General features: G+C 72.9%; 53 protein-coding genes and 1 tRNA gene (2 of these 54 running past the window's edge). 24 read left to right on the top strand and 30 right to left on the bottom strand.

The window, feature by feature from the left end; all coding sequences use genetic code 11:
• Positions 1–440 carry the 3' portion of an N-formylglutamate amidohydrolase gene (locus tag LN251_RS42145; RefSeq protein ID WP_458249405.1) on the top strand. It extends 382 nt beyond the left edge of the window, so 440 of the gene's 822 nt are visible here — the last part of the coding sequence; its start codon lies beyond the left edge, outside the window; the stop codon is at positions 438–440.
• A 37-nt stretch (positions 441–477) separates the two neighbouring features.
• Here the strand turns inward: LN251_RS42145 and LN251_RS42150 are convergent, their stop codons facing one another.
• The 3 genes from LN251_RS42150 to LN251_RS42160 are packed head-to-tail and all read right to left on the bottom strand — an operon-like array spanning position 478 to position 3058.
• Complete coding sequence (locus LN251_RS42150; protein WP_458249406.1) at positions 478–981, bottom strand: hypothetical protein; 504 nt, start codon at positions 979–981, stop codon at positions 478–480.
• A gap of 5 nt (positions 982–986) precedes the next feature.
• Complete coding sequence (locus LN251_RS42155) at positions 987–1562, bottom strand: RNA polymerase sigma factor (RefSeq protein WP_058921705.1); 576 nt, start codon at positions 1560–1562, stop codon at positions 987–989.
• Positions 1563–1621: 59 nt separating this feature from the next.
• The gene (locus LN251_RS42160; protein WP_458249407.1) at positions 1622–3058 is read right to left on the bottom strand and encodes a S8/S53 family peptidase; all 1437 of its coding nucleotides are present in this window, start codon (positions 3056–3058) and stop codon (positions 1622–1624) included.
• A 150-nt stretch (positions 3059–3208) separates the two neighbouring features.
• Between LN251_RS42160 and LN251_RS42165 the strand changes: the two genes are divergently transcribed.
• The gene (locus LN251_RS42165) at positions 3209–5773 is read left to right on the top strand and encodes a CHAT domain-containing protein (RefSeq protein WP_458249550.1); all 2565 of its coding nucleotides are present in this window, start codon (positions 3209–3211) and stop codon (positions 5771–5773) included.
• 12 nt (positions 5774–5785) lie between these two features.
• On the opposite strand, the gene LN251_RS42170 is transcribed toward LN251_RS42165, so the two are convergent.
• Positions 5786–6703, bottom strand: a complete 918-nt coding sequence (locus tag LN251_RS42170; RefSeq protein WP_458249408.1) for an RNA polymerase sigma-70 factor — start codon at positions 6701–6703, stop codon at positions 5786–5788.
• 157 nt (positions 6704–6860) lie between these two features.
• Complete coding sequence (locus LN251_RS42175) at positions 6861–8696, bottom strand: LuxR family transcriptional regulator AbsR2 (RefSeq protein WP_458249409.1); 1836 nt, start codon at positions 8694–8696, stop codon at positions 6861–6863.
• A gap of 94 nt (positions 8697–8790) precedes the next feature.
• Here LN251_RS42175 and absR1 point away from each other — a divergent pair, with 94 nt between their 5' ends.
• From absR1 to LN251_RS42190, 3 genes are all read left to right on the top strand, one after another.
• Positions 8791–9876 (top strand): beta-glucuronidase AbsR1, encoded by a 1086-nt coding sequence (gene absR1 / locus LN251_RS42180; RefSeq protein ID WP_458249410.1) that lies wholly within the window; start codon positions 8791–8793, stop codon positions 9874–9876.
• A 197-nt stretch (positions 9877–10073) separates the two neighbouring features.
• The gene (locus tag LN251_RS42185; RefSeq protein WP_458249411.1) at positions 10074–10922 is read left to right on the top strand and encodes a helix-turn-helix domain-containing protein; all 849 of its coding nucleotides are present in this window, start codon (positions 10074–10076) and stop codon (positions 10920–10922) included.
• 43 nt (positions 10923–10965) lie between these two features.
• The gene (locus LN251_RS42190; RefSeq protein ID WP_362986099.1) at positions 10966–11391 is read left to right on the top strand and encodes a VOC family protein; all 426 of its coding nucleotides are present in this window, start codon (positions 10966–10968) and stop codon (positions 11389–11391) included.
• 12 nt (positions 11392–11403) lie between these two features.
• Here LN251_RS42190 and LN251_RS42195 read toward each other — a convergent pair whose 3' ends face one another.
• From LN251_RS42195 to LN251_RS42205, 3 genes are all read right to left on the bottom strand, one after another.
• On the bottom strand, positions 11404–12381 hold the full coding sequence (locus tag LN251_RS42195; protein WP_458249412.1) for a cytochrome c oxidase assembly protein: 978 nt from the start codon (positions 12379–12381) through the stop codon (positions 11404–11406).
• Positions 12382–12554: 173 nt separating this feature from the next.
• A complete protein-coding gene (locus tag LN251_RS42200; RefSeq protein WP_458249413.1) occupies positions 12555–13541 on the bottom strand; it encodes a DMT family transporter in 987 nt (328 codons plus the stop codon).
• A complete protein-coding gene (locus tag LN251_RS42205) occupies positions 13538–14146 on the bottom strand; it encodes a TetR/AcrR family transcriptional regulator (protein WP_458249414.1) in 609 nt (202 codons plus the stop codon). Before LN251_RS42205 ends, LN251_RS42200 begins: the two co-directional genes overlap by 4 nt.
• Positions 14147–14307: 161 nt before the next feature.
• Here LN251_RS42205 and LN251_RS42210 point away from each other — a divergent pair, with 161 nt between their 5' ends.
• Complete coding sequence (locus tag LN251_RS42210; RefSeq protein WP_458249415.1) at positions 14308–15597, top strand: hypothetical protein; 1290 nt, start codon at positions 14308–14310, stop codon at positions 15595–15597.
• Positions 15598–15652: 55 nt separating this feature from the next.
• On the opposite strand, the gene LN251_RS42215 is transcribed toward LN251_RS42210, so the two are convergent.
• Positions 15653–17512: an ABC transporter ATP-binding protein gene (locus tag LN251_RS42215; protein WP_458249416.1), complete on the bottom strand. Its 1860-nt coding sequence runs from the start codon at positions 17510–17512 to the stop codon at positions 15653–15655.
• A 125-nt stretch (positions 17513–17637) separates the two neighbouring features.
• Between LN251_RS42215 and LN251_RS42220 the strand changes: the two genes are divergently transcribed.
• Positions 17638–17955, top strand: coding sequence for a hypothetical protein (locus LN251_RS42220; protein WP_458249417.1), 318 nt, complete (start codon positions 17638–17640; stop codon positions 17953–17955).
• 159 nt (positions 17956–18114) lie between these two features.
• Here the strand turns inward: LN251_RS42220 and LN251_RS42225 are convergent, their stop codons facing one another.
• Positions 18115–18948, bottom strand: a complete 834-nt coding sequence (locus LN251_RS42225; protein ID WP_458249418.1) for a helix-turn-helix transcriptional regulator — start codon at positions 18946–18948, stop codon at positions 18115–18117.
• Positions 18949–19089: 141 nt separating this feature from the next.
• Between LN251_RS42225 and LN251_RS42230 the strand changes: the two genes are divergently transcribed.
• Together LN251_RS42230 and LN251_RS42235 are read left to right on the top strand one after the other, a co-directional pair.
• Complete coding sequence (locus LN251_RS42230) at positions 19090–19356, top strand: Atu4866 domain-containing protein (RefSeq protein WP_458249419.1); 267 nt, start codon at positions 19090–19092, stop codon at positions 19354–19356.
• On the top strand, positions 19353–20087 hold the full coding sequence (locus LN251_RS42235) for an SDR family oxidoreductase (protein WP_458249420.1): 735 nt from the start codon (positions 19353–19355) through the stop codon (positions 20085–20087). Before LN251_RS42230 ends, LN251_RS42235 begins: the two co-directional genes overlap by 4 nt.
• 160 nt (positions 20088–20247) lie before the next feature.
• Here the strand turns inward: LN251_RS42235 and LN251_RS42240 are convergent.
• A tRNA-Pro gene (locus LN251_RS42240) sits at positions 20248–20321 on the bottom strand.
• Between the two features lie 119 nt (positions 20322–20440).
• A complete protein-coding gene (locus tag LN251_RS42245; RefSeq protein ID WP_458249421.1) occupies positions 20441–21892 on the bottom strand; it encodes an MFS transporter in 1452 nt (483 codons plus the stop codon).
• Between the two features lie 226 nt (positions 21893–22118).
• Here LN251_RS42245 and LN251_RS42250 point away from each other — a divergent pair, with 226 nt between their 5' ends.
• Together LN251_RS42250 and LN251_RS42255 are read left to right on the top strand one after the other, a co-directional pair.
• Complete coding sequence (locus tag LN251_RS42250; RefSeq protein WP_458249422.1) at positions 22119–22703, top strand: TetR/AcrR family transcriptional regulator; 585 nt, start codon at positions 22119–22121, stop codon at positions 22701–22703.
• A 98-nt stretch (positions 22704–22801) separates the two neighbouring features.
• On the top strand, positions 22802–23542 hold the full coding sequence (locus tag LN251_RS42255; RefSeq protein WP_458249423.1) for an MBL fold metallo-hydrolase: 741 nt from the start codon (positions 22802–22804) through the stop codon (positions 23540–23542).
• Between the two features lie 13 nt (positions 23543–23555).
• Here LN251_RS42255 and LN251_RS42260 read toward each other — a convergent pair whose 3' ends face one another.
• From LN251_RS42260 to LN251_RS42305, 10 genes are all read right to left on the bottom strand, one after another.
• On the bottom strand, positions 23556–24338 hold the full coding sequence (locus LN251_RS42260) for an alpha/beta fold hydrolase (protein ID WP_458249424.1): 783 nt from the start codon (positions 24336–24338) through the stop codon (positions 23556–23558).
• Positions 24339–24466: 128 nt separating this feature from the next.
• Positions 24467–25792, bottom strand: coding sequence for an MFS transporter (locus LN251_RS42265; protein WP_458249425.1), 1326 nt, complete (start codon positions 25790–25792; stop codon positions 24467–24469).
• A 117-nt stretch (positions 25793–25909) separates the two neighbouring features.
• Complete coding sequence (locus LN251_RS42270; protein WP_458249426.1) at positions 25910–26860, bottom strand: catechol 2,3-dioxygenase; 951 nt, start codon at positions 26858–26860, stop codon at positions 25910–25912.
• Positions 26857–27966 carry a 4-oxalomesaconate tautomerase gene (locus LN251_RS42275; protein WP_458249427.1) on the bottom strand — a complete coding sequence of 370 codons (1110 nt, stop codon included), beginning with the start codon at positions 27964–27966 and terminating at the stop codon, positions 26857–26859. The genes LN251_RS42270 and LN251_RS42275 overlap by 4 nt, the downstream gene beginning before the upstream one ends.
• Positions 27963–28667, bottom strand: coding sequence for a 4-carboxy-4-hydroxy-2-oxoadipate aldolase/oxaloacetate decarboxylase (locus LN251_RS42280; protein WP_458249428.1), 705 nt, complete (start codon positions 28665–28667; stop codon positions 27963–27965). Before LN251_RS42280 ends, LN251_RS42275 begins: the two co-directional genes overlap by 4 nt.
• Positions 28664–29413 (bottom strand): PIG-L deacetylase family protein, encoded by a 750-nt coding sequence (locus LN251_RS42285; protein WP_458249429.1) that lies wholly within the window; start codon positions 29411–29413, stop codon positions 28664–28666. Before LN251_RS42285 ends, LN251_RS42280 begins: the two co-directional genes overlap by 4 nt.
• Before the next feature lie 61 nt (positions 29414–29474).
• On the bottom strand, positions 29475–30125 hold the full coding sequence (locus LN251_RS42290) for a GntR family transcriptional regulator (protein ID WP_458249430.1): 651 nt from the start codon (positions 30123–30125) through the stop codon (positions 29475–29477).
• A gap of 187 nt (positions 30126–30312) precedes the next feature.
• Positions 30313–31395, bottom strand: a complete 1083-nt coding sequence (locus tag LN251_RS42295) for a maleylacetate reductase (protein ID WP_458249431.1) — start codon at positions 31393–31395, stop codon at positions 30313–30315.
• The gene (locus LN251_RS42300) at positions 31392–32258 is read right to left on the bottom strand and encodes an intradiol ring-cleavage dioxygenase (RefSeq protein WP_458249432.1); all 867 of its coding nucleotides are present in this window, start codon (positions 32256–32258) and stop codon (positions 31392–31394) included. Before LN251_RS42300 ends, LN251_RS42295 begins: the two co-directional genes overlap by 4 nt.
• A 27-nt stretch (positions 32259–32285) precedes the next feature.
• On the bottom strand, positions 32286–32879 hold the full coding sequence (locus tag LN251_RS42305) for a hypothetical protein (RefSeq protein ID WP_458249433.1): 594 nt from the start codon (positions 32877–32879) through the stop codon (positions 32286–32288).
• A 939-nt stretch (positions 32880–33818) separates the two neighbouring features.
• On the opposite strand from LN251_RS42305, the gene LN251_RS42310 reads away from it, so the two are divergent.
• Positions 33819–34163 (top strand): cupin domain-containing protein, encoded by a 345-nt coding sequence (locus LN251_RS42310; protein ID WP_458249434.1) that lies wholly within the window; start codon positions 33819–33821, stop codon positions 34161–34163.
• On the opposite strand, the gene LN251_RS42315 is transcribed toward LN251_RS42310, so the two are convergent.
• Complete coding sequence (locus LN251_RS42315) at positions 34153–35157, bottom strand: LacI family DNA-binding transcriptional regulator (RefSeq protein WP_458249435.1); 1005 nt, start codon at positions 35155–35157, stop codon at positions 34153–34155. The genes LN251_RS42310 and LN251_RS42315 overlap by 11 nt on opposite strands.
• A 122-nt stretch (positions 35158–35279) precedes the next feature.
• Between LN251_RS42315 and LN251_RS42320 the strand changes: the two genes are divergently transcribed.
• Positions 35280–36437: a Gfo/Idh/MocA family protein gene (locus tag LN251_RS42320; RefSeq protein ID WP_458249436.1), complete on the top strand. Its 1158-nt coding sequence runs from the start codon at positions 35280–35282 to the stop codon at positions 36435–36437.
• Here the strand turns inward: LN251_RS42320 and LN251_RS42325 are convergent.
• On the bottom strand, positions 36421–37029 hold the full coding sequence (locus LN251_RS42325) for a poly-gamma-glutamate hydrolase family protein (protein ID WP_458249437.1): 609 nt from the start codon (positions 37027–37029) through the stop codon (positions 36421–36423). The two genes, LN251_RS42320 and LN251_RS42325, sit on opposite strands and share 17 nt — an antisense overlap.
• Positions 37030–37040: 11 nt before the next feature.
• Complete coding sequence (locus LN251_RS42330; RefSeq protein WP_458249438.1) at positions 37041–38072, bottom strand: LacI family DNA-binding transcriptional regulator; 1032 nt, start codon at positions 38070–38072, stop codon at positions 37041–37043.
• Between the two features lie 107 nt (positions 38073–38179).
• On the opposite strand from LN251_RS42330, the gene LN251_RS42335 reads away from it, so the two are divergent.
• The 6 genes from LN251_RS42335 (at position 38180) to LN251_RS42360 (ending at position 44122) form a co-directional block, all read left to right on the top strand.
• Positions 38180–39346 (top strand): phytanoyl-CoA dioxygenase family protein, encoded by a 1167-nt coding sequence (locus tag LN251_RS42335; RefSeq protein ID WP_458249439.1) that lies wholly within the window; start codon positions 38180–38182, stop codon positions 39344–39346.
• Between the two features lie 17 nt (positions 39347–39363).
• On the top strand, positions 39364–40140 hold the full coding sequence (locus tag LN251_RS42340) for an SDR family oxidoreductase (protein WP_458249440.1): 777 nt from the start codon (positions 39364–39366) through the stop codon (positions 40138–40140).
• Positions 40141–40187: 47 nt separating this feature from the next.
• Complete coding sequence (locus LN251_RS42345) at positions 40188–41192, top strand: Gfo/Idh/MocA family protein (protein WP_403950530.1); 1005 nt, start codon at positions 40188–40190, stop codon at positions 41190–41192.
• 123 nt (positions 41193–41315) lie between these two features.
• Positions 41316–42626 (top strand): protoporphyrinogen/coproporphyrinogen oxidase, encoded by a 1311-nt coding sequence (locus LN251_RS42350; protein ID WP_458249441.1) that lies wholly within the window; start codon positions 41316–41318, stop codon positions 42624–42626.
• Between the two features lie 28 nt (positions 42627–42654).
• Entirely contained in the window at positions 42655–43677 is a 1023-nt protein-coding gene (locus LN251_RS42355) for a Gfo/Idh/MocA family protein (protein ID WP_458249442.1), read from the top strand.
• A 1-nt stretch (position 43678) separates the two neighbouring features.
• Positions 43679–44122 carry an N-acetyltransferase family protein gene (locus LN251_RS42360; protein WP_458249443.1) on the top strand — a complete coding sequence of 148 codons (444 nt, stop codon included), beginning with the start codon at positions 43679–43681 and terminating at the stop codon, positions 44120–44122.
• Here the strand turns inward: LN251_RS42360 and LN251_RS42365 are convergent.
• The 5 genes from LN251_RS42365 to LN251_RS42385 are packed head-to-tail and all read right to left on the bottom strand — an operon-like array spanning position 44115 to position 49076.
• Positions 44115–45140, bottom strand: a complete 1026-nt coding sequence (locus tag LN251_RS42365) for a Gfo/Idh/MocA family protein (RefSeq protein ID WP_458249444.1) — start codon at positions 45138–45140, stop codon at positions 44115–44117. The two genes, LN251_RS42360 and LN251_RS42365, sit on opposite strands and share 8 nt — an antisense overlap.
• 20 nt (positions 45141–45160) lie before the next feature.
• Positions 45161–46063 carry a sugar phosphate isomerase/epimerase family protein gene (locus tag LN251_RS42370; RefSeq protein ID WP_458249445.1) on the bottom strand — a complete coding sequence of 301 codons (903 nt, stop codon included), beginning with the start codon at positions 46061–46063 and terminating at the stop codon, positions 45161–45163.
• Between the two features lies 1 nt (position 46064).
• On the bottom strand, positions 46065–46976 hold the full coding sequence (locus LN251_RS42375; RefSeq protein WP_458249446.1) for an ATP-binding cassette domain-containing protein: 912 nt from the start codon (positions 46974–46976) through the stop codon (positions 46065–46067).
• 4 nt (positions 46977–46980) lie between these two features.
• Entirely contained in the window at positions 46981–48057 is a 1077-nt protein-coding gene (locus tag LN251_RS42380; RefSeq protein WP_458249447.1) for an ABC transporter permease, read from the bottom strand.
• Positions 48057–49076, bottom strand: a complete 1020-nt coding sequence (locus LN251_RS42385) for a sugar ABC transporter substrate-binding protein (protein WP_362986061.1) — start codon at positions 49074–49076, stop codon at positions 48057–48059. The genes LN251_RS42380 and LN251_RS42385 overlap by 1 nt, the downstream gene beginning before the upstream one ends.
• A gap of 290 nt (positions 49077–49366) precedes the next feature.
• Here LN251_RS42385 and iolC point away from each other — a divergent pair, with 290 nt between their 5' ends.
• The 5 genes in view from iolC to LN251_RS42410 are tightly spaced (at most 55 nt apart) and all read left to right on the top strand, a layout consistent with a single transcriptional unit that may run on beyond the window.
• Complete coding sequence (iolC, locus tag LN251_RS42390; protein ID WP_458249448.1) at positions 49367–50329, top strand: 5-dehydro-2-deoxygluconokinase; 963 nt, start codon at positions 49367–49369, stop codon at positions 50327–50329.
• A gap of 11 nt (positions 50330–50340) precedes the next feature.
• Positions 50341–51222: a Cgl0159 family (beta/alpha)8-fold protein gene (locus LN251_RS42395; RefSeq protein ID WP_458249449.1), complete on the top strand. Its 882-nt coding sequence runs from the start codon at positions 50341–50343 to the stop codon at positions 51220–51222.
• 55 nt (positions 51223–51277) lie between these two features.
• Entirely contained in the window at positions 51278–52168 is an 891-nt protein-coding gene (gene iolB / locus LN251_RS42400; protein WP_458249450.1) for a 5-deoxy-glucuronate isomerase, read from the top strand.
• On the top strand, positions 52168–54042 hold the full coding sequence (gene iolD / locus LN251_RS42405) for a 3D-(3,5/4)-trihydroxycyclohexane-1,2-dione acylhydrolase (decyclizing) (RefSeq protein WP_458249451.1): 1875 nt from the start codon (positions 52168–52170) through the stop codon (positions 54040–54042). The genes iolB and iolD overlap by 1 nt, the downstream gene beginning before the upstream one ends.
• 39 nt (positions 54043–54081) lie before the next feature.
• Positions 54082–55307 carry the 5' portion of a CoA-acylating methylmalonate-semialdehyde dehydrogenase gene (locus LN251_RS42410; protein ID WP_458249452.1) on the top strand. 268 nt of this gene lie beyond the right edge of the window, so 1226 of the gene's 1494 nt are visible here — the first part of the coding sequence; the start codon lies at positions 54082–54084; the stop codon falls past the right edge of the window.

Genomic DNA, 55307 nt, shown 5'->3' on the forward strand with positions numbered 1-55307 from the left:
GCTACTTCCGTCCGTACGCGCGCGCCATGACGGACGCGGTGGCCGGCCGGCTCGCCGCGACGGGCCGCGCCGTGATCGTCGACGTGCACTCCTATCCGACCGCGGCCCTGCCGTACGAGCTGCACGGCGAGGGCCCCCGTCCGCCGGTCTGCCTGGGCACCGACTCCTTCCACACGCCGCCCGCGCTGCTGCGGGCGGCACGGGAGGCGTTCGCGTCCTGCGGGCGGACCGGGCTGGACAGTCCGTTCGCCGGGACGTACGTGCCGCTTCGGTTCCACGGCTCCGACGCGCGGGTCGGTGCGCTGATGGTGGAGATCCGGCGGGACACCTACATGACCGAGCCGGGCGGGCCGGCCGGACCGGGGCTCGGCCGGCTGGCGACGGCGCTGGCGACGCTCGTCGACGCCGTCACCGGACCCGACACCGTCACCGCCGGCTGACCTCGGGCCGGCCGGCGAAGGCCCCGGGCACGCCTGGTCAGACCGTCAGCCAGTCCGTGACGAGCACTCCCTCGTCGGTCCGCAGCCGCAGGGCGAACGGGCCGCCGGGGGGCCGGTCGTGGGTGAAGCGTCCCATGTCGTCGGTCGCCAGGGGCTCGCCCGGGTGCGGGCCGGTGAGCACCTCGATCCGGGCCTGCTGGGGCGGCAGCACCTGTCCCATCAGCCCGTGCGCGGTCAGCTCCACGTCGACGGTCACGCCGCCCGCGTGGAACGTCAGCATCCGCGGCGCGTCGACCGCCCCCCGGACCGGGATGGCGTCGACCACCGAGTCGAAGGTCAGCTCGGCCAGCCGGGCCTCGAGGTCGTGCAGGGCGAACGCCTCCACGGCCATCCGCCGCAGCTCGGCCGGGACGGGGTCGAGGACGGCCGCGGTCCGGCGGAGCTCCTCCTCCAGCAGGTCGAGGTCGAAGTCCTCGCCGTCGAGGGGCACCTCGCCGTCCATGTCGTCCATGCCGTGCGTGCCGTTCACGTCGTCGTCCATGCCGCTCACACCGCTCCCCGTGCCTCGAGCCGCGCCCGCAGGCGCCGAAGGCAGCGCTGGCGCAGCGGTCCGATGCTGCCCACGGCGATCCCGAGGGCCACGGACACCTCCTGGTAGCTGGGCGGCGGCGTGGCCATCAGGACGCGCAGCAACTGCCTGCACCGCTCGCCGAGTTCCTCGAACTCCTGCCACAGGCGCCTGATCCGCTCCGACTCCGCGGCGGCCTCCTCCAGGTCGAGGAAGGACTGCTCCGGCGTACGGTCCTCGCTGATCCGGTCCAGCACCTGCGGATCGTCCGTCGGCGTCAGCCGCCGCAGGCTCTTGAGCACCTTCAGGCACTCGTGCCGCGCGGTGCTCGCCAGCCATGAGCCGGCCTTGTCGGGCTCGCGGATGCGCCCCAGGTGCTGGGCGAAGCGGAACCACACCGTCTGGTAGACCTCGTGCGCGTCGGCGTCGGAGAGCCGGTGCGCGCGCACCACCGACCACACCAGTGGGCTCAGCCCCTCCACGAGCGCCTTCCAGGCCGCCGCGTCGCCGTCGACGGCGGTCTGGACCAACGCGCCGACATGTGCTCGGTCCACGGCCCCACTCCTCGTGTACGGCCTGTCATCGTACGCCGTGGAGGGGACCGTTCCGCACCTCATGCCGGAGGCGCCAGCTGCGTGACCGGCGACGGACGCCAGCCGGCCGGGAGCAGCGCCGGCACGTGCGCCCCGCGCACCTCCGCGTACGCCGTGTCACCGGAGAGCAGCTGCTTCCGGGCGGCGCGTGCGTCGGACTCCTTGTCGGCCGTCATGAAGGCCGCGATCATCGCGGCCGCGACCGGCGTGGCGAAAGAGGTGCCGCTCCAGTGCGCGTAGCCCTCGAACATCACCTGGTCGGCCTTGCCCGAGGTCGGCGTACCGGCCTCGCTCAGTACCCCGGTGTGGCGCGGGGACTGGCAGGTGCACGCGTAGGTGAAGTGGTACCTGCACGCGTCGTAGGTGGAGTGCTGGTAGACGTACGGCACCGGCGCGTCGAAGCCGGTCAGCGTGCTGGTGAGCCGTTCCCCGGGGGCGTAGACCTTCACCCAGGAGCCGTAGTTGGAGAAGCAGGCGCCGAACTCGCCGTCGGTGCGCAGCGCGCCGACCGACAGCACCGCGTGCGCGTACTCGGGCAGGCCGGCGTAGGCGGCGGGCCAGAAGGGACTGGCGCTGGAGTTGTTGCCGGCCGCCGCGACCAGCAACGTGTCCTGCTCGCGCAGTTCCTCCATGAAGGCGGCGACGCCGAGCAGGCCGTCGTCACGGCCGTTGGCGGTGCCCGCGGAAAGGCTGAGGATCGCCGGCCAGCCGTCGCGGTCGACCGCGTCGAAGAGGCGCTGCCCGAACTCGTCCTCCAGGACGGCGCCGGCGTCGTTGAGGGTGTTGCGGACGGTGATGTTCGTCCGCGGGGCGACGGCGGCGACGAGCCCGGCGATGAACGTGCCGTGCCCGACGTACTGCAGCAGGTTCCCCTGGGCGTCGGTCTCCGTGCCGTGCAGGTCGCCCTGGACATGGGCGAGCAGCGGCACCAGGGAGTAGTCGTGGGTGAGGCCGTTGTCGACGACGAGGACGTCGACCACCGTGTCGGCGTCGTGGCCGCCCTCGGCGGGAGCGGGATTGGTGCCCTGGGTGAGCGGGGCGGGCACGGGCTCGTCACCAGGACAGGAGTTCACGGCGAGCGACACCACGTGGTTGCGGCTGACCAAGCGGCGTCCGGCGCGGGCCTCGTGCCCGCGCAGGGCGCGCAGGGCGTGGGCGACGGCCCGGTCGCCGCGCCTGTCACCGTGCCCGGGGTCGCCGACCTGGATGCGGGTGATGCCCGAGCGGTTGGTCTCCGGGCTGCCCCGGCGCACCTGGTCGCCGCTCAGGCCGGTCGCCTCGGTGAAGTGGCTGCGGACGGTGTCCTCGACGAGCCGGGCCTCTTCGCCGTCACGGGCGAGGACCACGCCTTTCTCGTAGACGAACTCCGCGGAGTCGTCGGGTCCCAGGGCCAGCGGTACATCGGGCATGGAGCGCTGGATCTGGTCGAACTGCTCGTGGAATCGCTGTGGTGCCATGGCGTGTCCTCCCCCTCGAGGCAGCTGTCAACAGTTCAGAGTCACAGAGGCGTCGCCTGATACAGCGCCAAACGGGTGTGGGGCGCCACCAGGGCCGTTACCATCCTCAGAGTGACAGCGGGAAGCGACTCGGTGCTCGAACTGCTGCCGATGGTGTTCGCCGCCCCGAACGAGGCTCTGGCGCGGGCTCAGGACGTGCTGGAGTCCGACCCGTCACCGTGGCGCGCCTCCGTGGCGCACCAGGCGATCGGCATCTGGCAGCGGGACTGGGGCGACCTCAGGATCGCGCTGCGCCACTTGCGCCGCGCCCGCGACCTGGCCGCGCGCGCCCAGGACCCCGAGCGTGAGGCGGACGTGCTGGCCGCGCTGGGCGTGGCCCTGATCCACGCGGGGCGCACCCGGCAGGGCCTGGAGGCGCTGGAGCGGGGTGTCGCCGTCAGCAGCGGGCACACCCGCGCGCGCGTGCTGTTCCGGCGGGCGTACGCCTCCTGGGTGCTGGGCCGGCATCGCGAGGCCCTGGAGGACGTACGGCGTGCCATTCCCGTGCTGCGGCAGGCCGACGACGTCATCTGGACGGCGCGGGCGCTGACCCTGCGGGCGACCGTGCATCTGGCGCTCGGCGCGGTGGAGCGGGCGGACGCCGACTTCGCGTCCGCGGAGGCGCTGTGGGACACCACCGGGCAGGACCACGACAAGGCCGACGTCGTCGAGAGCCGGGGGCTGGCCGCGTTCCGGCAGGGGGACGTGCCGGCCGCGCTGCGGCTGCTGGACGAGGCCGAGGAGCGCTACCTCAAGCTCGGCACGCCGTCGTTCATGCTCTACATCCGGCGCTGCGAGGTGCTGATGGCCGCGGGTCTGGTGCCGGAGGCGCTGGCCGAGGCGGACGCGGCGATCGGGACGCTGGACCGGATCGGCGGGCAGTCGACGCGCAAGGCGGAACTGCTGCTGGTCGCGGCGCGGGCGGCGAGGCTGGCGGGGGACGCGCCCACCGCGGTCGCCCGTGCCGCGCTGGCGGTGCGGCTGTTCGCCGGGCAGCGGCGCGCCTGGTGGGAGGTGCACGCCAAGCTGGTGCTGATCGAGGCGCGACTGGCGGCCGGGCGCGGTTCGGGGCGGCTGGTCGCGGACGCGGGCGCGGTCGCCGACCGGCTCGCCGCCTTCGGTGCGCCGGCCGCCCCTGAGGCGTCACTGCTGGCGGGCCGGATCGCGCTGGGGCTGGGCTGGCGGGCGGACGCCGAGCGGCATCTGGCCGTCGCGGCCCGCAGCCGGCACAGCGGGCCGCCGCTGGCGCGGATGACGGGCTGGGCGGCACAGGCGCTGCGGGCGCGGGCCGCCGGTTCCGGCCGTGGCGTGCTGGAGGCGTGCCGGCGCGGACTCGACGTGCTCGACGACCACCGCACCACCCTGGGCGCCTCGGAGCTGCGGGCCCGGGCCACCGCGCAGGGCGCCGAGCTGGCCGCGCTGGCCCAGCGGGTCAGCCTCGACTCGGGCGCGCCGAGGCGGCTGCTGACGTGGAGTGAGCGCTGGCGGGCGACCGTGCTGTCCACGCCGCCCACCCGGCCCCCGGCCGACCCGGCGCTGCTCGGCAGCCTGACCGCCTTCCGGGAGATCGCGGCCCGCGCGGAGGAGGCCCGCAGCGGCGGCCGCCCCATCCCCGCTCTGGAGCGCGAGCAGCGGCGCCTGGAGCGGGAGATCCGCTCCCGCACCCTGCACATGCGCGGTGACGCGTCCGGCGACGAGCGCCGCTTCGACCCCGCCCGGCTGCTGGCCGGGCTGGGCGGGACGCGGCTGGTGGAGCTGGCCGTGCTGGACGGGCGGGTGCAGGTGCTGCTGTGCGGGGACGGGCGGGTACGGCGCTTCGAGGCCGGGCTGCTGGCCGACGCCGAGGTGGAGGCGGAGCACGTCCAGGCCGGGCTGCGGCGCCTGGCCCACCCCGGGGCGGAGGCCCGCCTTCCGCTGGTGGAGGAGATGGGCCGTCGCCTTCAGGAGCTGCTGCTGGGGCCGGCCGCGGCGCACCTGGGCTCGGGGCCGGTGGTCGTCGTACCGCCGGGGCGGCTGCACCGGGTGCCCTGGGCGCTGCTGCCGGCGCTGCGCGAGCGGGTGCTGAGCGTGTCGCCGTCGGCGGGCAGCTGGCTGCGGGCGCGTGAGACGGAGCCGCCGCCGGGCGGTCGTCATGTGCTGGTGCGTGGTCCGGGCCTGGCCACCGGCGGTGCGGAGGTGCCCGAACTCGTCGGCCGGTACGGCAGACCGGTCCTGCTGGAGCACGAGCACGCGCGCGTGCCGCGGGTGCTGGAGGAGCTGGACGGGGCCACGCTGGCCCACATCGCCGCGCACGGCACCTTCCGCGCCGACAGTCCGCTGTTCTCCTCGCTGCGGATGGCGGACGGGCCGCTGATCGTGCACGACTTCGAACGCCTGGACCGCAGCCCGTACCGGATCATCCTGTCCAGCTGCGACACGGCCCGGTTCGCCTCGGTCGGCGCGGACGAGCTGCTGGGCCTGGTCACCGCGCTGCTGCCGCTGGGCACGGCAGGGGTGGTGGCGAGCAGCGCGCCCGTCAACGACCACGCGGTGGTCCCGCTGATGCTGGCACTGCACAAGGGGCTCAGCGCGGGCCTGTCCCTGGCGGAGGCCCTGCGCGACGCGCGTGCCGCCCTGCCGAACGACGCCCTGCACCAGGCGACCGGCTGGGCCTTCACGGCCTTCGGCGCGGCCTGAAAGCGGGCGGGTTCACCCCCTGGGTGCCCGCTTGAGCTCGCGGGAGATCTCCCAGGCGTCCGCCACCGGGCCCAGGTGGGTGAGTTTGTCGGGGTTGATGACCAGGCGGATGGTCTGGATCCGGCCGTCGAGGACGTCGAGGGCCAGGGTGTGCAGCACCCTGCCGTCCCGGTCGCGGAAGACCGCGCCCGGCCGGCCGTTGAGCTCGTGCGGCTCGAAGGACACGTCGATCCGGGCCATGCGGGGCAGGACGGAGGCGAGCAGCCGGGCCACCTGGTCGGCGCCCATGACCGCCCTGGCCAGCTGCGGCGCCTTGCCACCGCCGTCGCCGACCATCGCCACGTCGGCGGCGAGCAGGTCCCGCAGGCCGGCGACGTCGCCCTCGCGCAGGGCGTCGAAGAACCGCTCCGCCAGCTCCTGACGCTCCTTGCGGTCGGCGTCGAAGCGGGGCCGGCCGGCGGCCATGTGGCGCCGGGCCCGTACCACCAGCCGGCGGCAGGCGGCCTCCGAGCGGCCCACCGCCGACGCGATGTCGAGGTAGCCGAAGTCGAACACCTCGCGCAGGACGAACACCGCCCGCTCCAGCGGGCTGAGCCGCTCCAGCAGCAACAGGGCGGCCGTCGACACGGAGTCGGCCAGCTCCGCGGCGCGCGCCGGGTCCTCGTAGGGGTCGGCGAGCAGCGGCTCCGGGAGCCACGGGCCGACGTACTGCTCCCGCCGGACGCGGGCCGAGCGCAGCACGTCGATCGAGATGCGGGTGACCGTGGCCGACAGGTAGGCCCTGACCGAGCGGGGCTCGGCCGGCGCGCCCTCGAAGCGCAGCCAGGCCTCCTGGACGGCGTCCTCGGCCTCGCTCACACTGCCCAGGATGCGGTAGGCGATCGAGAACAGCGGCGGCCGCAGCTCCTGGAACTCCTCGGTCCTGGTCATGCCTGCCTCTCCTCGCGACGACGTCGTGTGCACTCCCTACGACGAGACGGCGCGCCGGCCTGTGACATCCGCGAGGCACGCGAGGTCCGGGCATGGGGTGGCGGCCTGACCCCTCCCCCGAATCCTGGGGGTCAGACCGCCGGTCCATGGGGGTGGCTCAGGCCGACCGGGCCTCCGGCTGGTCCACGAGCCACACCAGCGCCTCCCGGTCGCTCGCGCCGAGGCGGGCGTAGGCGCTGTAGAGGTGGTTGCCCACGGTCCGGATGGACAGCGTGAGCTGTTCGGCGATCTGCCGGTTGCTCAGACCGGCGGCGGCGAGGGCGACGATCTGCCGCTGGCGGGCGGTGAGTTCACCGAGGACCAGGCCGGACAGGGCCGGGGTGCGGGCGCCCTGGCAGCGGCGGGCGAGGGCGGCGGCACGCGTGCGTGCGACGCGGGCGGCGCTCGGGTCGCGGTGCGCCCGTACGGCCTGGGCGTGCGCCTCGGCCGCGAACAGCTGGAAACCGCGCTCCTCCAGCGCCTCGGCCACCCGGACCAGTTCCGGTCCGTCGCCCCGGGCGAGCGCGTCGGCGTGCCGGGCGAACAGACCGCCCTCCGGGAGGCGTCCGGCGACCTTGTCGGGGGCGCCGAGGCGTACGGCGTCGTAGAGGGCGTACGCGTCCCGCCCGTCGAAGGCCTCCAGCGCCGCATCCTCCACGTCGCCGCGGGCCGCGGCCAGCCACGCGGCCGGCTCCTGGAGCTCCGGCCGGCCCGCCACCGCCTCCTGCGCGGTGGCCGTGTCGCCGGACTGCGCGGCGGCCAGGGCGAGTTCGCTGCGGCAGCCGGCGTCCCCCGGCGCCTGCCGCAGTCCCTCCCTCGCCCAGGCCGCCGCCTCCCGCAGCTCCCCCCGAAGCCGCGAGACGCGGGCGCGCACGGCCGCGTCCGCGGCCGGCAGGGGCGCGCCCTCGTGCACCAGCCACTCCCCCACCGGGGCCGGCAGCACGCGTACGTCGGTCTGTTCGATCCGCGCGGTGAGCGCGGCCGTCTCGGCGGCGAGCGCCTGCCCGCACTGTTCGGGGGTACGGGCCAGCCGCCTCGCCCGCAGCCGGCCGGCCGCGGCCCGCAGCACCGGGCCGTGCAGGGGGTGGGCGAGGCGGGCGCCGCCGCGGTCGTCGACCGTGACCAGGCCGTCGGCCTCCAGCACCTCCAGGGCCCGCAGGTCGAGGTCGTCCATGGGCAGCGGCAAGGGGTCGGAGAAGGCGAGCCGTTCGAGCGTCGCGCGCTCCTCCCGGCAGACACGGGCCAGGGCGCCGGCGGTGCGTTCGCGGATCGCCGCGGTCACCGGGACGGGGCCGCGCCACATCCAGGCGTCGGTGTCCTTCACGCGCGCGTGCGGCGCTCGCTCGCGCACCGCGTCCACCAGGTCGCGCAGCAGCCGCAGATCGCCCTGGGCGAGGTGCAGCATCCGGCGCAGGGTGAGCGGCTCCACGGCCCCGCCGACGCCGGCCGCGAGGAGCTGTTCCATGTCCTCGCGGGGCAGCGGCCCCAGGGCCAGACGCGGCAGGAGTTCACCGGTCCACAGCCGGGAGACGGCAGCCGGGCACGGGGCGCCGTCCGCCGTGACGACGACGAGGCGGGTGCGGCCGTGCACGGCCAGCTGGTGAACGAGGGCGGCCGAGGAGTCGTCGAGGAGGTGGGCGTCGTCGACGAGCAACAGGCGCACCCCGGAGAGCAGTTGGACGGCGCGGTGCAGGGAGACCGACTCGGGCAGCAGGTGTGCGAAGGCGGCGAACGGGATGTGCCGGGTCTCCGGTGTCCCGGCGGCGCGGGCGCGGTCGCCGCCGCGCAGGGCCTCCGTCACCAGCCGCGTCTTGCCGCAGCCCGCCGGGCCGGTGACCACGATGCCGTGGTGGCCCGCGGTGAGGGACCGGCGGATGAGCTCCAGTTCGTCCTCGCGGCCGGTGAACTGCCAGGGCAGTTCAAGGGTCTTGGCGTCCCGTTCGAATGTCGTCACGTGAGTAGGAGCGCGAGTACTCACGCCTGATACAGGGTGACTTGAGTAGCCCTCGACTCAGGCGCCTGTGACCCGCGCACGGCAGTCTGTGCGCATGACCGGACGCTACTGCAGCCTCGCGCAGCAGTCGGCCCCCGCTCCGGCGCCGGGGCTGACCGCCGAGCGGCGCGGTGCGCTGGTCGCGGGCAACCGGATCTGGGTCAACGGCACGGTGCTGCACTACTGGTTCTTCGACGGCGACGCCGACGCCTCGGTCATCGCCGTCCCCGGGACCGGTTCGATGCGGCGGGTGTCGTGGGGCGGCGGCCAGGAGCAGCGCGACGTGGTGCGCGACTGCTTCCGCGAGTGGCGGGACCTGGGCATCGGCCTGTCGTTCGTCGAGGTCGGCGACCGTTCGGAGGCCGAGCTGCGGATCGGCTTCCAGCCGGGCGACGGCTCCTGGTCGGCGGTGGGCCGGGACGCGCTGCGGGCCGGGCAGAACGAACGCACCATGAACTTCGGCTGGGACCTGACCGCGCCCGGTGAGCGCGGGACGGCCCTGCACCAGATCGGGCACGCGCTGGGCATGCTGCACGAGCACCAGAGCCCGTACGCGGGGATCACCTGGGACGACGAGGCCGTCTATGCCGACCTGGCCGGTCCGCCGAACTTCTGGGGCCGGGACACGACCTTCCACAACATCCTGCGCAAGCTCGACCCGGACGAGGTCAACGGCACCGTCTGGGACCCGCATTCGATCATGGAGTATCCGTTCCCGGGCGGGCTGATCCTGGAGCCCGAGCAGTTCCGCGGGGGTCTCACCCCGCCCGGCACGCTCTCCGTGGCCGACAAGGAGTTCGTCCTGCGCTGGTATCCGCCGGCGGACCGGGGGCGGCCGCCGGCGCTGGTGCCCTTCCGGTCCGTGCCGCTAGCCCTGGGCCCGGGCGAACAGGCCGACTTCACGATCGAGCCGCCGCAGACCCGCCCGTACACGGTGGGCACCTTCGGGGTGAGCGACAGCGTGGTCGTGGTCTTCGAGGAGCGGGACGGGGAACCCCGTTACCTCGCCGGCCACGACGACGGTGGCGCGCCGCACAACGCGACCGTCCGGGCGCGGCTCGTCAGGGGCCGCCGCTACTACGTCCGGGTGCGTCAGTACTCCGCGTGGGGTTCGGGGGAGACAGCGGTCATGTGCTGGTGACGGCACGGACCGCCCACGCGGTCGGCTGGACCCACAGTCCGGCGCCGGGGGAAGGTCGGAGGCACATCACCTTCGGGGGAGGGAGATGTGCCTCCGACCCATGTCCGGCCTCTCGTGGCATTCGGGCTGCTGACCCATGTCCGGCCTCTGGTGGCATTCGGGCTGCTGCGACCGGACGGGCGCGGGAGGATGGCCGTATGGCTGCGGAGGTCGTGGACGAGGCGGTGCGGGCGGCTCCCGCGCCGCCGTTGCGCGGGCTGGTCGGCTGGTACTCCGGCTATCGCCAGCGCGGCGTGCCGGCCACCCGGCACCGCGGCCTGCCGTCCCCGTGGCTGACGCTGATCCTCACCCTGGACGAACCGCTCACCGTGGCCGCCCACCCCGACCCGGCCGCCCGCCCCGGCGACTACCCCACCCTGCTGGGCGGCCTGCACGTCGCCCCCGCGCTGATCGAGATGCCCGGCCGGCAGTCCGGCATCCAGGTGGCGGTCAGTCCGCTCGGCGCCCGCGTCCTGCTGGGGCTGCCCGCCGGGGCGCTGGCCGGGGTCGACGCCCACGCCGACGACGTGCTGGGCGCGGGCGTGCGCGAGGTCCACGACCGGCTGCGCGAGGCTCCCGACTGGACGGCCCGCTTCGCGGTCGTCGACGACTGGCTGCTGGACCGGCTCGCCGGCGGCCGGGACGTGCGGGCGCCCGCCGCGGTCGCGGACGCCTGGCGGCGGCTGCTCGGCTCCGGGGGCCGGCTGCGGGTCGACGAACTCGCCGCCGGGACCGGCTTCAGCGACCGTCATCTGCGCACGCTGTTCCGCACCGAGATCGGCCTCACGCCGAAGGCCGCCGCCCGGGTCGTCCGCTTCGACCGGGCCCGGCGCCGCCTCGCTGCCCGGCCGGGGCCGCCCGATCTGGCGGGTCTGGCCGCCGACTGCGGCTACGCGGACCAGTCCCACCTCGACCGGGAGTTCGCCGCGCTGGCCTCCTGCCCGCCCAGCACCTGGCTGGCGCAGGAGTTCCGAAACATCCAAGCCGGGCACCATCCGCCCGGGTGACGCTGAGGGGGTCGACCACCGACCCACGAGAGAGGCGCATCCCATGACCAGCACCCCCGGTCCCGCCGAGCAGCCGCCCGCCCCGCAGGTCTGGCCCACCCTGCGCGCCCATGACGCCCGTGCCCTGATCCGGTTCCTCGTCGACGCCTTCGGCTTCGAGGAGACCGTGGTGTACGGCGACGGGGATCTGGTGCAGCACGCGCAGGTCAGCTGGCCCGAGGGCGGCGGTGTCATGCTGGGCTCCGTGCGCAAGGGCCCGGACGCGGGCGACGGCCCGACGCCGCCCGGCCACTTCAGTGCCTACGTCGTCACCGCCGACCCGGACGCCGTACACGCCCGCGCCAAGGCCGCGGGCGCCGACATCATCACCGACCTGCATGTCACGGACTACGGCTCCCGCGACTTCGCCGCCCGCGATCCCGAGGGAAACCGCTGGTACTTCGGTACGTACCGGGGCGAGCCGCGCTGAGCCGGGGCCGGGTCAGGAACCCGGTCGCTGCTGCCGGATGCGCTGCGCGACGGCGCTGTCCTCCGTCTCCCACCACGGGCGCACGAGATCGGACTGCTGCGCCGATCCCTCGACCGGGCCGGCCGGTACCAGTTCCGTCGCCAGGCGGCGGTCCAGTACGACCGTCTCCGCGCGCTCGGTGCGGGCCCACTGGACCAGGATCGCGAGCAGGAAGGGCAGCGCCACCAGCTCGGCGATGCCGATCATCGCGCCGCCGCCGACCTGCTGGTCGTGCTGGACGTCCGGCGACCAGGCCGGGGCGTGGTGCAGGTACCAGGCGCCGGCGATCAGGGTGCCGTGGGTCATCACCACGATGCCCGGTACGGCGTCGACGATGCCGTCGAGGAACACCAGCGCCGCCCGCACCGGGTGGGTGCACCAGCGCGGCAGCGCCTCCTCGCGGGTGAGCACCGGGACGACGAACAGGCAGCCGGCGAGCAGCAGGTGCAGGTACATCACCTGGTGCAGCCAGCCCACGCGCAGCGCGGTCTCGAAGTAGGGGGTGAAGTAGACGGTCAGCTCGGTGGCCAGGACCAGGACGGTACTGACCAGCGGGAAGGTGAGCAGCCGTACGAGCCGCCCGGTCATGGCCCGGCGGACGCGTCCGGCGGCGGGTTGGGGCAGAGCCCGCAGGGCGAGCCGCAGCGGGTCGCCCAGCGCCAGGCCGAGCGGTGCGATCAGGTCGAGGAGGATGTTCTGCACCGCGGCCGGCCAGAACAGCACGCGGTCGTAGACGGCGAGGGCCGACATGGTGGCCACGACCAGGGCGCCCAGGCCGAGCAGTCCGAAGGCGGCGCCGCGCGCCACGGGCCATGGCTCGCCCCGGCGCCGCAACCGCAGGACGCCCCAGCCGTACAGACCGCCGAGGAGGACGACGAGCAGCAGCGCGGGCAGGTCCCACTGCCACGAGGTGAACAGGCGTCCCGGGGTCAGCTCCGGCAGACTCCCCATGACGTCCCTCTCTCCACGGCACACCGGCCTGGCGACGACCGGACTCGCCGAGGGACTTTACGCCGCCCATGACCGGCCCGAACGCGCCCCGCCCGGCGATCGCCCACCGTCTCACCTCTCTCATGCCGAGTTCTTACCGACGGCGGTGGAGAGGCCGCGGCGGCGACCCGGGGTCAGGTCGGGTACGCCTGTTCGGGCTCGGTCGTGGGTGTGGTGGTGGCCCGAGGCTTCGGCGCGGGGCGGCGGGAGGGTGTGGTGAGGACCGCGAGGCAGCCGACGACCAGGGCGATGCCGGCCCAGCCGAGCAGGGGCAGGCGTTCACCGACGACCAGGACGGCGAGCACGGCCGCGACGGCGGGTTCCAGCAGCGAGAGGGTGGTCGCGGTGCTCGCCGGGACGTGGGTCAGACCCCAGCCGAACAGCAGGTAGCCGAGGAACATCGGGATCAGGGCCATGTAGGCGCCGACCGCCGCGTTGGACCAGGACGCCAGCAGCGGGGCGCCGGTCACCAGGAGCACGGGCAGGAGCAGCAGGCCGCCCAGGCCGAAGACCGTGCCCATGGCGGCGCCCGAGGGGATGCCGCGGCTGATCAGGCGGTGGGCGGCCCAGGAGTACAGGGCGTAGGTGAGGCCGGCGACCAGGCCGAGCGCCACGCCGGGCACGGTCGACCGCGTGGAGTGGCCCGTCGAACCGGAGGCGGCCCCGGCCGTCTGTGCCAGGCACAGCAGCACGGTGCCGGTCAGCCCCAGGGCGGCTCCGGCCGTCCAGCGGCGGGTGAGGCGGCGGCCGTCCGCGACTCGCTCGACGAGGGCCGAGGCGAGCGGGGCCGAGCCGATGGAGACGACCGTTCCGGCGGCGACGCCGGCCAGGTGCATGGAGCTGTAGAAGGCCAGCGGATAGGCGCTCACCGAGAGCGCCCCGGTCACGACCACGCCGCGGTGCGCGCGCAGCCCCGCCGTCTCCCGGGCGATCAACGGCGCGGCCCGAAGGGCCTGGAGCAGGCCGCCCAGGCCCATGGCCGCGGCCCCGATGGCGAGGGGCCCCACGCCCGGAGCGAAGGTCGCCGCGGTGCCGGTGGTCCCCCACAGCACCGAGGCCATGAGCACGCACAGCGCGCCGATGCCCGCCGAACCGGGCCCGGGTCCGGCCGGCCGCGTCACAGCCGGTCCAGCAGGCCGGCGGCCATGGCCCGGGCGTGCGCGACCCGGGTGCCCGCGCCCTCCAGGCCGGCGCGCGCCATGGCGCCCTCCAGCAGGAAGGACAGCTGCTCGGCCAGGACGCGGGCCCTCTGCGGCCGGTCGGGCAGCAGTTCCGCGAGGTGTCCGGCGAGCAGGGCCTCGACCTCCTCCTTGTGCCGGCGCACCAGGTCCCGCCCCTCGTGCCCGGCGGGCAGTTCGGCGGCCGCGTTCAGCAGCCCGCACCCGCGGAAGCCGCGTTCGTAGGCGAAGGCGGCGTGATCGGCGTACGCGTCGAAGACGGCCAGGACGCCGCCGCGCGGGTCCCGAACCCGCGCCAGCCGCTGCCGGTACAGGCCGAGCCATTCCTCGTGGCGCTCGTCGAGGTAGGCCAGCACCAGGTCGGCCTTGGAGGAGAAGTTGTTGTACAGGCTCATCTTGGCCACGCCGGCCTCGGCCGTGATGGTGTCGATCCCGGTCGCCGCGACACCGTCCGCGTAGAAGCGGCGCGCGGCGGCGGCGAGCAGCCGGCTGCGGGCGCTGCCGGGCCGCTTCCGCGGGCCCGCCGCCGGGGTGGCCGTGTCGTCCATGAGGTCACTCCAACCGAGGGATTAGGTAGGTCGGTCTACCTAGTATTCCATACGGTTTTCCCGGTGCAACCATCCGGGTGCGGAGGTGGTCTGTTGTTGCGGAACTCGCTTTCCCACCACGTTCGTTCACCCGCCATCGATGCTGCACCGAGGACCCCCCCATGCTTCAGAGCTCCCCCGGCCTCCGCCCGCTCCGACTGGCCGCCGGCACCCTCGGCGCCGTCGCCCTGACCGCCCTGGGCGTCACGCCGGTCGCGGCCGTCGACGGCTCCGGGGCCGTCCTGACTCTGAGCCCCGTCGCGCCGGTCAGCGGTGTGCGGCCCGGCGCCGGCTTCGACGTACCGGCCTCGTTCACCAACAGCGGCGCCCCGGTCGGCAAGGTCTATCTGTCGTACTCCGTCACCCGCGGTCTGAGCCACACCGAGCTGCCCTCCAACTGCCTTCGCTACGAGGTGGTCTCCTTCGACGAGGAGCCCAGCAAGTCCGAGGCGGTCTGCGAGTTCGACCAGACGGTGAAGCCCGGCGTGGTCTACGCGCCGGAGAAGGCGCTGACCCTCAAGGCCCTCGACCGGGCCCTCTACGACCGGCTGAGGGTGGTCGTGGCCACCGACGACCCCGCCCCCACCGACGGCGCCGCCGAACCCGTCCGCGGCACCGGCCCCGCGGTCCGGCTCGTCGAGCGGCCCGACGAGAAGCCGGCGGCCCGGCCGGGCCACAGCGAGCACCCCGACTGGGACGCGGCGGACGTGAAGGTCACGGCCGAGAACACCGCCGACTTCCAGGTCACCGGCGCCGCTCTCGAGGGCCGGATCGGCGACACCGTCGGCCTGACGGTGAGGTTCACCAACGCCGGGCCGGCCTGGGTCCTGCGGGACGGGAACATCTCGGTCACCAAGGTGAGGATCGAGGTCCCGGCCGGTACGACGGTCGTCAAGACCTACGGCTTCTGCGACAAGGTGGCCACCGGCGGCTACGAGTGCGGCACCAGCCAGTCCTGGGAGAACGAGGGCCAGGGCGAGAACTACGCCTTCAAGCTGCGCATCGACAAGGCGGTGTCCGGCGCCAAGGGCTCGGTGTCCCTCGCCGGCCCGTCCCGGCCGTTCGACGACCGCACCACGAACGACAGGGCCGACATCACGCTGCACGTCACCGGCGGCGGCTCGACGGGCGGTTCCGGTTCCACGGGCGGTTCCGGTTCCACGGGCAGTTCCGGCTCGTCGACGTCCGGCGGCGGCACCTCGTCCTCCGGCGGTTCCGGTTCGACGGGCGGCGGTTCCGCCGCCGGGGGCGGCTCGGCCACGAGCGGCACCTCGACGCAGTCCGGTTCCGGCGGGGACCTGGCGAGCACCGGTTCCGGCGCGGTGCTGCCCGTCGCGGGCGCGGCCGCGGCGGCCGTCGCCGTCGGCGCGGGCGCCGTGGTGGTGGCACGCCGCCGCCGGGCCTCCCGCTGACGGCCGCCGGTACACGTGGCGCACCGTGGGCGGGGCCGCCCACGGTGCGCCGGGGTCAGTGCAGGTCGGCGCCGGCGACGCTGCCGGTGACCCGGCCGTCCGGCAGCGGGGCGTCCGCGGGCGCGTTGTCGTCGAGGAAGCCGCCCGACTGGTGCGACCACAGTTTCGCGTAGGCGCCCTCGGCCGCGAGCAGCTCCTGGTGCGTGCCCTGTTCGACGATCCGGCCGCGGTCGAGGACCACGAGCCGGTCCATGCCCGCGACCGTGCTCAGCCGGTGCGCCACCACCAGGGCCGTACGCCCCTCCATGAGCCGCCACAGCGCTTCCTGCACGAGGATCTCGCTCTCGGAGTCCAGCGCGCTGGTCGCCTCGTCGAGCAGCAGGATGGGCGCGTCGCGCAGGATCGCCCGGGCCAGGGCGACGCGTTGGCGCTGCCCGCCGGACAGTTTGATGCCGCGCTCGCCGACCATGGTGTCGAAGCCGTGCGGCAGCGCGTCGGCGAACTCCGTGACGTGCGCCGCCTCGGCCGCCCGGCGGATCTCGGCGTCGGTGGCGTCCGGCCGGGCGAAGGCGATGTTGTCGCGCAGGGTGCGGTGGAACATAGCCGGGTCCTGGGGGACGTAGGCGATGAGGCCGCGCAGGTCGGCCTGGCGCATCCGGCTGATGTCCTGGCCGCCGATGAGGATCCGGCCGCCGTCGATGTCCGTCATCCGCAGCAGCAGCCGGGTCAGGGTGGTCTTGCCCCCGCCGGACCGGCCGACGAGGCCGATCTTCGCGCCGCTGGGCACGGCCAGGTCGAGGCCGTCGAAGAGCGGCGCCCCTCCCCCGTGGGCGAAGGTCACCCGCTCGAAGCGGACGTCGGCGGGGCCGTCGCGCAGCGGCTCGGGGGCCGCCGGGTCGAGGACGGTCGACGGCACCAGCAGCAGCTCGGTGAACTGCGCCGCCTCCGTCATGGAGCTCTCCAGACGGCGATAGATCTGGTTGAAGTCGAACATGATCTTGGTGGCGTTGGCGTAGTAGGTGAAGGCGACCACGATCGCCTCCACCCCGTGCTCGCCGCCGCCGAGAGCGACGGCGAGCACCAGCCCGAGGACGTTGGTCAGCACGGACATCGGCGCGACCAGCGTGTCGATGCGGAGGTTGCCGTAGTCCCACGACCGCAGCATCAGGCGCCGCGAGTGCGCGACCCGCGAGCGGTGCTCGGCGGCCTCGCGCTCCTCGGCGGCGAACGCCCGGACCGTGTCCATGTTCATCAGGCTGTCGGCGACATGGCCCGACACCCGGGCGATCGCCTCCTCGCGCTGGTCGACGAGGGCCTGACGGCGCCGGATGAGCGGGGCCACCAGCAGGGCCGTCAGCGCGATCATCGCCAGCAGCCCGATCACGAGCAGCGGTTCGTAGCGCCACAGCACCACCGATCCGAAGAGCAACGGCACCAGGCTGCCCACGACGTTGAAGGTGAGGGTGTCGATGAAGTCCTCGAAGCGGGAGGCGAAGCTCAGCACCCGCTTGGTCAGCGATCCGGCGAAGTTGTCGTGGAAGAACGTGGCGTCCTTGGCGAACAGCTCGTCCATGCCCAGGACGTACAGCGCCTCGACGCCGAGGGCGTCGAGGCGGTTCAGGCAGTGCAGACCGATGCGCCACAGGCCCTCCGCCAGCAGCATGACGCCGGCGAAGCCGATGACGTACGGCAGGGTCGCGCCGAGACCGGCGCCGTCGCCGCCGGCGATGCGGGCGACGAGCTTGGCCACGATGAGCGGCGCGATGTAGTTGAGGCCGATGTTCCCGAGGGCCGGCAGCAGCATGGCGGGTGCCGTCAGCCGCCGTAACCGGGCCAGTTGTCGTCCGTAGTAGCGAAGTGCGAGGAGCGCGGAGCCCCTGCGCGGCGAACCCGCGCGTGCGTCAGCTGATCCCATCCCGATCCCGTCGTCGTACGGCGGTGGGCCTGCGCGTGGCGCGGCGAGGAACGTCGTTCGTGCGGGCGCCCTCGCACAGCTCGCGGCGACGCCCTCGCGCGAGTACGTGCAGGCCAGGAATGGGAGTGTCCCGCGAAGGCCCCCGCCCGGTCCACGCGTTTTCCGCCCGCGACGACGTCGCCGCGGCCGTCGGCCGTACCGCGGTGGGCGACGCGGTGGGCGACGCGGTGGGCGGCGTGGTGGAGACCGGCGGCCCCGAGGCCTTCCGGCTGGAGGGGTTCTTCCGCATGGGCCTCACCGCGCTGAACGACCCCCGCGAGATCGTCACGGACCCGCAGGCCCGCTACTGGGGCGCCGCGCTGCAGGAGGACACGCTGCTGCCGGGCCCGGGCGCGCACCTCGGCGCGACCCGCTTCGCCGACTGGCCGGCGCGGCAGAGCTGAGTCCGTGAGGGCCCTGGCCGGCGGGCGAGGGCCACGGGATCCCGGCCCATCGGATTGATCGAGCGGGATCCCGGCGTTCCGGGGCTTACTCAAAAAGGGTGTCCGGAAGCGAGCGTCGGCTGAGGCGCTTGCTCCGCAGACACCGGCCGTCTCTTCCGGCTACAGGGCGTCCTGATGCGAGGTGGCATGGATGGAGCCGAGCAGGTTGAGGGCCTGGGCGCTGGGGCTGCCGGGTTCGGCCTGGTAGATGACAAGTTGCTGGCCCGGAGCGTCGCATACGTCGAAGGACTGGTAGGTGAGCGTCAGGGGTCCGACGTCCGGGTGGAGGAAGTGCTTGGCGTCCTGGGTCTTGCCCCGCACGGCGTGGGTGTTCCACAAGCGGGTGAAGTCCGCGCTGTGCTCGCCGAGGGCGCGGACCAGTTCCCGCAGCCGTGGGTTGTCCGGGTCGAGGCCGGCCGCCTGACGCAGGTGGCTCACGGTGGCCTGCGCGGTGTGGCTCCACCGGGTGTAGAACTGCCGGCCGGCCGGGTCGAGGAAGGTCATGCGGGCCAGATTGTCCGCCCGTTCGAAGGGTGAGTGCAGGGCCTCGGCCAGGGCGTTGTCCGCCAAGATGTCCAAGGTCCGGTTGATGGCGAACGCCGGGGCGCCCGGGTAGCCGTCCATCAGCCGGCGAAGGGCCGGACTGACGCGGTCCGAGGTGTGAGTGAACCGGTTGCTCGGCGCTGCCCCGGCCAGCTGGTGCAGGTGTGCGTGGGCGTGGGGGTCCAGTCGCAGAGCGCGGCCGAGCGCGTCGAGTACCTGGGCCGAAGGGTGGCGCTCGCGCCCCTGTTCCAGACGGGTGTAGTAATCCGCGTTCACTCCGGCCAGGACCGCGACCTCTTCACGGCGCAGTCCGGTGACCCTGCGCACGCCGTAGCTCGCCATGCCGACGTCCTGCGGCCGTAGGCCCGCCCTGCGTGCGCGGAGGAACTCTCCCAGGTGGTTGTCGGTCATGTCCTCAGGCTAGGGCGCAGGTGCGGTGTGCTGCCTGGGTGCGGTGCACCCAGGCAGCACACGTCCTGGTCGGCGGTCTCCGACCTGTCAAGACTCGGTCGGGCAGGACCGACCGGCACTCGTGGACGAAGGGACTCCGTCATGAGAGGGAACACGGAGGAGGGCCCTGCCGACGTGGTCGGCATGTGGGTGACCGCGGACGGTCACATCCGCCAGGAGTTGCCGGCGGACGGCCGGTACGACGAGGCCCGCGGTGACCGGCGCAGCGCGTACACGGGCCGATACACGGTGTCCGGCAGCCACATCGACTACGTCGACGACTCCGGGTTCCACGCGACGGGCGACATCCGCGAAGGCGTGCTCCACCACGAGCACCTCGTGCTCCACCGAGAGGAAAAGCAGGCATGACAGACGCAGCCAAGGTCGTGGCAGTCACCGGAGCGAGCAGCGGGATCGGCGAGGCGACCGCCCGCCGACTTGCCACCGACGGCCACCGTTTGCTCCTCGGAGCGCGGCGCACGGATCGTCTCGATGCGCTGACCAGGGAGATCACCACCACAGGCGGCACCGCAGCGTTTCAGCGGCTGGACGTCACGGATGCCGATGATGTCCGGTCCTTCGTGTCCGCCGCCCGCGAGCGCTACGGCCGAGTGGACGTGGTGGTCAACAACGCCGGAGTGATGCCCCTCTCGCCGCTGGAAGCGCTGAAGACCGACGAGTGGGACCGCATGATCGACGTCAACGTGCGGGGAGTCCTGCACGGTATCGCCGCCGCCCTGCCCACGATGCGCGCTCAGGGCAGCGGACACTTCGTGAACATCGCCTCCGTCGGCGCATACGAGGTCTCTCCCACCGCCGCCGTCTACTGCGCCACCAAATTCGCCGTCCGCGCGATCTCCGAAGGACTGCGCCAGGAGTCCACCGGGAACATCCGGGTCACCCTCGTCTCCCCGGGCGTGACCGAGTCCGAACTCGCCGACGGCATCTCCGACCCGGCCGCCCGGGAGGCCATGACGACCTACCGCGCCGTGGCACTGCCCGCCTCGGCCATCGCGGAGGCCATTGCCTACGCCCTCTCCCAGCCTCCGCAGGTCGACGTCAACGAAATCGTCGTCCGTCCCGCCGCAAGCGCCCAATGACCCGCGGTTGCGCCACACGTGCTGCGAATGATCCGGCCCTCGCCTCCGGCGGATTCACCCCCGACGGCGGTCCGTGAGGACCCCGACCGGTGCGCTTCTCCCGCTCGTACGACGAAGGGGCCTTCACAGGCTGTCCGCCTGTGAAGGCCCCTTCGCACCGTCGGGACGACAGGATTTGAACCTGCGACCCCTTGACCCCCAGTCAAGTGCGCTACCAAGCTGCGCCACGTCCCGGTGCGCGCTTCGCGGTGGACCGCGTGATCGCGCAGGTCAACCTTACCGTACGGGTACCGGTGTGTGCGTCGGCCCGGCTGCGGGGGCCGGCCCGGTGGTCGCCGGGCCGGCCGGTCGCCTCAGCCGCGGGTGGCCGACGCCACGGCCTGCGGCTGTGCGGACGTCGGGTCGTCGCCCGCCCGCGTCGGGCCGGTCAGGCGTCCGGAGCGAGCCGCCGGGACCAGCAGCGCCGCCAGCGCCGCGGCCAGGCACAGCACCGCCAGCAGGGCGAAGCCGTGGGTGTAGCCGGACTCGTACGGCAGACCTGAGGGCTGGAGCCGGCCGGTGACCAGGACGCCGGTGAGCGCGGCGCCGATGGAGCCGCCGATGGTGCGGATGTTGGCGTTCATGCCGGTCGCGGCACCGGTCTGGTCGGCCGGGACGCTGCCGACGATGAGGTTGGCCATGGAGGCGAAGGCCAGGCCGATGCCGAGGCCGAACACACCCGACACGACGGCGACCTGCCACTGGGCGGCGTGCCAGAGGGCGAGGAGCCCCAGGGCGAGGGCGCCGAGCGCGGCACCCGTCGTCAGCAGCGGCTTCGCGCCGATCAGGGGCTCCAGGCGGCCGCTGAGGATGCCGGAGGCGAACATCGCGACGAGCATCGGGAGCATCAGCAGTCCGGAGGCGGTCACGCTCGCGCCGAAGCCGTATCCGGCGGATTCCGGGGTCTGGACGAAGCCCGGCAGGAAGGACCACAGGGCGTACATGCCGGCGCCGAACAGCAGGGCCGCGGTGTTGGTGGTCCACACCGCCGGCAGCCGCATCACGCGCAGGTCGATCAGCGGGGTGCGCGAGCGGGCCTCGGCCAGCAGCCACACCGTGAACAGGACGGCCGCGGCGGCGAACAGGCCGATCACCTTCCCCGAGCCCCAGCCCCACTTGGCCGCCTGGCTCAGCGGCAGCAGCAGCGCCACCAGCCACGCCGACAACAGGCCCGCGCCCAGCCAGCCGACGCTGCCCTCGGCGCGGTTGGCCGACTCGGGGACGTAGCGCAGGGCGATGAGCACGGTGGCGGCGACGACGCCGACGGGGATCCAGAACAGCCAGCGGTAGTCGAGCGCGGAGACGATCGGGCCGGCCGCGACGATGCCGACGCCGCCGCCCGCGGCGATCACCGCGGAGAGGTTGGAGATGCTGCCGGGGACCCTGGACGGGGCGAACTCGTCACGGATGATGCCGAAGGAGAGCGGGAACAGGGCGCCGCCGACGCCCTGCACGACCCGGGCGACGATCAGGACGCCGATGGTCGGGGCGAGCGCGGCGAGCAGGCAGCCGAGCAGCACGACGAACAGGACGGCGACGAGGGTGCGCTTCTTGCCGATCAGGTCGCCGACGCGGCCGAGTATCGGGGTGAACACGGAGGCGGACAGGAGATAGGCCGTCATCACCCAGGTCGCCGTGGACTGGGAGGTGTGCAGCGCGTGCTGGACCGTGGGCAGGGCAGGCGCGATCAGCGACTGCAGCATGGCGAACACACCGGCGCCGGTCGCGAGGACCGAGAAGGTGAGACGGGTGGACGTGCGGGGCATGAGGGGCCTCTCCGAACGGGGCGCGGCCTCGGGTCGCGGTCGTACGGGCCTGGAGCGCCGCTCGGGCGGCACGGGCACGCCGACGGCCGCGGTGAGCGGTCGCGGAAAGGTGGTGGACGCACCTCGCACTGCTAAAGTGGAGGTACGCCTCCACTCTAGCGGAGGCCCTCCTCCGCTTCAAGTAGCGGAGGCACTCCTCCGTATTGATCGTGCTCGGGAGGCATCCGTGACGTTCCCCATCGGCGAGATCGTGGCGTCCCGGCGGCCGCACCGGAAGGACGCCGCCCGCAACTACGACGCGCTGCTGACCGCGGCCCGCGAGGCCTTCGCGGCGCACGGCGCCGAGGCGTCCCTGGAGGACATCGCCCGCCGTGCGGGCGTGGGCATCGGCACGTTGTACCGGAACTTCCCGACCCGGCGCGATCTCTTCGAGAGCGTCTACGCGGACGAGGTCAACGAACTGGTCCGGGTCGCCCGGGAGGTCGGTGAACTGGAGCCCTGGGAGGCGCTGACGGCCTGGCTGCGGCGGTTCACCGGCTACATGGTGACCAAGCGAGCCGTGCGCGAGGCCCTGAACGACGAGTCGGAGATCTTCCAGGCCTGCCGGGACTCGATGTACGCGGCGGGCGGACCGCTGTTCGAGCGGGCGCAGGCGGCCGGTGAGGCCCGTAAGGACATGGACTTCACCGACCTGCTGCGGATGGTCGCCGGGATCACGGCGACGGCCTTCGACGACGACGCCCAGCGGGACCGGGTGCTGGCCATCGCGCTCGACGGGGTGCGGGGCAGGGGGCGGGGCGCGGGCGCCTAGGCGGTCGGTGCTGGACGCCATGAGCGAGTGGGGGTGGTTCGTGGCTGGTCGCGCAGTTCCCCGCGCCCCTCAAGGGGCGCCGGCGTAGGGTCCGTCGCATGCGACTCACCGTTCTCGGCGGCTGCGGGGCCTGGCCCACCGCGCGGCAGGCGTGCAGCGGCTATCTGGTCGAGCACGCGGGCTTCCGGCTGCTGATCGACCCCGGATACGCCACGCTGCCACGCCTGTTGACGCGTCTCGACGTGGGCGCGGTCGACGCGGTGCTCGTCAGCCACGGACACCCCGACCACTGCGCCGACCTCAACCCGCTGTTGCGGGCACGGGCGTTGCGGGACGATCCGGCGCCCCCGCTCGACGTGTACGCGCCGCACAAAGCGCTGGACGCCGTCCTCGCCCTCGACCGGCCGGGCATGCTGGCGCAGGCCCTGCGCCTGCACGAGTTCAGTCCGGGAGACCGCTTCGGCATCGGCCCGTTCACGGCGGACACCGTGCTGCTGCCGCACTTCGTGCCCAACGCCGGAATCCGGCTCACCACGCCCGACGGCGTGCTCGTCTACACCGGCGACACCGGTCCCAGCGCCGAGGTCCCGCGGCTGGCCCGGGGCGCGGACCTGCTGGTGTCGGAGGCTACCTATCCGCGCCGGGTGCCGGAGGAGGACGCCCGCTTCCTGCTCACCGCGGAGCTGGCCGGTCGGTACGCCCGACAGGCGGGCGCGGCAAGGCTGTTGCTGACCCATTTGTGGCCCGGCACCGATCGGGCGACGGCGCTGGAGGCGGCCAGGGAGGGTTTCAGCGGGCCCGTCGGCGTCGCCGTACCGGATCTGGTCGTCGACCTCTGAGCGGTCGCCCGGGTCAGACAGCGGCGACCGCTTCCGCGATCACGTCGGCGACCCGTGCCGGCTGCTGGACCAGCAGCATGTGCCCGGCGTCGGGCACCGTGACCGTGCGGACGTGCGGGCAGGCTTCCAGACCCTCCCGCTCGGCGTCGGTCAGGCCGATCTCGTCGTGGTCGCCCCGCACGACCCAGGCGGGTACGACCGCCTCGCACAGCCGGGCGACCAGTGAGGGGTGGCGGCCCAGGTACTCGTAGTAGGCGTGGACGATCCTGCGGCAGGCCGCGGGGTCGTTGCCGCGCATCGCCGCCGCCAGTACCTCCGCGCGCTCCTTGGGCAGTTCGCGTTTCATGGCGGTCGGCACGACCTTGAGCATCCCCGACCAGGCCACCGTGCCGAGGCCGGGCACCCGCCCGAGTGCGTCCATCACCGCCAGGAACGACGCCTCGTCCTTGCGCGAGAAGGTGGGCGACAGCAGCACCAGGGGGCCCTTGAACAGCCCGGCCGCCGCCATCTCCAGCGCCACGTTCGCGCCGAGGCTGTGGCCCACGACCACATCGCAACCGGTGTCGGTCGCGAAGCGTGCCATCAGCTCCGCGTAGTGCTCCATCGACACGTCCTCGGGCGCCTCTGTCCCGGCCATCCCGGGCTGCGTCACCGCCACCAGGCCCACGTCGGCGAGCACGGGCTCGGCCATGACGTCGGCGTAGAACTCGGTCGAGCACATCCCACCCGGAATCATCATCACCCGGTGCGCGGCCCCCTCGGGACCCGCACGCCGGACATCCCAACGGTCGCCCATACAACGAGCGTGACCCCACGCGCGGCACCTCGCATCCGCTGCCCCGGGAACGCCGGGCGCCGGCCCCGCGTCGTCGCGGGGCCGGCGCCCGTCCTCGTTCTGTCGGCCGACCGGGCGGGTGGCGTCGTTCAGTGCGCGGTGACCAGCTTCTGCTCGGTGTCGCTCGGCGCGGCCGTCCGCGGGGTGCGCAGGGCGGCGATGCCGATGAAGACCATGGAGGAGAGGCCGGCCAGGGCGAAGGCGGTGAAGCCCCACTCGCCGTTGCCCGCGGCCAGCAGCTGGCCGCCGAGCCATGGGCCGAAGACGGCGCCGAAGCGGCCCATGCCGGAGGTCCAGCCGACGGCGGTGGCGCGGTTGTCCGGGGTGGAGCGGATGGAGACGGTCGCGTAGATCATCGTCTGGGCGCTGTTGAGGAAGACGCCGGTGAGGAAGACGACCAGCGTGGTGACGCCCATCGACATGTGGACGCTGAGCAGGTAGACGCCGGCGGCCGTGAGCGCGAACCAGATCGCGGAGATGCGCGGGGCGCCGAACCGGTCGGCCGCGCGGCCGGCGACCAGCATGCCGACGATGCCGCCGAGGTTGAAGACGACGACGAAGGTCAGCGCGTTGGTGAGCTCGTAGCCCTGGGTGCGCATCAGGGTGGGCAGCCAGGTGGCGACGCCGTACACGAGGAGCAGTCCGCCGAAGGAGGCCAGCCAGTACAGCAGGGTCTGGACCCATTCGCCGCCGCGGAAGAGGCCGAGCAGCGCGTCCCAGCGGTCGGCGGCCGTCTTCCTGCCGGTCGTGGCGGGCAGCTCGACGTCGTAGCGAGCGGCGAGTGCGGCGGCCTCCTCGTCGCGGCCCTTGGCGCGCAGGAAGCTCAGCGACTCGGGCAGCAGCTTGACCAGCACCGGGGCGAAGAGCAGCGGGGCCACGCAGACCCAGAAGGCCGCCCGCCAGCCGACCGGCTCCACCAGCCACTTGGCCACGTAGGCCGAGAGGATGCCGCCCGCGTGGTGGGCCGTCATCAGCAGGCCGATGACGAGAGCGCCGCGGCCGCGGGGGGCGTAGTCAGAGACCATGCTGATCGCGGTCGGCAGCAGTCCGCCGAGACCGACTCCGGCCAGGGTCCGGCCGAGGCCGAAGACCGCGACACTGCCGGAGACCGCGCAGATGCCGGAGGCGAGCGAGAACAGCGTCACGCAGCCGATCATCAGCTTCTTGCGGCCGATCCGGTCCGCGACCGTGCCCGCGGTCAGCGCGCCGATCAGCATGCCGAAGGTGGCGTAGGAGCCGAGGTCGCCGGCCTGGTCCGGGGTGAGGCCGAAGGTCTTCGTCTCCAGCAGGTGCGGCAGCACGGAGCCGTAGATGAACATGTCGAGGCCGTCGAAGAGCACGGCAAGCCAGCACAGTCCGACGACCAGGAGGGCCAGTCTGCTGCCGCGGGCGGTTGGGGAGGGGGAGGAAGACATCGTTGGTTACCTCTCGTACGTGGTGCACCAGACGCTAAGGAGCCACCCCCAGAGAGTCAACACTTTTGTTAACAATCTCATCGACGATCTGGAGGTGGCTCCCGCCCGCGCTCCGGTTCAGGCGACCGGCGGCGTCCCGTGCGTGTGGAACGACTCGATGGTCTTCAGCCCCCAGGCCTGTCCTTTCTTGCGCTCCTCCTCGGTCCAGGTGATCAGCGGCCAGTCCGGGGCCAGGACGAGCCGGGTGAGCGGGTTGCACAGCTCGATGCGGTTGCCGCCCGGCTCGTAGACGTAGAGGAAGAACGTCTGCTGGATGGCGTGCTTGTGCGGGCCCGTCTCGATGAACACACCGCTGTCGACGGCGAGATCGGCGGCGCGCAGGATGTCCTCGCGGGTGTCGGTCGCGAAGGCGATGTGGTGCAGCCGCCCGGCCGAGCCGGTCCAGTCCTCGGTGTAGACGACGTCGTACGACTTGTTCGTGTACGTCAGCCAACGCGCCGCGACGCGGCCCGAGTCGAGCCGGATCTGCTCCGTGGGCCGGGCGCCGAGGAGGTGTTGCTGGAACTCGGCGTTGGCGAGCACGTCGGCGGCGAGGAAGTTGACGTGGTCCAGGCGGCGGACCCCGACTCCCTTGTTGGGCTTGGCCTGTGGCTGGTTCTTCAGCGCCGGCCGCAGTTCCCCGGGGGCCCGGTAGTGCTCGCTCTCCCAGTACAGGGCGTGCTCGTGGCCGTCCGGGTCGGTCGTCACGTACAGCTTGCCGAGGCCGGGTTCGTCCTCGGTCCAGGTGCCCGTGCCGCCCGCCTCCTCGATCGCCCTGACACGGCGGTGCAGGCCCTCCTCGCTGGAGGTGCGCAGGGCGAGCCGGCCGAGGCCGGGCCGCTCGCGGGCGGTGAGGACCAGGCTGTGGTGCTCGTAGTCGTCGAAGGTCCGCAGGTAGACCGTGTCGCCGTCCTGGCCGTTGACCGTGAGGCCGAGGTAGTCGGTGAAGAAGGCGACGCTGGCGTCCAGGTCGGGGGTGAAGAGCTGGGCGTGGCCGATGTGGGCGATGTCGCCGAGCGGCGGAGTCATCGTTGACCTCCATGGGGGTGCGGGGGGATCGGTGCCGTCTCGGCGGCCCGGGGGAACACGGTGCCGTCGAAGATCTTGCGGGCCGTGCGGACGACGGCGGTGCGGCGGGCGACGGGCAGGCCGTCGGCGCCCGTGGTGAGGCCGCTCTCGATGTCCGTGAAGCCCGTGGGGTGTTCGATGCGGACGCGGTCGCCGCCCCCGTCGAGCGCGGCGAGATCCGCGCCCACGCCGCCCTCGATCCGCAGGCCGGCGGCGACACCCGCGGCGCCCAGGACGCCGATCGAGGTGTGACAGCGGACCGGGATGAAGGTCCGGGTGGTCACCGCGCCGCCCTTGCGGGGCGGGGCCAGCAGCGTCAGCTTGGGCACGGTCGTGTCGGAGACGTCGCCGAGCCCCATCAGCCGGCCCGCCCGGAGGCGGATCGCGCGGAGCCGGTCGGCGAGCGCGAGGTTCTCCTCCAGGTCCTTGGGCGTCTCGTAGCCGGTGACGCCGAGCGAGGCGGCTTCGACGAGCACCGTGGGCATGCCGTTGTCCACGCAGGTGACGGGCACGCCGTCGATGACGTCGCGGACGGCGCCGGTAGGCAGCAACTTCCCTGCGCCGGGCGGGAATTCGACGACCACGGGCGCGGCCGTCCCGGGCACGCCCGAGATCTCGGCGTCCCCGGTGTAGTCGACGCGGCCGTGCGGGGTGGGGAAGGTGGCCGTCGCGCGGTCACCGGAGTTGACCATGCGGATGCGGACGGACGTCTCCTTCTCCCCCGCCGGGACCAGTCCGCGCTCCACGGCGAACGGGCCGACGCCGGCGAGGATGTTGCCACAGTTCTGACGGTCGCTCACCTCGGGCCGCTCGACGTCGATTTGGAGGAAGAGGTAGTCGACGTCGGCGTCCGGGTCGGCGGAGGGCGAGATCACGGCCACCTTGCTGGTGAGCGGGTGGGCGCCGCCCAGCCCGTCGATCTGCCGTTCGTCCGGGCTGCCCATGACGCGCAGCAGGAGTTCGTCGCGGGCTGCCGGGTCGGCGGGCAGGTCCTCGGCCAGGAAGTAGGCGCCCTTGGAGGTGCCGCCGCGCATCAGCATGCAGCGCACCTCCGCGGGCCCGGTCACGAGCCGTCTCCCGCGTACTCCTCGTACGTCCGGTACTCGACGCCCAGGCGCTTGAGGGTGTCCCTCAACCCGTAGCGGTCGAGGCCGAGTTGGCCGTCGAGGAAGGCGGCACGGGTGGCGGCCTCCTTGGCCTCGCGGGCCGCGGACCGCTCGGCCGCCTCGCGGGCGCGCTCGCGCGGGACGACCACGACGCCGTCGTCGTCGGCGAGGATCACGTCGCCGGGGCGGATGACCTGGCCGTCGACGGCGATCGGCACGTTGACCGAGCCGCCGGTGGCCTTCACGGTGCCCTGCGCGGAGACGGCGCGAGACCAGGCGGCGAAGCCCATGTCCCGCAGTTCCTGGGTGTCGCGGATGCCGGTGTTGAGGACGACACCGCGTACGCCGCGCTGCTTCAGCGCCGTCGCGAACAGTTCGCCGAACAGTCCGTCCGTGCACGGGGAGGTGGTGGTGACGACGAGGACGTCGCCCTCGCCGCACTGCTCCACGGCCGCGTGGATCATGAGGTTGTCGCCGGGCCAGCTCAGCACGGTGACGGCGGTGCCTGCGACGCGTACGCCCTGCTGGACGGGGCGGATCTCCGGGCCGAGCAGGCCGGTGCGGCCCATCGCCTCGCTCACGGTGGCCACACCGTAGCCGGCCAGCGCCTCGACGTCCTCGGCCTGCGCCTTGGGCGGGTTGGTGACGATGACGCCGCTCACGCCAGCTCCTTCGCGATCTGCGGGTAGGGGCGCATGTACGCCTCGGCCATGGTCTTGTGGGCCAGGCCCAGGTTGGGGCCGGCGTTGCGCTTGAGCTGGACGCCGCGGCGGACGGCGAGGTCGGTGTAGTAGTCCCACAGGTGCTGCTGGGCGCCGAGGCACTCCATCGCCCTGCGCTTGGTGTCCCAGACCTCGGTGATGTCGAGGAGGACCTCGGGCCTGAAGCCGCTCATCTCGGGCTGGTGCGGCTCGAAGTAGAACACCGGCGGGGCGCCGATGATCTCGCCCTCGCCCGGGTAGCCGATGGCCTGCGCGAGGACGCGGGCCTCCAGGGCCATGCGGTGGGCGGCCGGGTGGTCGCCGTTGTACGGGTCCTCGGCCGGGTGGGTGAGCACCACGTCGGGCTGGGTGGCGCGGTAGAGGGCGACGAGCCGGTCGGTCAACTCGGCGGTGGCGACGAGCGGGTAGTCGCCGGCGTCGAAGAAGCGGACCTCGGCGCCGAGGGTGGCGGCGGCCTTCTCCGCCTCCTCCCGGCGTATCGCCTTGATCTCCTCCAGCTTCCTGCCCTCGCGCCAGGCCTTGGCGGACTCGCCGCGCTCGCCGAAGGTGAGGCAGGCGATGGTGATCTTCTCCCCCCGGGAGGCGGCCAGGGCGATGGCGCCGCCCGCCCGCCACACGAAGTCCCCGGCGTGCGCGGTGACCACGAGGGTGGACCGTGGGGTGGCGGGCGCGTTGGCCTGAGTCATTGCTGCTATCTCCTTGTCGGACAGGTGGGCGCCCGCCTCCCCCGCGTCCGGCGCGCGTACGTCAGTCGCGCAACGCCTCGATGACGCTGGTGAGGTGGGCGCGGACGGCCGCCTCGGCCGCCTGCGGGTCCCTGGTCCTGATCGCCTCGATCATCGCCAGGTGCTCGTTCAGGGAGTGCTGCGGGCGTCCCGGCCTGAGCGCCAACTGGAAGCGATGGCGCACCAGTTGGGCGTTGAGCCGCTCCAGCAGGTCCACGGCGGTGCGCTGGCCGGAGAACTCGCGCACCTTGGCGTGCAGTTCCTGGTTGAGCTCGGAGTAGGTCACCGGCTCACCGTCGGCCACGGCCTTGGTCATCGCCGTGCCCAGCTCGGTCAGCTCGGCGAGCTGCTCGTCGCTCGCCAGGGTGGCCGCCTTCGCCGCGCACAGCCCTTCGAGGACCATGCGGCACTCGGTGATGGCGACCGCCTCCTCGACGGTCACCACCCGCACCCGCGAGCCGCGGTTGCGGATCCGCTCGACGAGGCCCTGGGCCTCCAGATCGATGAGTGCCGCCCGGATGCTCGCCCGTGTCACACCGAACTGCTCGGCGAGTTCGTTCTCCACCAGCCGCTGCGCCGGTGCCATCTCGCCGTGCAGGATCGCCTGCCGCAGCTGCGCGAGCGCATGCTGCTTGGCCTGCTCTCCGGTGCTCGGACGGGCTTCTTTCGGCATCGTTGCCCTCCCTGAGTGAGTGCCTGTCGAACCTAAATCTAGCCAGACAAGATTGTCAACAATTTTGTCCGCCGTATTGCGGGCGCAGTCGGCACCACATCGGGGGCGCAGGGCGAGGTCATCGCCGAGCGTCCCGGGGCGTGCTCGCGGTGGGGGCCGGACGCCGTCGTCGATCGCGGCCGTCGGCTCAGGCCCCGGGGAACTCCGGCTCGGCACCCTCGTACGCCGCCCGCAGCACGGCGAGCGCGCCGTCGGTGGTGATCGCGCGGGGGTTGGCGTAGGCCTGGCCCGCGGTCTGTGCGGCGGCCACCGTCAAGTCGGCTTCGTCGAGGCCGAGTTCGGCGAGGGTGCGCGGGGCGCCGAGGCGTCCGGCCAGGGACCGCAGGGCGCGGGGGGCGTCGTGGGTGTCCAGGGCGCGGGCCACGGCGGCGGCCGCGTCCGGGACCGCGGGGGCGTTGTAGGCGAGGGCGTAGGGCAGGACGACCGTGTGGGTCTCGGCGTGCGGCAGGCCGAAGGTGCCGCCGAGGACGTGGCAGAGCTTGTGGTGCAGGCCCATGGTGGTGGCGCCGAGGCAGGAGCCGCACAGCCAGGCGCCGTACAGGGCGCGCCCGCGGGCCTCCAGGGAGTCCGGGGCCTCGGCAACCGCGGGCAGGGCGGCCGCCATGGCCCGTATCCCCTCCTCGGCCATCAGCGCGGTCAGTGGTGAGCCGTCGGGGGCGTACAGGGCCTCGACGGCGTGGGCGATGGCGTTGACGCCGCTGGTGACGGAGAGCGGTACCGGCAGGGAGAGGGTGAGTTCGGGGTCGTAGACGACACTGCGCGGCAGGACGGCGGGGTCGCGGCCGGTGCGCTTGGCGCCGTGCTCGGTCAGGCCCCACACCGGGGTCATCTCCGAGCCGGAGTAGGTGGAGGGCACGGCGATCAGCGGCAGGCCGGTGCGCAGCGCGACGGCCTTGCCGAGGCCGATCGACGAGCCGCCGCCGACCGCGACCAGGCCGTCCGCGCCGGCCGCGCGGGCCACCTCCACGGCCCGGTCGGCGACCTCGACGGGCACGTGCATACGGGCGCCGTCGTGCAGGCCCACGCACGCGGGGCCCAGCGAGTCGGCGACCGCCCGGGCGGTGGCCGTACCGCGGCTGCCACAGACGACGAGCAGGCGGCGCAGGCCGAGTGCGGCGGCCTCCCCGGCGGTCGCGTTCGTGGCGGCGCCGGGCCGGAACACGACCCGGGCCTGCCGGGACTCGTGCGTGAAGTCGAGGGCGTCCTTCACGATCGTTCCAGTACGAGGTCGAAGCGGGCGTGCCGGAAGGGGTTCGGGAGGCCGAACTCCCGTGCCAGGGAAGGGTCGTCGGTGAGTGCGAAGTCCTGCACCAGGCTCGGTTTGACGGCGAACACCGCGTCCGAGTCGAGGTAGTCGCTGCCCGCGACGAAGATGTGCGTGGTGACCGGCGCGTGCCCGTCCGCCGAGGCGATGAAGTGGATGTGGGCCGGTCGGTAGGGGTGACGGCCGGTCGCCCGGAGCAGGTCCCCGACGGGCCCGTCGGTGGGGATCGGGTACGGGCTGGGCACACAGGTGCGGAACCGGAAGCGGCCCTCGGCGTCGGCCGTGAACAGTCCGCGGCCGTTGCCCGGCGGCTGCAGGTCGGGGCGCTGGACGTCGTAGAAGCCGTTGCCGTCGGCCTGCCACACGTCGATCACCGCGCCCGGCAGGGGGGTTCCGTCACCGGACACGACGCGGCCGCTGACCACGCAGGGCTCGCCGCCGCCCACCAGGTCGATGTTCGCGCCGAGTTGACGCGCCGGGGACTCGGTCATGTGGAACGGGCCGAGGACCGTCGACTCGGTGGCGCCCGGCGCGCGGTCGCCGTTGATCGTCTCCACCAGCATCGACAGGCCGAGCACGTCGGACAGGAGGATGAACTCCTGCCGGGTGTCCGTGCAGGTCTGCCCGGTCGCGGTCAGGAACGCGATCGCCCGCTCCCATTCCTCCTGGGTCAGCCGGGTCTCGCGCGCGAAGGCGTGCAGATGCCGGATCAGGCCGGTGAGCAGCTCACGCAGGCGCGGGTCGGCGGTGCCGGCCAGGCTGTTCACCGCCTCGTCCGTGACGGTGGTGCTCGTGGCGTCGGTGGTCATCTGTCGCTTCCTTCCCCGGTGAGCCGGTCAGCCGAACCAGACGACGAGCCGTACCTGCTCGTCGCCGTGCCGGCCCGCGAGCTCCCGCATCGCGCTCCACACCTGTGCCCAGCATCCCTCGTCCGGCGGGGCGAGCATCCGCGCGGTGAGCGTCACGGGCCGGTACACCGCGTCGCCCACCCGCACCTGGCCCCCGGGCGGCCACTCGGGCGGCGCGAGCAGCAGGTCCCCGCCGAAGGTGCGCGCGGCTGCCTCCCGCAGGCCGGGCGTCACCCGTACGACCTCCTCGCCCTCCGGCGCCGCCCTGATCGCCCGGTTCCAGGCGAGGCCGGCGGCGAGGGGCGCGTCCCAGTCGGCCGTGGCGACCTCGGTCCAGGTGGCGTAGGTGTGATTGTGCTGGTAGTCGCCGACGGCGGCCTCCCGCACGGGATCGCTGACGTCGTGGGGCAGGCCCCGGTCGGCGAAGAGCGGGCGGTCGACGTCTCCCGTCCCGCGCACGCCGAACAGGCACTCCCAGGCGTCGTAGTCCCGCGGCGGCCGGAAGTCCAGCAGATCCGCCTCGATGTACCAACGCCCGTCGGCCGAGCGGCTTTCGATGGCGCCGTCGATGTCCGTTCCCACGGGACGAGACCCTACGACAGTCCGGGCGCGCGTATGCGGTGATCGAGTAGGCCGGTACCTGATGATCGCACCGGCGGAAGCACAACGACACAGACCGGCGCACCGCCTTGCGGCCGGGCGCCGGGGGTGGGGCGGCGGATGCCGGGGGTGGGGCAGATGCCGGGGGGCGCCGGCGGCGGGACGGGCCGGGTGTCATGGGCGGGCCGGGCGTCGGGGGCGGGCTGGGTGTCGGGGCGGACCGGGTGCCGGGCGGGCCGAGCGTCACCGGCGGGGTGGGCGTCGGGGGCGGAGGCAGGTATGCCGTCGGAGAGCGCCGGGGGGCGGGGCGCGAGTGGCACCAGGGGCGTCGACGGCTATGCAGGAGGTCGGGGCGGGCGGAGCGCCGGGGGCGGGGCGCCATGCGCGGAGGTCAGGGACGGGCCGAGCACCGGAGGTCCAGGCGCAGGCCGGGCGCTGGGCGTCAGGGGAAGGCCGGGCGCTGGGTGTCGAAGGCCGAGCGCCGGAGGTCGGGACGGGCCGAGGACTACCCAGAGGGCGGAGGTCGGGGTCGAGCCGAGCGCCGGAGGCCGAGGGCGAGCCACGGGGCGGAGGTTGGGATCGAGCTGAGCGACGGAGACCCAGGGGCAGGCCGGGCACCGGGCGTCAAGGCCAAGCCAGGCGCTGAGCGTCGAAGGCGGGCCGGGCGCCGGACGTCCAGGGCGGACCGAGGGCCGGAGGTCAGGGCGCCCCGAGGGCCGAGGCGCGCGGGGGCGGACCGTGGCGCAGGCGCCCGGGACGGGCCGGCCCTTGCGGCCCGGGAGCCATGCCACCGCGGCCCAGGAGCCGCGCCCCCGCGGCCCGGCGGTCGTGCCCGGTCGCGACGAAGTGTCCTCTCAGCTGGGCCGATCCCCCACACTCTGTCCAGGCCCGGCGGGCCGCCGCCCTGGCTACGCTCGGCCCATGACCCACAGCTTCGCAGTGCACGTCCCCGACGCCGAGCTCGAGCCCGAGCCGCTCGACCCGGGACAGATCGTCTCCGGTGCGCCCGAGGTGACCGGGAAGGTCCTCTGGGAGTCGGCGGACGGCCGGCAGATCCGCGGGATCTGGCAGATCACGCCGGGCGTCGTCACCGACACCGAGGCGGACGAGCTGTTCGTCGTGGTCAGCGGGTCGGCCACCGTCGAGGTGGAGGGCGGGCCGACGCTGGAGGTCGGGCCCGGCGACATGGCGGTGCTGCGCGCGGGCGACCGTACGACGTGGACGGTGCACGAGACGCTGCGCAAGGCCTACGCCATCACGCTGTGAGCGGCGCGGCCGTCGTGCCGCGGATCTCCAACGCCGGTGCGGCCAGGTGGAGTCGGCCCGCTCCCCCGGGCCGCTCGAAGCGGTCCAGGAGGCAGCGGGCGGCTCGGCGGCCGACCTCGTGGCCGACGCCGTCAACCGTGGTCAGCCAAACGTGGCGGAGCCGGCTGATACTCGTGTTGTCATAGCCCACGACGGACACGTCGTGCGGGACGCGCAGGCCGAGTTCCTCGGCCGCCGAGAGCGCGCCGACCGAGGCGATGTCGTTCACGGCGAACACGGCGGTGGGCCGCCCCGGCCTGCTGAGCAGCCGGACCGTGGTGCGGTAGCCGCCCTCCTCCGTCATGTCGCTCGGCTCCACCATCGCCAGGTCCGCGAGACCGTGCTCGCGCATGGCTGCCTCGAAGCTGCGCCGGCGCAGCTCGCCGACGGCGCCGTAGCCCGCGATGTGCGCGATGCGGCGGTGGCCGAGGCCGATGAGGTGCTCGGTGACCAGCCGCGCGCCGAGTTCGTCGTCGCCCGCGACGACGTCCACACCCGCCGGTGCCGCCTCGCGGGCGCCCGCGACGACGACCGGGATGCGTTCGGCGACGGCGCCGAGCGCGGCGAGGTCGGGCAGCGTGCCGACGACCACGAGCCCGTCGACCCCGAGGTCCAGGAAGGGGCCCGTGAGGTCCTGGCCGGTGCGCCGGTTGAGGCGGGCGTCGGCCAGCAGCATGTGCAGACCGGCCGCGTGCAGCAGCGAGTTGAGGCCGTCGAGGAGTTCGACGAACCAGGGGTTGCGCAGGTCGTCCAGGAGCACGCCGACCGTGCGGGTGCGCTGTTCGCTGAGGCTGCGCGCGGCGGCGTTCGGCCGGTAGCCGAGCTCCCGTACCGCCCGCAGCACGGCCTCCCGCTTCTCGGGCCGCACCTGCTCGGAGCCGCGCAGCACGAGCGAGACCAGCGACTTGGAGACACCGGCCTGTACGGCCACGTCGCGGATCGTCGGCGGTTTCATGTTGTGGACCGTTCCATGAGCCGCTCGGGCTTGTCAAAGGGGTGGATGAGGGTTGACACCGGCGGAAGCGCCCCTTCAGTGTGGCCTGGACAGGTTGTGGACCGGTCCAAAGAGGGGTTGTCATGGTGGATTCGCTGGGTGTCGCCGTCGTCGGGTTCGGCTGGATGGGCCGGGTGCACACCCAGGCGTACGCCCGCGTCCCGCACCACTACCCGAGCCTGGGCCTGCGCCCGCGGCTGGTCACGGTCGCCGAGGACGTGCCCGGCCGGGCCGAGGAGGCCGCCGCGCAGTTCGGCTTCGACTCCGCCACCCGCGCCTGGCGCGAGGTCGCCCGGGACCCGCGGGTGCGGGCCGTCTCCATCACCGCCCCGAACTTCCTGCACCGTGAGATCGGCGTGGCCATGGCTGAGGCCGGCAAGCACATCTGGATCGAGAAGCCGGTCGGCCTGAGCGCGGCGGACGCCCGGGCCGTGGCCGACGCGGTGGCGCGGGCGGGGGTGCAGGGTGCGGTCGGCTTCAACTACCGCAACGCCCCCGCCGTGGAGGCCGCCCGCGAGCTGATCGCCTCGGACGAGCTCGGCACGGTCACCCACGTCCGCGTCCGCCTCTTCAGCGACTACGCCGCCCACCCCGAGGGCGCCCTGACCTGGCGGTACGAGAAGGAACGAGGCGGCAGCGGGGTCCTGGGCGACCTGGCCTCGCACGGCGCCGACCTGGCCCGTTTCCTGCTCGGTGACATCGAGTCGCTGACGGCGGACACGGCCGTGTTCATCCCGGAGCGGGCCCGGCCCACCGGCGCCACCGCCGGTCACACCCGGGCCACCGGCGGCGAGATGGGCCAGGTCGAGAACGAGGACTACGTCAACTGCCTGCTGCGCTTCGCCTCCGGCGCCCGCGGAGTGCTGGAAGCCTGCCGGGTCTCGGTCGGCGAGCAGAACAACTACGGTTTCGAGGTGCACGGCACCAGGGGCGCGGTGTTCTGGGACTTCCGGCGCATGAACGAGCTGGGCGTCAGCCGCGGCGCCACCTTCCAGGACCAGCCCGTCAGCACCGTCTACGTCGGCCCGGGCGCCGGCGAGTACGGCGTCTTCCAGCCCGGCGCCGCCAACGCCATGGGCTACGACGACCTGAAGGTGATCGAGGCCCACCGCTTCCTGCGCTCGATCGCGGAGGGCAGGCCGTACGGGGCCACGCTCCCGGACGCCGTGCGCAGCGCCGCCGTACTGGAGGCGATGACCGAGTCGGCGGAGAGCGGCGCCTGGGTCAGCGTCCCGGCATAGCCGCCAGGGACGCCACACCTTTCGCCAGGGCGTCGACGACGGCGCGCGGTGGGGTGTCCGGGACTCCCGGCGCCCAGGCCCGCCCGCCGGTCCGGGCCGTGAGCGGGAGTTCGACCTGGACACCGCCGCGACGGGTCATGTTGACCGGGTTCCTGGGGTGCAGGCCGCGCAGGGCCACGGGGATCTCGTCGAGGTCGATGACCGGGTCGAACTCCGGCCGCAGGGCGTCGAGTCCACCGGCGAGCAGAAGCGCCGCCGGCCGGTTGCCGCCGCCGACGAAGACCGAGCGGGGTGTCGCGGTCCGGTTGTGTCCGTGCAGGGAGACCGTGAGCTCCACCCGGGTCAGGAACTCCCGCAGCAGCGCGCAGTGTTCGACCGCCATCCGCGGGGAGCGCACGTGCACCGGCTCGGGCACGCCCGGCTGGGTGAAGACCAGGCTGGTGGCGCCGCACAACTCGGCGACCGACCACGCCAGTTCGGCCGTACCGCCCTCGTTGCTGCCGTGCAGCGCCAGCAGTCCGATGCCGTCGCCCGGGGTCAGGGCGGCGAGCATGCGGACGCCCTCGATCTCGATCTCTTCCGTCCTCGTCACTCCCGTGCCTCTCAACTCGTCGCCTGCGGAGGCATGTTGTAGGGGGTGACCACCTGGATCGCGGACGGCAGCACAGGTCCCGCGGGTGGCAGGGCGCCGTGGGCGCGCATCACGATGTGGCAGGCTTCCCGCATGTCCTGGCGCAGGTCGTGATGGAGGACGGCGGAGAGGCGGTGCTCGCGCAGCAGGCGGGTGTTGTCGTGGTCGAGGTCGTGCGCGACGAACACCGCGCACTCGCGGCCGAGGTCCTCGAAGGCGCGCAGGGTGGCGATGTTGCCGCCCCCGATGGAGTAGACGGCGCGGATGCCGGGGTCGCGCTCCAGGGCGGCGCGTACGAGGTCGTACTGGGTGGCGTCCAGGCCCTGGCCCTCGGCGATCTCCACGAGCGTGCGCTCGGGGTGACGGGCGCGCATGGCGCTGCGGAAGCCCATCTCGCGTTCCTCCTCGTTGCGGAAGAAGCCGCTGCTGAGGCTGGTGAGCACATTGCCCGGCCGGTCGCCGAGCCACTGGCCCATCAGGTACGCGGCGGTCGCGCCGGCGGCACGGTTGTCGATGCCGACGTAGCCGAGGCGGGCGGTGGCGGGCAGGTCGGTGAACAGGGTGACGACGGGGATGCCCGCCTCGGCGAGGCGGGCGACGGCGGCGGTGATCTCCGGGACGTCCGGCGCCTTGAGGACCACGCCCTGCGAGCCGCGCCGGCCGATGCGGTCCAGGATGCCCGTGAGCTCGGCCACCGGTCCGGTCTCCCGGAAGTGGAAGCGGGAGCGCACGACGGCCGGGTGCAGGGACGGCAGCTCCGTCTCCAGGGCGGCGCGCACGGCGGTGGAGAACCGCTCGGGCGTCTGCATCACTATGTCGATCATGAAGGTCCGCCCCACCAGCCGGACCTGGGTGCGCTGGCGGTCCAGGTCCGCTATGGCCTGCTGGACCTCCCGCGCCGTGCTCTCGCGCACCCCTCCCCTGCCGTTGAGCACCCGGTCCACGGTGGCCTCGCTGAGCCCCGCCTGACGTGCGATCTCCCGGATCGGGAACGGGTGACCCATGCGGTGGCTCCTTGAGGGGTTTTTGATGGCCGCGTGCCGGTTGTTCGACGGGTTTGTACTGACAAGAATGGCAGCGCTGAGTCGCCCCTGTCACCGAGAGGACGCAGATGTCCTTCACCGCCGTACACCGCCGTGCCTGGCTGTCCGAGCAGGACTGCGACCTCGACGCCTTCCGCACCCTCGTCGAGCGGACCACCGATCCCGCCGACTACCCGCACGCCTCCTCGGTCGACCACAACGTCCTCCTCTACGACGCCGAGCGCGTCCGCGGCACCGAGGACCGCCGCGGCGTCCAGGAGGAGCTCGTCCGCGCGCTCACCGACGGGCCCGGCGTCGTGGTGCTGCGGGGCGCGTACCCCGAGCCCGCGGTCGTCGACCGGCTCACCGAGGTGTTCGAGGCACTGATCCGCGAGCAGGACGCGTCCGGCGCGAAGGCGGGCGACCACTTCGCCAAGCCCGGCGCGAACGAGCGGGTGTGGAACGCGCTGGAGAAGGCGGCGCTCTACGACCCGGCGGCGTTCGCGGACTACTACGCCAACCCCGTCCTCGCCCTGGTCTGCGAGGCCTGGCTCGGCCCCGGCTACCAGGTCACCTCGCAGGTCAACGTGGTCAACCCGGGCGGTCTGGCGCAGACCGTGCACCGCGACTACCACCTCGGCTTCCTCTCCGACGAGGCCGCCGCGGCCTACCCGGCGCACGTGCACCGGCTCTCCCCCGTGCTCACCCTGCAGGGCGCGGTGGCGCACTGCGACATGCCCGTGGAGTCGGGGCCGACGCTGTACCTGCCGTACTCGCAGGGCTACGAGCCGGGTTACCTGGCGTGGCGGCGGCCGGAGTTCCAGGCGTACTTCAAGGAGCATCACGTCCAGCTGCCGCTCGCCAAGGGCGACGCCGTCTTCTTCAACCCGGCGCTGTTCCACGCCGCCGGGACGAACCGCACCACCGACGTGCGGCGCATGGCCAACCTGCTCCAGGTGTCCTCGGCGTTCGGCCGGGCCATGGAGACCGTGGACCGGGAGGCGGTGACGAACGCGGTCTACCCGGTGCTGCTGCGGCGCAGGACGGAGGGCGCCGAGGAGTGGTGGCTGGAGAACGTGATCGCCGCGTGCGCCGAGGGCTACCCGTTCCCCACCAATCTCGACAGCGACCCGCCGGTCGACGGCCTGGCCCCGCCCTCGCAGGCGGACCTGGTGCGCCAGGCGCTGCGCGAGGCCCGGCCCGCGCGGATCCTGCGGGACCACCTGCGCGTGGCCGGTGAACGGCGCGCGAGCTGAAAGGGCATCGAAGATCCATGGGACTTCTCGACGACAAGATCGTCCTCGTCAACGGCGGCAGCCAGGGCGTGGGTGCCGCCATCGCGCGGGCCGCGGTCCGCGAGGGGGCGGTCGTAGCCGTCACCGGGCGGCGGCCGGAGCCGGGCGAGGCGCTGGTGGCCGAGCTGACGGCGGCCGGCGGCAAGGCGATGTTCGTGCGCGCCGACCTCGCGGACGCCGGGCAGGCCAAGGCTGCGGTCGGTGACGTCGTCGCGGCTTACGGCCGGATCGACTGCCTGGTGAACTCCGCGGGGCTCACCTCCCGGGGCACGCTGCTCGACACCACGCCCGAGCTGTTCGACCAGCACATCGCGATCAATCTCAAGGCGCCGTTCTTCGCGATGCAGGCGGCCGTCGCGGACATGGTCGCCCGCGAGGCGCCCGGCACGGTCGTCAACATCATCACTTCCTCGGCGCACGGCGGGCAGCCCTTCCTCGCCCCCTACGTCGCCGCCAAGGCCGGTCTGATCGGCCTGACCCGCAACGCCGCGCACGCCCACCGCTTCGACCGGGTCCGCATCAACGGCCTGAACATCGGCTGGACCGCCACCGAGGGCGAGGACGCCACCCAGAAGGCGTTCCACGGCGCCGGTGACGACTGGCGCGAGCAGGCCGCGGCCAGGCTGCCGATGGGCAAGCTGGGCCAGCCGGACGAGATCGCCGACTTCGTCGTCTTCCTGCTGTCGGACCGGTCCGGCGTGGTGACCGGATCGGTGATCGACTGGGACCAGAACGTCCTCGGCGGCCTCGACTGACCTCTTCTCCACCGCTCACCGCAACACCCTCAAGGAGCTGCACCCCCATGCGCATCGGAATCCTCGGCCTCGGCCGCATCGGCGCCTTCCACGCCGAGACCCTCTCCGGGCTCGACGCGGTCGACTCGCTCGTCCTCACCGACCCGTTCGCGGACGCCGCCAAGAGCGCCGCCGACCGGTTCGGCGGCGAGGTCGTGGACTCGCCGGAGGCCCTGCTGGCCGCCGGCGTGGACGGCATCGTCGTCGCTGCCGCGACCGACGCCCACCCGGGGCTGATCCTGGCCGGCGTCGAGGCCGGCGTCCCCGTCTTCTGCGAGAAGCCCGTCGCCCGGACCATGGCCGAGGGCGTGGAGGTCCTCAAAGCGGTCGAGGGCAGCGACGTGCCGATCCAGATCGGCTACAACCGCCGCTTCGACGCCGGTTTCGTCGCCGCCCGCGCGGCCGTGCGGAGCGGCGAGCTGGGCAAGCTGCACACCGTGCGCTCGACGACGCTGGACCCGGCGCCGCCGCCGGCCGCGTACATCGCCGCCTCGGGCGGCATCTTCCGCGACTGCTCGGTGCACGACTTCGACATCATCCGCTGGGTGACCGGCCGCGAGGTGGTCGAGGTGTACGCGGTCGGCGGCAACCGCGGCGCCGACTACATCAAGGAGGCGGGCGACGCCGACACCACGGGCGCGATCCTCACCCTCGACGACGGCACCATCGCGGTGGTCTCCAACTCCCGCCACAACGCCCGGGGTTACGACGTCCGTATGGAGATTCACGGCTTCACGGACTCCATCGCCGTCGGCCTGGAGGACAAGCTGCCGCTGCGGTCGGTCGAGCCCGGCGTGACGTTCCCGGCGGGCACCCCCCACGACTTCTTCATGGACCGCTTCACCGCGGCCTACCGCGCCGAACTGACCGCGTTCACCGAGGTCGTGGCCGGGAAGATCCCCTCGCCGTGCACGATCGCGGACGCCCTGGAGGCCGGCTGGATCGCCGACGCCTGCACGCTGTCCCTGCACGAGCACCGCCCGGTGACGATCGCCGAGGTCCGCGCCGGCTGACCGACGCGGCCCGATTGCCGTGTTCCGGGCGCCGGCCGGCCTCAGGTGCCCGGAACACCTTCACGTCTCTCCACGTATGAACAAGGGATGCGATCACGTCCCGCCTACCGAGGAGCGACGACCATGAACGCCGGCCACAAGCCGACATCCCCGCCGTACGAACTTCCCAGCCGGCCCCGCAGTGTGGTGGTCGTGGGTGCCGGACCGAGCGGCCTCGCGACGGCCCGCGAACTGGAGCGTGCCGGGCACCGGGTGACCGTCCTGGAGGAACAGGACACCGTGGCCGGCAAGTGCCGGAGCGTCACCGTCGACGGGCTCACCTACGACCTGGGCGGCCACATCTGCACCAGCCGCTACGCGCGGACGGCGCGGTTGGTGACCGAGCTGGACCTGGAGACGGAACGCACCAGCCGCTACCGCGTCCTCGACGTCGAGGCGGGCACCGCGAGCCGGCAGACCATGGCGTTCCTGCGCGACGAGGCCTTCGGGCGCTACCGGGCGCTGCGCGAGCGGGAGTTCCCGCACATCGCCGACCCGGGGCTCGCCCACTCGGCGCGCGCGCTCGCCGCACCGGTCGGCGAGTGGATCGCCGCACACGGCCTGGAGCCGATGGCCGAGTCCTTCGGCACCGGATACACGGCGGCCGGGTACGGCTACCTCGACGACGACGTGCCGGCGCTGTACTTCGTCAAGTACGCGGAGATGACGGGGCTGTTGTCGCCCCTGCCCGAACTGCTGGGCCACGCGGGCGCGTTCACCGTGGTCGGCGGGTTCGGCGGTCTGTGGCAGCGGGTCGCCGAGGAGCTGAAGGACGTGCGGTGCGGGGTCCGGGTGCGGTCGGTGGAGCGGCATGCGGACGGGGTGCGGGTGGACACCGACTCCGGGCGCGTGGACGCCGACGAGCTGGTGCTCGCCGTCCCCCTGGACCGGATCCTGCCGGTGCTGGACGCCCGCGAGGACGAGCGGGACCTGGCCGCACGGGTCCGTTCCCAGGCGTACCACACCACCGTGGCCGGCGCGCCCGGCCTCCCGCAGGACGCCTTCTACTTCCTCGACGGCCACACCGCGAGCCGCTCGGCGACCGGCCACTGCGTCTCGTACCACCACCGCTACCCCGGCAGCGAGGTGCGGACCTTCTACTCCTACGGCCGCCCCGAGGACGTCGCCGCATGCTTGCGGGACGACGTCGCGCGGCTCGGCGGACGGCTGGCGGAGGTGCACGGGCGGCACGCGTGGGCGTTCATGCCGCACTTCGGCAGTGCCGACCTGGCGGACGGCGCCCTGGACCGGCTCGACGCGCTGCAGGGCCGCAACCGCACCTACCACGTCGGCGGGCTGCCCGCCTTCGAGCTGATCGAGTGCGCCGTCGCCCACGCGCAGGACCTCGCCCGTCGCCACTTCCCGCCGGTCGAGGGCAGACTGATCCCGCAGTGACGGATGGATCAAGGAGAACGGAAACATCATGAGTGAACCGGTCCGGGAACCCCTGCGCATCGGAGTACTGGGCGCCGCGCGGATCACCGAACGCGCCCTCGTCGACCCGGCCCGCGCCGCCGGTCACCGTCTCGTGGCGGTGGCCGCCCGCGACCGGTCCCGCGCCGAGGCCTTCGCCGCCCGGCACGGTGTGGAGCGCGTCGCCGGCTCCTACGCCGACCTGCTCGCCGACCCCGAGGTCGAGGTGGTCTACAACCCGCTCGCCAACGGTCTGCACGGGCCGTGGAACCTGGCCGCCCTCGCGGCCGGCAAGCACGTCCTGACGGAGAAGCCCTCGGCGAGCAACGCCGAGGAGGCCGCGGAGGTCCGGGAGGCGGCGGCGAAGTCCGGCACGGTGTTCATGGAGGGCTTCCACTACCTGTTCCACCCCGTCACCCGGCGCCTGCACGAGCTCCTGGAGAGCGGGGAGCTGGGCGACCTGCGGCGGGTGGAGACGCTGGTGGCGATCCCCGCGCCCGAGGACGGCGACCCGCGCTGGTCGCTGTCGCTGGCCGGCGGCGCCGTGATGGACCTGGGCTGCTACAGCCTGCACGCCCAGCGGATGCTGGCCCCGTGGGCGGGCGGCGCCCCGAGCCTGGTCTCCGCCCGGGGCGGGGAACGGGCGGGTGCGCCCGGGGTCGACGAGTGGCTGGACGCCGAACTCGCCTTCCCCGGCGGCGCCACCGGCTCCGCGCGCTGCCACATGGCGTACGACGGGCTGGAGATGAGCTGCCGGATCATCGGCACGAAGGGCGAGGCGAGCGCCCCGAACTTCGTCCTGCCCCACCTCGACGACCGCGTCGTGGTGCGCACGGCGGACGGCGAGCGCACGGAGCACCTGGGCACCCGGTCGTCGTACGCCTACCAGCTGGAGGCGTTCTCGGCGCGGGTGCGCGAGGGCACGCCGGTGCCGCTGGACGCGGACGACGCGGTGGCCACGATGACGCTGGTCGACGCGTCCTACCGCGCGGCGGGCCTCCCGCCGCGGCCGCGCAGCGTCGTCGGGAACTGACGTGGCCCACCGGATCGTCCCCGCGCGGGTCACGGACATCCGGCAGGTCCTCGCCGACCACCACCGGTACTGGGGCGAGCGCGACCTGCGGGCGCTGCATCTGCTGCCGCTGGTGCACGAGTTCGGCGAGACCTGTCTGGTCGCCCGCTCCGACGACGGCGTCCTCGGCTATCTCATCGGCTTCGTCACCCCGGACGGCACCGGCTATGTGCACCTGGTCGCGACGCGGGACGACGCCCGCGGCGCCGGTCTGGGACGCGCACTGTACGGCGCCTTCACCGAGGCCGCCGGGCGGCAGGGCGCGGTGCGGCTGAAGGCGATCACGACCGTCAGCAACGAGGGGTCGGTCGCCTTCCACCGCAGCCTGGGCTTCGACGTGCGCGTGGTGGAGGAGTACAACGGGCCGGGACAGCCGCGGGTGGTGTTCTCGCGGGCGCTCAGCTGACGTCGTAGAGGGGCGGCCGTTCCACCAGTTCGACCTCCACCCGGCCGCCCTCCTCCAGCGCGCGGACGCCCGCCTCGCACACCGCGGCCACCGCGTAGCCGTCCCACACGCTGGGGCCGGTGACCTCGCCGCGGCGGGTGGCGTCGACCCACGCCTGGACCTCGCGGTCGTAGGCGTCGGCGAAGCGTTCCACGAAGTCCTGGGCGATGGTGCCGCCCCAGCGGCCGGCCATGTGGGTGACCATGGCGTGGCCGTCGCCGATGCGGGCGGTGCCGCGTTCGCAGACCACCTCGGCCTGGACCTGGTAGCCGAAGCCGCAGTTGACGAAGATCTCGACGTCGACGATCGCGCCGCCGTCGGTCTCGAAGACCACGAACTGCGGGTCCTGCATCCGGTCGGGCGCGTTCACGGACGGCGTGGGACGCAGCACGGTGACGGCGGTGATCTCGTGGCCCAGCAGCCAGCGGGTGATGTCCATCTCGTGCACGACGGAGTCGTTGATCAGCATCTCGCTGCGCCAGCCGGGCGGTGAGGCGACGTTGCGGTGCCGGTTGTGCAGCATCAGGGGCCTGCCCAACTGGCCCGTCCGCAGGAGGGACTTGAGCTTCATGTACTCGGCGTCGTACCGCCGCATGAAGCCGACCTGGACCCGGCGCCGGCCGAGCCGCTGCTCGGCCTCCATGACCCGCAGCGCGGAGGCCGCGTCCGGGGTGAGCGGCTTCTCGCACAGCACGGGCAGGTCGTGCTCGAACGCCGTCAGCAGGGCCGCCTCGTGAGCGGGCCCGGGAGAGGCGATGAGGACGGCGTCGACGTCCGTCGCCGCCATCGCGGCCGCCGGGTCGGTGTAGGCGGTGCATCCCTCGACGCGGGCGGCGACGGCCTTGGCGCGTTCGGCGTCCACGTCCACGACGGCGGTGACGCGGGCGCCGCTGATGACCTCCTGGATGCGGCGGACATGGTCGGCGCCCATCTTTCCGGTGCCGACGACGGCGACGTGCAGCGTTGCGGGCTGAGCCATGGTCGTCCCCCTCCAGGGAGTCAGGCGCCGCAGGACCTCAGGAAGGCGCGGGTGCGCACCGCGATGGGCAGTGGCCGGTCCGGCTCACAGGGGTACATGTCCTGTTCGACGATCGCGAACAGTTCCACGCCGAGCCGCTGAGCGGCTTCCAGGACCGGTCCCAACTCCGGTACTCCGGACGGTGGTTCGCACATGACGCCCTGTGCGACGGCGGGCCCGAAGGGGGTGCCGTCGGCCCGTACGCCGGCCAGGATCTCCGGGTCGACCTGCTTGAGGTGCAGGTAGCCGATCCGCTCGCCGTAGGTCTCGATCAGCTTGACGCTGTCGCCGCCGCAGTAGGCGTAGTGCCCGGTGTCCAGGCAGAGGTTGACCAGTTCGGTGTCGGTGGAGTCGAGGAAGCGCTCGACGTGGTCCTCGGTGTCGATGTGGGTGTCGGCGTGCGGGTGCACCACGATGTCGAGGCCGTACGTCTCCTTGACCTCGTGGCCGAGCCGTTCCATGCCCTTGGTCAGGTACGCCCACTGCTCGCCGGTCAGCTCCGGCGGTTCCAGGATCTCGGCGGTCTTGTCGTCGCGCCAGAAGGACGGGATGACGACCAGGTGCCGCGCGCCCGTCGCCCGGGTGAGCGCGGCCACCTGGCTGACGTGCTCCCACGTGGAGTCCCAGACCGCGGGGCCGCGGTGCAGGCCGGTGAAGACCGTGCCCGCGGACACCTTCAGGTCGCGCTGGGCGACCTCCTCGGTGAGCCGGGCCGGGTCGGTCGGCAGATAGCCGTACGGACCCAGCTCGATCCATGAGTAACCGGCCTCGGCGACCTCGTCCAGGAAGCGTTCCCAGGGCACCTGCCGCGGGTCGTCCGGGAACCACACGCCCCACGAGTCGGGGGCCGAACCGACACGGATGCGGTCGAGGGCGCCGGCCATGTCAGGAGGCCCCTTCCGAGGTGCCGACGGGTGCGGTGAGGTCGGTCTCTTCGGGGAGTTCGTCGACGTCGACGCCGCGGACCTGGGCCAGTTCGTGCTTGAGGGCGGCGAGTTCGGCGCCTCCGGCCATGTGGTTGGTCAGTTCGTCGAGGCTGACCTCGTCGCGGGAGGCGTTGAGTTCCATGGTGCCCAGGCGCAGCACGCTGAAGTGGTCGCCGACCATGTAGGCGTGGTGGGGGTTGTGGGTGATGAAGATGACCCCCAGGCCCTTGTCGCGGGCGGCGGCGATGTACTTGAGGACTACACCGGACTGCTTGACGCCCAGGGCGGCCGTCGGCTCGTCAAGGATGAGGACGCGGGCGCCGAAGTAGACGGCGCGGGCGATGGCCACGCACTGGCGCTGGCCGCCGGAGAGGGTGCCGATGGGCTGTTCGAGGTCGTCCAGGACGATGCCCATGTTGCGCAGTTCGGCGTCCGCGGTCTTCTTCATGGTCTCGATGTCGAGGCGGCGCAGGGGCCAGGGGCCCTTGGTCATCTCGGAGCCGAGGAAGAAGTTGCGCCACACCGGCATCAGCGGGACGACGGCCAGGTCCTGGTAGACGGTGGCGATGCCCTTGTCGAGGGCCTCGCGGGGGGTGGAGAAGCGCACCGGGCGGCCGTCGACGAGGAAGTCGCCCTCGGTGTGCTGGTGCAGGCCGGAGATGATTTTGATCAGGGTGGACTTGCCGGCGCCGTTGTCGCCGAGCACGCAGGTCACCTTGCCCGGGTGCACGGTCAGGCTCACGCCGTGCAGGGCACGGATGTTGCCGTAGGACTTGCCGGCGCCGCGCAGTTCGACGATCGGGGCGTCCTCGTCCTGGGCGGGGGTGTCGGGGAGGATCGCTCCGTGCGTGGTCGATTCGTTCTTCGTCATCGGGTCACCTCCTGGTCGCCGACTGGCGGACCCACAGATTGATCAGGACGGCGCCGAGCAGCATCACGCCCAGGAAGGCCTTGAACCAGTCGGGGTTCCAGCCGGCGTAGACGATGCCCTGCTGGACCATGCCGAACATGAACGCGCCGAAGACCGGGCCGATCGCCGAGCCGTAGCCGCCGGTCAGCAGACAGCCGCCGATCACGGCCGCGGAGATGTAGATCAGCTCGATGCCCACGCCCTCACCGGACTGCACGGTGTTGAACGTGAACAGCTGGTGCATGCCGACGAACCAGGCGCCCAGCCCGACCAGCATGAACAGGGAGATCTTCGTGAACGTGACGGGCACGCCCACCGCGCGGGCGGAGTCCTTGTTGCCGCCGACGGCGAAGATCCAGTTGCCGTACTTGGTGCGCAGCAGCACCCAGGTCGCCAGCGCTGCGAAGACCAGCCAGTAGAACACGGTGATCTTCACCTGGACGCCGCCGATGTCGAACGACGACGCGAAGATCTTCCGCGCCTGGTCGAACCCGTCCATGTTGCTGATGTCGTCGGTGGCGACGTTGGTGGTGACCAGCTTGGTGACGGCGAGGTTGGCGCCCTGCAGGATCAGGAAGGTGCCCAGGGTGACCAGGAAGCTCGGCAGGCCGGTCTTGACGACCATCCAGCCGTTGAAGAAGCCGATCGCGAGGGACACCACGAGCGCGGCGACGACGCCGACCCACACGTTCACGGTCAGCTGGTAGGCGAGCATGCTCGCGGTCAGCGCGGAGGTGATGACCGCGACGCCCGCCGACAGGTCGAACTCGCCGCCGATCATCAGCAGTGCGACGGGCAGCGTCATGATGCCGATGGTGGACGACTGGTACAGGACCGTCGCCATCGAGCCGCCGTCCCGCACCGGCGGGGCGGCGATCAGGAAGAACACGTAGACCGCGGCGGCGCCGAGGAAGACGCCGACCTCGGGGCGGGCCAACAGCCTGAGGGCCAGCGACCGTTGGGCGGTGCGCCCGTCGGTTTCCTTGGGGCCGGGGGCCGGCGGTGTCTCCACCGCCGGCTCGGCGTGCTGGGTCATGCTCATCACCGGGTTCCGTTGGCGGCGTACTTGGCGACCTGCTCGACGTTGGTCTTGTCGACGAAGGCCGGGCCGGTCAGCACGGGCTGCTCACCGCCGCCGCTGTAGTTGCCGTTGTTCTTGTACAGCCACAGCGAGTCGACCGCCAAGTAGCCCTGCAGGTACGGCTGCTGGTCCACCGCGAACTGGATCGTGCCCTTGCTGATGGCCGTCGTCAGGTCCTTGTTCAGGTCGAAGGTGGCGATCTTCGCCTTGCTGCCGGCGTCCGAGACCGACTGGACCGCGGTCAGCGCGAAGGGGGCGCCGAGGGTCGCGACGTAGTCGATGGAGGAGTCCTGCTTGAGCTTGGCGGTGATCGTCGACTTCACCGACGGCATGTCCGTGCCGTTGACGTAGAGGACGTCGGTCTTGCCGGAGAAGGTCTTCTTCACGCCGTCGCAGCGCTGGGTCAGGCCGATGTTGCCCTGCTCCTGGATGACACAGACGGTGTGCTTGGCGCCGAGGTCGTTCAGCTTCTTGCCGAAGGCCTCGCCGGCCACCGTCTCGTCCTGGCCGAAGAACTCCATCAGGCCGAGCTTCTTCCAGTCGCTCAGACCGGAGTTGAGGCCCACGACCGGTATGTTGGCCGACTTCGCCTTGCCGATGACGGTCTTGAGGGCGTCGGGCTTGGCGAGGGTGACGGCGATGCCGTCGACCTTCTGGTCGATCGCGTTCTGCACCAGGTTGGACTGGTTGCCCGCGTTCGGGTCGGCCGAGTACACCAGCTTGATGTTGTCCTTGGCGGCGGCGGCCTCGGCACCCTTGCGGACGATGTCCCAGAAGGTGTCGCCGGGCGACTGGTGCGTGACCAGCGCGACCGTCATGCGGGGCGTGGTGGCCTTGCCGGCGGACGCGTTGGCGCCGCCTTCCTCGGACTTCTTGCCCCCGGAGCTGCTGGAGCAGCCGGCGAGGGTCAGGGCAGCCGCCGCTGCCACCGCGACTACGGGGAAGAGTCTGCGGGAGCGGGGGTGAGAAGAACGGTCCATCTTTCCTGGCACCTCACTGTGCTTCGCGGGGGAAAGGGAGAAAAAGGATCATCGATGATCCAGGGCCCGGGATCTTGGCATGTCCGAGTCGTTCACGGCAAACGCGGCCTGTTGCGCTGGGACGGGATCAAACCCCCGCCCGCGCCCGCTGTCAATACTTTGTTAAGACATCATTTCACACTCAGGTCCGAATGTAAGTACAAAGTATTGACACGGCCACCGGTGGCGGCCTACACCTGGGAGGCGGCAGCCCCACTGGGATCCGCACCCCAGCCCGAGGAGCATCACGCATGGCCGAGTCAGCCCCGCCCTTCGACTTGATCACCATGGGCCGCATCGGCGTCGACCTCTACCCTCTCCAGTCCGGCGTCTCCCTGGCCCAGGTGGAGACCTTCGGCAAGTTCCTGGGCGGTTCGGCCGCGAACGTGGCCGTCGCCGCGGCCCGGCTCGGCCGGAACACCGCGGTGATCACCCGCACCGGGGACGACCCCTTCGGCGCCTATCTGCACCAGGCGCTCAAGGAGTTCGGCGTCGACGACCGCTGGGTCACGCCCGTCGCCGCGTACCCGACTCCGGTGACGTTCTGCGAGATCTTCCCTCCGGACGACTTCCCTCTGTACTTCTACCGGCAGCCTAAGGCCCCTGACCTGGAGATACACTCCGAGAGTCTGGACTACTTCGCCATCCGGGCGGCCCGGGTCTTCTGGATCACCGGCACCGGTCTGAGCCAGGAACCCAGCCGCTCCGCGACGCTCGCCGCCCTCAAGGCCCGCGACCGCGCCGGCACCACCGTCTTCGACCTCGACTGGCGCCCCATGTTCTGGCGGGACCCGGAGGAGGCCCGCCCGTACTACACGGAGGCCCTGCGGCACGCGACCGTCGCGGTCGGCAACCTCGACGAGTGCGAGATCGCCACCGGCGTCCGCGAGCCCCGGGCCTGCGCCGAGGCGCTGCTCGCGGCGGGCGTCGAGCTCGCGGTCGTCAAGCAGGGCCCCAAGGGCGTGCTCGCCGTGCACCGCGACGGCACCAGCGCCGAGGTCCCGCCGGTCCCGGTCGAGGTGGCCAACGGCCTCGGCGCGGGCGACGCCTTCGGCGGCGCCCTGGTGCACGGCCTGCTGTCCGGCTGGGATTTGGCCGAAATCATGCGGTACGCCAACGCCGCCGGAGCCCTCGTCGCCTCGCGTCTCGCCTGCTCCTCCGCGATGCCCACCGAGGCCGAGGTCGACGACCTCCTGTCCCGCGCCACTTCCTGAACGGAGCCCCTTTGTCGCCCCTCCGCATTTCCGACCTCGTCTCGGTCCGCGCCGAGCGCCCCGAAGCCGTCGCCGAAGCCGCGGCCCGGCGTGCGCGCCGCCCGCTCCTGGGCGCCGGCGGCCGTCTGATGATCGTGGCCGCCGACCACCCGGCGCGCGGCGCGCTCGGCGTCGGCGGCCGCCGGCTCGCCATGGCCGACCGCGCCGACCTGCTGGAGCGCCTGTGCGTCGCGCTGTCCCGGCCGGGCGTGGACGGGGTGCTGGGCACCGCGGACGTCCTGGAGGACCTGCTGCTGCTCGGGGCGCTGGAGAACAAGGTCGTCATGTGCTCGATGAACCGCGGCGGCCTGGCGGGCGCCTCCTTCGAGCTGGACGACCGCTTCACCGGCTACCGCGCCCGGGACATCGCCCGCTCCCGCTTCGACGCAGGCAAGACCCTCACCCGCATCGACTACACGGACGCGGGCTCGCTCGACACCCTGGAGGCCACGGCCCGCGCGGTCGACGAGTGCGCCGAGCACCGGCTGCCCGTCTTCGTCGAGCCGTTCGTCTCCCGCCGGATCGACGGCCAGGTGCGCAACGACCTGTCCGCCGAGGCCGTCACCAGGTCGATAGCCGTCGCCGCGGGCCTGGGCGGCACCTCCGCCTACACCTGGCTGAAGCTGCCGGTCACCGACGACCCCGACGCCATGGGCGAGGTCCTGGAGACCTCGACGCTGCCGGCGGTCCTGCTGGGCGGTGAGGTGGGCGAGGACCAGGAAGGCGCCTACGAGCGCTGGCGCAAGGCCCTGCGGCTGCCCACCGTGCAGGGCATGGTCGTGGGCCGCTCGCTGCTCTATCCGGCCGAGGGCAGCGTGGAGACCGCGGTGGACACGGCCGTCGGTCTGCTGTGAGACGGAGGAACACCGCCGTGACACCGAGCAGTGCTGTGACAGGAAGGAGCGCCCCATGACGTACCACCTGCCCGCGGGCAAGGCCCTCGGCGGCCCGTACGCCGTCGACGTCACGCCCGAGAAGGCCGGCTGGGGCCATGCGAGCCTGCGCGTGCTGGAGCTGCCGCCGGGCGGCACGCACACCTTCGACACCGGCGAGAGCGAATGGATCGTGCTGCCGCTCGGCGGCGCCTGCACGGTCGCCGTCGCCGACGACTTCGGCCACGACACCTTCGAACTCACCGGCCGCGAGAACGTGTTCAGCGCGGTCAGCGACTTCGCCTACGCGCCGCGCGACGCCCGTACGACGGTGTCGTCGGCCGGCGGCGGACGGTTCGCGCTCACCGGGGCGCGCTGCACCCGCAGGCTGCCCGCCCGCTACGGGCCGGCCTCCGCGGTGCCGGTGGAGCTGCGCGGCACCGGCAACTCCTCGCGCCAGGTCAACAACTTCGGTGCGGCAAGCGTCTTCGAGTGCGACAAGCTCATCGCGGTCGAGGTCATCACGCCGGGCGGCAACTGGTCGTCGTTCCCGCCGCACAAGCACGACGAGCACCGCCCCGGCGAGGAATCGGTCCTGGAGGAGATCTACTACTTCGAGTTCGCCGCCCACGACGGCGTCCCCGGCCTCGGCTACCAGCGGGTGTCCCCCTCGGGCCACGGCCGCAACACCGACGTCCTGGCCGAAGTGCGCGACGGAGACGTGGTGCTGATCCCCGACGGCTGGCACGGGCCCTCCATGGCGGTGCCCGGCCACCACATGTACTACCTCAACGTCATGGCGGGCCCCGAGCCCGAGCGGGCCTGGCTGATCTGTGACCACCCCGATCACGCCTGGGTCCGCGACAGTTGGCCCGACCAACCGGTCGACGCCCGCCTCCCCCTCTACACGGCCCCGGAGAAGTCCTGATGAGCAACACCCGCCGCCTGACCGTCGCCCAGGCCCTGGTGCGCTTCCTGTCCGCGCAGTACACCGAGCGCGACGGCGTGCGCCACCGGTTGATCGCGGGCACCTGGGGCATCTTCGGGCACGGCAACGTCGCCGGGATCGGCCAGGCCCTGCTGGAGTCGGGCGACGAGGTCATGCCCTTCCACCAGGGCCGCAACGAGCAGTCCATGGTGCACGCGGCCGTCGGGTACGCCCGCCAGCTCAACCGGCTCTCCGCGCAGGCGGTGACGACGTCCATCGGGCCCGGCGCCACCAACCTGGTCACCGGCGCCGCCCTGGCCACCATCAACCGGCTGCCGGTCCTGCTGCTGCCCGGCGACTACTTCGCCTCGCACGCCCCTGACCCGCTGCTGCAGCAGCTGGAGCACCCCACCGAGGCGGACGTGTCCGTGAACGACACCCTGCGCCCGGTGTCGCGGTACTTCGACCGGATCACGCGTCCCGAGGCCCTGATCCCGTCGGCGCTGAACGCCATGCGGGTGCTCGCGGACCCGGCCGAGACCGGCGCGGTCACCCTCGCCCTCCCCCAGGACGTCCAGGCCGAGGCCCACGACTGGCCGGAGGAGTTCTTCGCCGAGCGCGTGTGGCACGTACGGCGCCCCGCGCCCGACCCCTACGAGCTGACGGAGGCGGTGGCGGCGATCCGGGCCGCCGAGCGCCCGCTGATCGTCGCGGGCGGCGGCGTCCACCACAGCGAGGCCGAGGACGCGCTGAAGGCGCTGGTGGAGGCCACCGGCATCCCGGTCGCCTCGACCCAGGCGGGCAAGGGCTCGCTGCGCTTCGACCACCCGGCCGACCTCGGCGGCATCGGCCACACCGGCACGGCGGTCAGCGACGACATCGCGCGCACGGCCGACCTGGTGATCGGCGTCGGCACCCGCTACACGGACTTCACGACCGCGTCCGGCACGCTCTTCCAGAACCCGGACGTACGGTTCGTCAACCTCAACATCACGGCGTTCGACGCGCACAAGCTGTCGGCGCGGACGCTGGTGTGCGACGCGCGCGCCGGACTCACAGCGTTGACCGAGGCGCTCGCGGGTCACCGTGTGAACCCGGTTCACGAGGCGGCGGTTCGTGAAGGCAAGGAACGCTGGGAGCGGGTCGTCGACGCCGCTTACACGGCCGCCGACGAGCACGCCGTCCCCACCCAGACCCAGGTCCTCGGCGCCCTGGACGCGGTCGTCGGCGACGACGACGTCGTGATCAACGCGGCCGGCTCGCTCCCCGGCGATCTGCACAAGCTCTGGCGGGCCCGCAGCCCCCGCCAGTACCACCTGGAGTACGGCTACTCCTGCATGGGCTACGAGATCCCGGCCGGCATCGGCGTCCAGCAGGCCGCGCCCGGCACTCCGGTGTGGTCCCTGGTCGGCGACGGCACCTATCTGATGATGCCGACCGAGATCGTCACCGCCGTCCAGGAGGGCCTGCCGGTCAACCTCGTCCTCATCCAGAACCACGGCTACGCCTCCATCGGCGGCCTGTCCGAGACGGTCGGGGGCGAGCGCTTCGGCACGGCGTACCGCTACCGGGCCGCCGACGGCACCTTCTCCGGCGCCCCGCTCCCCGTCGACCTGGCCGCCAACGCGGGCAGCCTCGGCATGGACGTCCTGCGTGCCAAGACGGTCCGCGAACTGCGCGAGGCGCTCGCCGCGGCCCGCGCCTCCGACCGCCCGACCTGTGTCTACGTCGAGACCGACACCGCCGGCCCGGCCGCTCCCCCGGCCGAGGCCTGGTGGGACGTCCCGGTCGCCGAGACGGCCACCCGCGAGGCCGCCGTACGGGCCCGCGAGGAGTACGACCGCCAGGTCACCGACCGCCGCCACCACCTCTGAGCCACCTCTGATCCCCCTTTGCTGAAAGGCCCCCGCACCATGAAGACCATCACCCACTGGATCGGCGGCAAGCCCGTCGAGTCCGCCTCCGGCCGCTACGGCGCCGTGTACAACCCGGCGACCGGCGCGCAGGAGAAGCAGGTCGGGTTCGCCGGCGTCGACGAGGTGGACGCCGCCGTGGCCGCGGCCAAGGCCGCCTTCGAGACCTGGGGCACCTCCTCGCTGGCCAAGCGCACGGCGGTGCTGTTCAAGTACCGCGAGCTGCTGGACGCCCACCGCGACGAGATCGCCGCGCTGATCACCGCCGAGCACGGCAAGGTGCACAGCGACGCGCTCGGCGAGGTGGCGCGCGGCATGGAGATCGTGGAGCTGGCCTGCGGGATCAGCGTGCAGCTGAAGGGCGAGCTGTCGACGCAGGTCTCCACCCGCGTCGACGTCGCCTCGATCCGGCAGCCGCTCGGCGTCGTCGCCGGCATCACGCCGTTCAACTTCCCCGCGATGGTGCCGATGTGGATGTTCCCCCTCGCCATCGCCTGCGGCAACACCTTCGTGCTCAAGCCGAGCGAGAAGGACCCCTCGGCCTCCTTCCGACTGGCGGAACTGGCCGCCGAGGCGGGCCTGCCGGACGGTGTGCTGAACGTCGTACAGGGCGACAAGGTGGCCGTGGACCGCCTGCTGGAGCACCCGGACGTCGAGGCCGTGTCCTTCGTCGGCTCGACGCCGATCGCGAAGTACATCCAGCTGAAGGCGGTCGAGCACGGCAAGCGCGTGCAGGCCCTGGGCGGCGCCAAGAACCACATGCTGGTCCTCCCGGACGCCGACCTGGACTTCGCGGCCGACCAGGCGATCAACGCGGCCTACGGCTCGGCGGGCGAGCGCTGCATGGCGGTGTCGGTCGTGGTCGCCGTCGGCGACACCGGCGACGAACTGGTCGCCAGGATCGCCGAGCGGGCGAAGAACCTGAGGATCGGTCCCGGCGACGACCCGGCCTCCGAGATGGGCCCGCTGATCACGCGCGAGCATCGCGACAAGGTCGCCTCGTACGTGGCGTCGGCGGCCGAGCAGGGCGCGGAGGTCGTGGTCGACGGCACCGGCTACACGGTCGAGGGCCACGAGGACGGCTTCTTCCTCGGCGTCTCGCTGCTCGACAAGGTGCCGCTGACGGCGGACGCCTACCGGGACGAGATCTTCGGCCCGGTCCTGGCGGTGGTCCGTGCGGAGTCGTACGACGAGGCGATCAAGCTGATCAACGACTCCCGCTGGGG

It is taken from the genome of Streptomyces sp. MAI_2237, assembly GCF_054189285.1.

What these genes read in the sequence shown, in the direction of transcription:
- LN251_RS42370 (WP_458249445.1), bottom strand. Translation starts at nt 46,063, where the DNA reads ATGGCCGGCGCCCTCGACCGCATCCGTGTCGGTTCGGCCCCCGACTCG.
- LN251_RS42340 (WP_458249440.1), top strand. Translation starts at nt 39,364, where the DNA reads ATGGGACTTCTCGACGACAAGATCGTCCTCGTCAACGGCGGCAGCCAG.
- LN251_RS42215 (WP_458249416.1), bottom strand. Translation starts at nt 17,512, where the DNA reads ATGGGATCAGCTGACGCACGCGCGGGTTCGCCGCGCAGGGGCTCCGCG.
- LN251_RS42285 (WP_458249429.1), bottom strand. Translation starts at nt 29,413, where the DNA reads ATGACTCAGGCCAACGCGCCCGCCACCCCACGGTCCACCCTCGTGGTC.
- LN251_RS42265 (WP_458249425.1), bottom strand. Translation starts at nt 25,792, where the DNA reads ATGTCTTCCTCCCCCTCCCCAACCGCCCGCGGCAGCAGACTGGCCCTC.
- LN251_RS42270 (WP_458249426.1), bottom strand. Translation starts at nt 26,860, where the DNA reads ATGACTCCGCCGCTCGGCGACATCGCCCACATCGGCCACGCCCAGCTC.
- LN251_RS42350 (WP_458249441.1), top strand. Translation starts at nt 41,316, where the DNA reads ATGAACGCCGGCCACAAGCCGACATCCCCGCCGTACGAACTTCCCAGC.
- LN251_RS42330 (WP_458249438.1), bottom strand. Translation starts at nt 38,072, where the DNA reads ATGGGTCACCCGTTCCCGATCCGGGAGATCGCACGTCAGGCGGGGCTC.
- LN251_RS42210 (WP_458249415.1), top strand. Translation starts at nt 14,308, where the DNA reads ATGCTTCAGAGCTCCCCCGGCCTCCGCCCGCTCCGACTGGCCGCCGGC.
- iolC (WP_458249448.1), top strand. Translation starts at nt 49,367, where the DNA reads ATGGCCGAGTCAGCCCCGCCCTTCGACTTGATCACCATGGGCCGCATC.
- LN251_RS42245 (WP_458249421.1), bottom strand. Translation starts at nt 21,892, where the DNA reads ATGCCCCGCACGTCCACCCGTCTCACCTTCTCGGTCCTCGCGACCGGC.
- LN251_RS42365 (WP_458249444.1), bottom strand. Translation starts at nt 45,140, where the DNA reads ATGGCTCAGCCCGCAACGCTGCACGTCGCCGTCGTCGGCACCGGAAAG.
- iolD (WP_458249451.1), top strand. Translation starts at nt 52,168, where the DNA reads ATGAGCAACACCCGCCGCCTGACCGTCGCCCAGGCCCTGGTGCGCTTC.
- LN251_RS42195 (WP_458249412.1), bottom strand. Translation starts at nt 12,381, where the DNA reads ATGGGGAGTCTGCCGGAGCTGACCCCGGGACGCCTGTTCACCTCGTGG.
- LN251_RS42320 (WP_458249436.1), top strand. Translation starts at nt 35,280, where the DNA reads ATGGTGGATTCGCTGGGTGTCGCCGTCGTCGGGTTCGGCTGGATGGGC.
- LN251_RS42150 (WP_458249406.1), bottom strand. Translation starts at nt 981, where the DNA reads ATGGACGACGACGTGAACGGCACGCACGGCATGGACGACATGGACGGC.
- LN251_RS42255 (WP_458249423.1), top strand. Translation starts at nt 22,802, where the DNA reads ATGCGACTCACCGTTCTCGGCGGCTGCGGGGCCTGGCCCACCGCGCGG.
- LN251_RS42165 (WP_458249550.1), top strand. Translation starts at nt 3,209, where the DNA reads ATGGTGTTCGCCGCCCCGAACGAGGCTCTGGCGCGGGCTCAGGACGTG.
- LN251_RS42260 (WP_458249424.1), bottom strand. Translation starts at nt 24,338, where the DNA reads ATGGGCGACCGTTGGGATGTCCGGCGTGCGGGTCCCGAGGGGGCCGCG.
- LN251_RS42205 (WP_458249414.1), bottom strand. Translation starts at nt 14,146, where the DNA reads ATGGACGACACGGCCACCCCGGCGGCGGGCCCGCGGAAGCGGCCCGGC.
- LN251_RS42190 (WP_362986099.1), top strand. Translation starts at nt 10,966, where the DNA reads ATGACCAGCACCCCCGGTCCCGCCGAGCAGCCGCCCGCCCCGCAGGTC.
- LN251_RS42160 (WP_458249407.1), bottom strand. Translation starts at nt 3,058, where the DNA reads ATGGCACCACAGCGATTCCACGAGCAGTTCGACCAGATCCAGCGCTCC.
- LN251_RS42185 (WP_458249411.1), top strand. Translation starts at nt 10,074, where the DNA reads ATGGCTGCGGAGGTCGTGGACGAGGCGGTGCGGGCGGCTCCCGCGCCG.
- LN251_RS42375 (WP_458249446.1), bottom strand. Translation starts at nt 46,976, where the DNA reads ATGACGAAGAACGAATCGACCACGCACGGAGCGATCCTCCCCGACACC.
- LN251_RS42170 (WP_458249408.1), bottom strand. Translation starts at nt 6,703, where the DNA reads ATGACCAGGACCGAGGAGTTCCAGGAGCTGCGGCCGCCGCTGTTCTCG.
- LN251_RS42335 (WP_458249439.1), top strand. Translation starts at nt 38,180, where the DNA reads ATGTCCTTCACCGCCGTACACCGCCGTGCCTGGCTGTCCGAGCAGGAC.
- iolB (WP_458249450.1), top strand. Translation starts at nt 51,278, where the DNA reads ATGACGTACCACCTGCCCGCGGGCAAGGCCCTCGGCGGCCCGTACGCC.
- LN251_RS42230 (WP_458249419.1), top strand. Translation starts at nt 19,090, where the DNA reads ATGAGAGGGAACACGGAGGAGGGCCCTGCCGACGTGGTCGGCATGTGG.
- LN251_RS42310 (WP_458249434.1), top strand. Translation starts at nt 33,819, where the DNA reads ATGACCCACAGCTTCGCAGTGCACGTCCCCGACGCCGAGCTCGAGCCC.
- LN251_RS42300 (WP_458249432.1), bottom strand. Translation starts at nt 32,258, where the DNA reads ATGACCACCGACGCCACGAGCACCACCGTCACGGACGAGGCGGTGAAC.
- LN251_RS42290 (WP_458249430.1), bottom strand. Translation starts at nt 30,125, where the DNA reads ATGCCGAAAGAAGCCCGTCCGAGCACCGGAGAGCAGGCCAAGCAGCAT.
- LN251_RS42385 (WP_362986061.1), bottom strand. Translation starts at nt 49,076, where the DNA reads ATGGACCGTTCTTCTCACCCCCGCTCCCGCAGACTCTTCCCCGTAGTC.
- LN251_RS42315 (WP_458249435.1), bottom strand. Translation starts at nt 35,157, where the DNA reads ATGAAACCGCCGACGATCCGCGACGTGGCCGTACAGGCCGGTGTCTCC.
- LN251_RS42355 (WP_458249442.1), top strand. Translation starts at nt 42,655, where the DNA reads ATGAGTGAACCGGTCCGGGAACCCCTGCGCATCGGAGTACTGGGCGCC.
- LN251_RS42345 (WP_403950530.1), top strand. Translation starts at nt 40,188, where the DNA reads ATGCGCATCGGAATCCTCGGCCTCGGCCGCATCGGCGCCTTCCACGCC.
- LN251_RS42380 (WP_458249447.1), bottom strand. Translation starts at nt 48,057, where the DNA reads ATGAGCATGACCCAGCACGCCGAGCCGGCGGTGGAGACACCGCCGGCC.
- LN251_RS42225 (WP_458249418.1), bottom strand. Translation starts at nt 18,948, where the DNA reads ATGACCGACAACCACCTGGGAGAGTTCCTCCGCGCACGCAGGGCGGGC.
- LN251_RS42235 (WP_458249420.1), top strand. Translation starts at nt 19,353, where the DNA reads ATGACAGACGCAGCCAAGGTCGTGGCAGTCACCGGAGCGAGCAGCGGG.
- absR1 (WP_458249410.1), top strand. Translation starts at nt 8,791, where the DNA reads ATGACCGGACGCTACTGCAGCCTCGCGCAGCAGTCGGCCCCCGCTCCG.